Source organism: Shewanella carassii (assembly GCF_002777975.1).
Taxonomy (GTDB): Bacteria; Pseudomonadota; Gammaproteobacteria; order Enterobacterales; family Shewanellaceae; genus Shewanella; species Shewanella carassii.
Window position 1 is genome coordinate 172334 of record NZ_NGVS01000014.1, and the last position, 56020, is coordinate 228353.

A 56020-nucleotide genomic window follows, 5' to 3' on the forward strand; every position below is an offset into this window, starting at 1 on the left:
CAAGGAAGTGGAAATTGAAAGTATCACCCTAATTGGTGACACTGCAAAGTGACCCATGGCTTGTATGAGTGGCTGGCCTTCAGTGCCAGCGCTCGGATGGAGGCAAAATGAGACGTTTATTGGCGGGGTTGGTGCTGCTTTCATCGGCGGCAGTCGCGTCCCCCACACTGTTGGAACTGTTAAACGATAATGACCGTATCCAACCGATAGAGCTGATGCAGCGTATTGAGTCCCAGTTTCCTGGGGTGATTGTCGAGTTTGAAACCGATGTGGAAAACGGGGCCTTGGTCTATGAAATCGACCTGATTAACCCGGATGATCGTACTACCACAGAGTTGGATTTGCTTGCCAGCAATGGTGAGATCCTCAAGCGTAAGGTAGAGCGTCTGGAGGCCGATGATATGGCTGAACTGGCTGTGGTCAAACTGCTGGTGCAGAAGCAGCTCAGTTTTTCCCAGTTAGTGGAAATGGCAGTACAAAACAGCAAGGCTCACCTGCTGGAGGCTCAACTGGATAAAGATCTGGGGATTGCCTACCTTGAGCTGAAAGTAATGGATGAACGTGGTAAGCATAAGCTGGCATTCGATATTGAAAAACAGCGGCCATTGCCTCTACTGAAATGGGACTGACAATGAAGATATTACTGGTCGAAGATGATGCAACTACTCGGGACTATATCGTCAAGGGATTCCTGGAGCAGGGGCACAACATTGAAACTGCAGTCGATGGCCATCAAGGGTTGCTGCTGGCGACCAGTAGTCAGTATGACTTGGTGATCCTGGATCGTATGTTACCCGGGCTCGATGGCCTCAAGGTATTGGCGGCGCTTCGGGCCACTGGCAATCAAACCTCGGTGTTGATCCTCTCGGCGCTCAGCCATGTCGATGAGAGGGTCAAGGGGCTGCGCGCCGGTGGTGATGATTATATGACCAAGCCGTTTGCCTTCTCCGAGCTGCTGGTACGGGCCGAGAAACTGATGTTGCGTGGTCAGTCACAACCGGCCAAGACAGATCTCAAGGTGGGTCTGTTGGAGATGGAGCTGCTGACCCGTAAAGTGACCCTGGACGGCACCGAACTGATGCTGCAACCCAAGGAGTTCCAGCTGCTCAAGTACCTGATGGAGCATGCCAATCAGGTGATCAGCCGTACCCTGTTGTTTGAAGCCGTATGGGACTACCATTTCGATCCCAGAACCAATGTTATCGATGTGCATATCGCCAAGCTAAGACGCAAGTTTGAAGAGCTGGGCCATGGTGAACTGATTGAAACCATAAGAGGGGCTGGTTATCGTCTCCGCCAAAGCCATTAAGCCTTACCAGAGCAGCGTATGGCGCATCACTATTTTCTTTTCTATGCTGGTGACGCTGATCATCGGCGCCTTGCTGTTCGCCCTCTATCAACAGTTGGTCACTGAGCAGCAGTCTCAGGTTGAGAAACACTTGGCCTCGGAGGCGCAGCGCTATCAACAGTTGGCCTTGAGTGTCGATCAGCGAGGCTTTGCGGCTCAGATACGCGCCGCGGATCCGCAAACTGCGCTGATCGCCTGGCAGGGTAGCCCGGATATGGTGGGGGCGTTGACCTTTATGCCGGATGATATGCCGCTGTTGCCAAAAACCCGCGATTTCCCGATTCTTACCGGCGGCCCGGATAAACTGCATATTCTCACCGGCGGTGTGGTCACCACCCGCTATGGCCCTGTACTCATTGCCACCCGTACCGACCACCTGGCGACCCTGATCGAGAAGTTTCTCAGCGCCGCAGTTACCGCCGTGATGCTGACAGTGGTATTGACACTGGCTATGGGTTACCTGTTCTCCAAGGCACTGCTCAGGCGTCTGGTGCAATACAACCGCTTGAGTGAACGCATAGAGCGAGGCTACTACAACACCCGTCTGCCGGTGAGTCGCAATAGTGATGAATTCGATATGCTGGCGCGTCAGTTCAACCGGGTGCTGGATACGCTGGAACGTAACCTGACTGCGGTGCGCGGGGTGACAGACAATATCGCCCATGACCTGCGTACGCCTCTTTCACACTTGAGGATCGGGTTGGAACAGCTGCCGCAATACCCGGCGGAGGAACTCCCTGAACGCAGCGCCATCTTGATCGAAAAGCTGGATCACTGTCTGGCGACCTTCAACGCCATGCTGTCGCTGACCCGTATCGAAGAAGGGCAGCAAAAACTGGAGCTGGAGAGCTTCAGCTTGCAGCAGATGTGCACCGATCTGCTAGATATGGCCGATGTGTTGGCCGAGGCGGAAGGTCAGCAGCTCAAACTGGAAACTAATGAGGATTGCCGTATCACAGGCGATAAACACCTTGTATTCCAGGCACTGTTCAACCTGGTCGACAACGCCATTCGCTATGCGGGCGAGGGTGCCTGTATTACCATCTCGCAGCAAGCTAACCAGGTCATCATCAGCGACAATGGCCCTGGGATCCCTGAGGCGGAGCGTGAGCGGGTCTTCGAACGCCTGGTGCGGCTGGATCCCAGTCGTCATAAACAGGGCACCGGCCTGGGACTCTCCATGGTCAAGGCGATCCTTTCGCGGCACAACGCCAGTATTTCGCTACAGGATAACCACCCCGGCCTTAGGGTCATAGTCACATTTCAGGTTTAACCCATGTATTCAGTGATAGCCACAGAACCCGACTTTATCCTGCTGGATAAGCGTCCTGGGGTTCATTTTCACAGCCAACACGGCGATGCTGGCTTAGTGGCCAGCGCCGAGCAGGAACTGGGCTATAAGCTCTATCCCGTACACAGGCTCGATACCTTGACCTCTGGCCTGTTGCTGCTGGCCCGTTCATCCGCGGCGGCGGCCGAATTTACCCGTATGTTCAGTGAACACAAGGTGCAGAAATATTATTTGGCGTTGGCCAAGGGTAAACCGGGTAAGAAACAGGGTTGGATCATAGGTGATATGGCTAAGTCCCGCCGTAGCCAGTACAAGCTGTTGCGTTCCACCGACAACCCGGCCGTTACTCAGTTCTTTTCTTGGTCGGTCGCCGAAGGGCTGCGACTGTACCTGCTTAAACCCCACAGCGGCAAGACTCATCAGCTGAGGGTAGCACTTTCCAGCCTGGGAGTGCCGATTCTGGGGGATACTCTCTATGGCGGCAGCGCTGTTGAGGCTGATCGTGGCTACCTGCACGCCTATGCTTTGGAGTTTGAATGGCGCGGGCAAGTGCTTCGATACCTGAGTTTACCATCGCAAGGCGAAGTTTTTATGCAGCCGGGCGTTTTGAGTCAGTTGCAAACGCTTAAGCAACCCTGGGATTTGGATTGGCCCAAGCGCAAATGAATCTTGGGGCCGACCTTGCGGCTCACTCTCAGGGAAGGGAAAAAGGTTGCAAGCTGGGTGTCATGCTGCCAAGTTAAACGGGTTGTCCCTTTAATTCCTTGCCAGGAGTCATACCATGGATACCAACAAACTCTTGCTCGTCATTATCGCCATTTTGTTGCCACCGGTGGCGGTATTCCTCAAAGCCGGTGCCGGTAAAGACCTGCTGATCAATATCATTCTCTGCCTGTTCTTCTGGTTCCCCGGGCTGCTGCATGCACTCTGGGTGGTGACCAAGGACTGAGAACAAAAGCTGAGACAGCGGCATTGGCCGGTCTTTGTTCGCGGCCAATCCGGGCTTTGGTTTCTCAAACGCAGAGGTTTGATTATTAAATTTTTTGGGCCAGTTCCCTCAGTGAGGCGCTGGCCGCTTCGATGGAAGCCTGATGGCGCTCGTCGGCAAACTCCTGGTATTCACTGCGCACTTCATAAAACTGCTCCACCCCCAGATAGTGGCTCAGGGTCTTGATGTGGGGACCCAGGTGATTCATTCCGGCGCGAATGCCTTCGTCGCCAAAGCCAAACTCGCCGCAGGAGTAAACCAACACTAGTTTCTTGCCGCTGAGTATCGGCCGCAGCGGAAAATCGCCACGCTTTAAGTCGAAGCTGAATGTGCGGTTGATGCGGATGACCTGATCAAACCAGGCCTTGAGTGCTGCCGGCATGCCGTAGTTGTACATGGGCGTTGAGATCAGAATGATATCGGCCTGCTGCAGTTCGTCGATAAGGCGGTCAGACAGTGCCAGCAGCCGTTGCTGCTCTGTGCTTTGCTGTTCCTCAGGGGTAAATACAGCGGCAATCCAATCTTGGGTGATGGTCGGCGGCGCTTGGTCACCCAAATCGTTATAGATGAATTCTGCTCCTTCATTTATTGTCAGCCAGTGATCGCAAAATTGCTGCGCCAACGACTTGGAAATCGAATTATAGCTGGGCTTGTCATTGTCGGTTCTTCTGGCGCTGGCATCTATTCTTAAAAGAGTTTTCATCACTTTCTCCGTTTGTTTGCTCAGAGCATAACTATCTGGAATACCGCTCGAGTTGACAAAGGGTCATTTCTCACTTATAGATGAGTAAAATTCACTTATTTGATCGTAATGTTTGCCCATTTACCCACACTGAATAACTTGAGAGTGTTCGAAGCCGCCGCCAGGCATCTGAGCTTCAAGCTGGCTGCGGAGGAGTTGAGTCTGACTCCGACTGCCGTTTCCCATCAGATAAGAAATCTCGAGACTCAGCTGGACACCCGCCTTTTTATCCGTCAGACCCGGGCGGTATCACTGACGCCGGCCGGAGCCGAGTTGGCAGAATCCTGTCGCCAGGCCTTGCTCGGCATAGCCCAGGGGATTGAACGTTTGGGCGTGGCGCCGAACCAGCTGAGAGTTTCCACCACCCATGGCTTTGCCGCCCTATGGCTGGCGCAGCGATTGCCGGACTTTCAGCAGCATTTCCCCGATATTCGGGTGTCGGTCAGCAGCAATGAAGGGCTGCAACCGAGCGACCCTCTGGGTGAGACAGATCTCTGCATACGCTACGGCAAAGCGGCAGAAGGCGAAGAGGTGCTGTTCAGTGAGACCTTCGGCATTTACGCCAGTCCCGGTTATCTCAAGAGCAAGCAACCTCAGGTGACGCTGTTGCAGACCCGTTGGCAGAATCCGGCTCTCGACGGGCTCGATTGGCTGCAATGGCAACAGACCTATCACGAGTTCAAAGGTGCCAGATTGCTGGAGTTTACCCAAGAGGATCACCTGGTACAGGCCGCTCTGGCCGGTGAAGGCCTGGCACTTGCCAGTTCTGTGCTGGTGGCCTCTTTGGTGGAGCGGGGATGGTTGAAACCTTGCTTGCCGGGCAAGGTGTTGCCTGGGCTCAGTTATCGGCTGCTGCCGGCTCCCGGCCGCGAGCAGAGCCACAGAGTCAGGGTGTTTCTCGAATGGCTCAGGCAGCAGGCACTCAGCGGGGCGCCAGATAGGTCACAGGATTGAGATAAAACGCCTTCTTGTATCCCTGGGGCGCATCATCCATCAACCAAGGCATGGGCATCAGGCTGACTATGCTGTAGTGCAGATGGGGCGGCTTGCCTTTGGCATTGCCCGAGTCGCCGACCGTGCCCAGTCTGCTGCCTTGAGGTAGATAAAAACTGTTCGGCTCCAGGCTGTCCAGATGGGCGAAATAATGCAACTTCCAGCCTGGCCCCAAGGCTAGCACTACCTTGCCGCCGAGACGCCACTCCCCTTGATAGAGGCGCAGCATGGGCGTCGGGGCCTGCACTTGAGTGCCGCGGGCGGCGAAGATATCTATGCCCTTGTGTACCCCTGAGGCGCCCCAGGGGTAATACCAGAAACTGTCTTTATGCCAGTCTTTGGCGCTGGCCTGGTGAACCGGCACCTGTGGGTTTTCCGGGATCAGGGCACCGGCAAAGATCAGCAGTAGCAGCAGGATAAAGCCATAACGTTTTTTCATTGCCGACACCTTCCTTAGCTTCAAAATTAACAGCAGATCGCTATTCGTGCTATCGAGCTTTAGTTCATCACGAGCCTATCAAGATAGCGCTTGGATACAAAACCTATCCTGGTTCTGGAGCTTTACACTTGGCTTGCGTCCGGTAGTGCTATCACCGCTCTGCGCCAGAAAGAGTTTCCGAGGACACCCGCCTGCGACATCAAGGTATTGGGATCTCGGGTTATTCAGCAGCATCTCTGTAATCGAACATCCCATAATGCTTCAGTGGATTGGGACAAACAGTTCGTCTGTGATGGTCAGTTTATCTTGCTGCAAGCGGTAGACTGAGTCGAGCATGAAAGCCGCACTGCCTTGCCAGCAGAATCCGCCACTTCCTGAAATGCGTAATTGCTTATTGCGGCCCAGAGCCAGAGTAGAGAAGCCGCAAAAATCGCCACTGCCAAGCTTGCCGTCGGCAAAGGCCAGTTTGTGGCGCTCGGTGGCGGTTATCAGTTCGACATAAGGCGGTATCTGATCGCCGGCATCAAACTCGGTTTCCGCTTGCCCCGGAAACAGCCGCAAACAGGCCTGGCCCAACTGCCAGCTTGAGGGAATCGCCAGCGCATCCGCAGCACCTGCGATTGGGCAAGTTGGTTGACTGAAACTGCCGAGCTTTTGCTCTCTGTTGCTCTTACAGTTGGCGGCGTTGTATTGCAGGGCCGCCAGCACGGATTCACCCCCGAGGCGATAAAAGTGGCTACCCCAATTGAGCTCTTCATACTCGGCCAGGGCTATGCATTCGTTGAGCTGTCCGCTGCGCGACAGACCCAGCAAGAGATCGCTTATCAGCCAGTAGTAGCGGCGAACATCTTCGATGGCTGGCTCGGTCGCGCCTTTGATTTTGGGGAACAACTCATAGCCACATTCTTGATGAAAGGCGGCGAGTGCCGCCGTTGCCTGTTGATACTCGCCTTTGGCATAACCTTGCTGGAAATCACTCCTGGCCTTGGCCAGAGCCTGAGTGCTGCACTCGGCAGCGCTCAGAGAGGAAAAAGCCATAGAGAGCAGCAACAGCAAGAGTAAACGCATGGGTTAATTCCTTCTTCCCAGAATGCTCAAAATGCGCAGGAATAGGTTGATGATATCCATATAAAGCGCAGCGGCGCTGTCGATGGCGTTGTCGACCGTTTTTTCCTTGGCGTTGGCCTGGCCCCAGTCATAGCCAATGTAGCCGCAGAAGATTAGCACCACTATCCAGTCGATAATGCCGTGATGGGTCTTGAAGATAAATAGCTCTACCAGTTCGACAATGATCACCAACAGCAAGGCTATCTTCAGGGCGCTGGCTATGCGGGCAAAGAAGGCGGGAAACAGGGTACCCAATATCATCATTGCCAGGGTGACAATAGTGGTTATTCGCAGCGCCTCCAATACCAGAGTCGAATCATAGCTGCTGACCACCAGGTTAACTATCAGGCCGAAGGGAATAACGACTAGGTTGTAACCGAGAAAGCTTATCGCGGGCTGGGCTGAGCGTTCAAATAGATAGATGCCCGCCATACAACAGCCGAAGTAGCCGATAAAGAACAGCCAGGTTGGAATGGTAAGAATGATTTCGGGATTGATATTCAACACCATCAGGTAGTTGATCACAAAACCCCAGATCAGGGTCAGACCAACGACCAGGTTATATTTACCGGCACTGATCTGGCCCTTGTCGGTACCATAGTTGCGTCGCAGGCTATTGTCCATAGCGAGAAGTTTCCTAGTTGTAGATTTCAGGCAAAATGAAAGCGCCACACGATATAGAAAAATACCAGGCTCAACAAGGCGCTATCGCCCAAAAGCTTGTGCGATATCTTCCTGCTTAGCAGAGACTATAGGCATAATCATGCTATAGAGATAAACCGTGGCTGACATTGTTGTGGGATGGGGTTTATTCGACGCGGGCCGAGGCTTTAACTGGCTTGTTCCGGGCATTATCAAAGGAAGAGGCTGCCCAGGCAGCCTCTTATTATTGCAGCCTCAACCGCAGACGGGGCAGTTGGCGATTTGCGGCAGCTTCATCTCGCGAAACTCCATGGTCATGGCATCGACCATCAGTAAACGACCGTAGAGCGGCTTACCGATCCCGCTGATGACCTTGATGGCTTCCACAGCTTGCAGGCAGCCCATCATACCGACGACCGGCGCCAAAATGCCCGACTCGACACAGCTGAGTTGCTGCTCGCCGAACAAGCTGCTGAAGCAGTGGTAACAAGGCATCTGCTGCTGATAACCGAAGACGGCGATCATCCCTTCCATCCGGATAGCGGCGGCGGACACCAAGGGTACTTTATGCCGAAAACAGCTGCGATTGAGCTGTTCGCGCACCGCAACATTATCGGTGCAGTCCAGCACCAGATGGTGCTCGGCAACCAGTTGATCCAATTCAGGATCATCCAATACCCCATTGATGGCTTCTATCTGCACATGGGGATTGAGTGCACTCAGGCTCTCTTTGGCCGATTCCACTTTGGGTTGGCCAATATTGCCATCTTGGTGCAATACCTGGCGCTGTAGGTTGGACAGTTCGACAGTGTCGAAGTCCACTAGGGTCAACTTACCGACCCCGGCAACCGTCAGATACTGACCTGCAGCGCAGCCTAGGCCACCGGCACCTATCATTAGCACCTTGGCCTGTTTGAGCTTCTCCTGGCCTTCAATGTCCATCGCCTTGATGGAGATCTGCCGACTGTAGCGCAACATCTCGGCATCTGTGAGTATCTCGTCGGTCATATCGGCCTCAGCACAGCACGCTGTTAAAGGGTTCTACTGTGACTCTGGTACCTGCAGGTGTGTCACCCTGCATCTGCTCCAGAATAATAAAACAGTTGGCCAGGCTCATGGAGGTTAGCATGCCGGAACCCTGAGAGCCGGTTACCGCCACTTCCAGTTCTCCATCCTGGTTGCGGCTTAAAATACCGCGCTGGTATTCCACTCGGCCGGGTTGTTTGCGGATAGGCGCAGTCAATTTGGCGTCCAGTAGTAACGGTTTATTTTGTGGCAGTCCCTGAAGTTTGTTCAACAGGGGCCAAACCAACTTGTAGAAGGTCACCATGGATGAAACCGGATTGCCTGGTAGGCCGCAGAATATCGCCTTGCCTATATGACCGAGGGCAAAGGGTTTGCCCGGCTTGATCGCCAGTTTCCAGAAGCTTATTTTGCCTTCCTCATCGAGGATCTGCTTGGTGAAGTCGGCATCACCAACTGAGACACCGCCTGAAGTGATCACCATATCGGCGCTGGCCGAGGCGTTGCGAAACGCTTGGCGGATAGCCTCAGGATCATCCGCAATAACCCCGAGATCCTGCCACTCGACACCGGCGCGGCTGAGCAGGCCCTGAATCGAGTAACGGTTGGAGTCGTAGATCTGACCGGGCGCCAACTCTGAACCCACAGGGCGCAATTCATCACCGGTGGAGAAGAAAGCGATTTTGGCCTTGCGGATCACTCTCAGACTGTTGATGCCTATGGTGGCCATCACTCCCATTTCGGCGGCGCCGATCAAGGTCCCCGCCTTGAGGACCTTGGTACCGGCTCGCAACTCTTCGCCGCGGCCACGGACATTATCTCCGGCCTGTTTGCAGGGCTCTATGGTGATCTGCTCGCCATTGGCCTCGGTTTTCTCCTGCATTTGCACTGTGTCGAACCCTACCGGCACTGAGGCGCCCGTCATGATGCGGACACAGCCGCCAGGCTGATACTCGCCTTCAAAGGGATGGCCAGCAAAAGAGCTGCCTAATAGTGTCAGGTTGCCCTTTTCGGGCAGATCGGTATAACGATAGGCGTAACCATCCATCGCCGAGTTATCGAATGGGGGCAAGTCTATGCTGCTGGCCAAGTCTTCTGCCAGCACTCGTCCCAGAGAATCCGACAGTTGCACGGTTTCGGTATCTTCCAACGGGGTGACTTGCTCGAGCAGCAGGGGCAGAGCGAGATCCGGGTGCATCAGCCCTGGATGGGCACAGACGTCTTGCGGCTTGGACATAGAGCAACCTTATTTGAGCTATTACTGAACCTGGTTGGCTATTATGCCATGCTGAAAGCGGATGACTATGATCTGCATGCCAGTTTTCGAGCCCTGGAGCCCGGCTTTTCCTTTTACTGTCAGCAGATTGCAACAAATGGCAAATGATAACTCAAGTTAAATGAAAAGTGTTTTCATTATAAATCATTGCCTTAGGTAAAGATTCTTGCATTTGTTGTGCCCCTTGATAACAATAGCGCCCATGAAACAGATACCCGAAATGAGAGGCAAGGATATGTTGGCACAAGCCATGATTGATAAGTTGAATGAGCAGATCAATATGGAGTTTTTCTCCTCTAACCTGTATCTGCAGATGAGCGCCTGGTGTGAAGACAAGGGCTTTGAAGGCGCGGCCAAGTTCCTGCGTGATCACGCCGATGAAGAGATGCAGCATATGCGTCGTCTGTTCACTTATGTGAGTGAAACCGGTGGTATGCCTCTGCTGGGCGCCATTGAAGCTCCCAAGGCTGACTTTGAATCCCTGCTGTCCCTGTTCGAGTACACCTATGAGCACGAACAGCTGATAACCAGCAAAATCAATGCCTTGGCACATACCGCCTTCACGACTCAAGACTATTCTACCTTCAACTTCTTGCAGTGGTATGTGGCCGAGCAGCACGAAGAAGAGAAGCTGTTCAAGTCGATAGTCGATAAGATCCGTCTGGTGGGCGAAGATGGCAAGGCGCTGTTCTTGATCGACAAAGATCTGATGCAATTGGCCAGCGAAGCCGGCGCAACCGTGATGAATGCACAAGTGTGATCCGTTGGCTTGTTCGCGTTAGTCAGGCATAAGGTGAAGGCCTATGCCTGACCTCAACGTTTTTAAGAGCCTGAATGTTAATTGGGCTCTTCGCCGATAGGCATCAGACGTTTACTAAAGATGTCTCCTTCGAGTAGCAATTGAGTCAAGGCATCGAAGGGCAGTGGTCGGGACATGAAATACCCCTGGCCATAATCGCAGCCCATGGATTTCAAGAGTAACCATTGGGCCTGTGTTTCAATACCTTCGGCCACCAGCTGGAGTTCCAAGCTCTTGCCCATCATGACTATTGCTCGCACCAGATTGGCATCGGCCTCATTATTCAAGGCGTTATCGACAAAACTCTTGTCGATCTTGATGACTGAAATGGGGAACTTGCGCAGATAGCTCAAGGAGGAGAAGCCGGTCCCGAAATCGTCCATGTAAATAGTGATCCCCTGGCTGCGGATGCTACTGAGGATTTCCAGGGAGTTGGGGTTGTCATCCAACAACATGGACTCAGTGATTTCTATGTGCAATTTTTCAGGCTCGATACCATGCCGCTTGATCGCTTCGGCAACCAGAATGTCGAAACTTTCACCTCGGGCATTGATGCACTGACGACTGGAAACATTGATAGCAACTTCAAGGCGGATCCCTTTTGCCTGCCAGCGATTGAGATCTGTCAGTGCCTGTTCCAGCACCCACTCGCCAATGGGTTCTATCAAGCCTGTGCTTTCCGCTATCGGGATAAAGCGTTCAGGACTAATCCAACCATAATCGGGATCATGCCAACGCAGTAAGGCTTCTACCGAAGTGATCTTACCTGTTTCCATTGAAACTATGGGTTGGTAATGCAATTTGAATTCCTGACGCTGTACTGCCTGACGTAAGCGCTGTTCCAACTGCAGACGCTCCAACATGCTGGCATTCATGGCCGGGGTAAAGTATTTGTAGTTATCGCGTCCATCATCTTTGGCGCTATACATGGCGGTTTCGGTATTACGAGCCAAAGCATCAATATCCTCACCATCCTCCGGGTACACTCCGATACCAAAACTGACCGAGATCAGTGTCTCTTTACCATCGAGATCGAAGGCGCCGTTAAACAGAGCCTTGACCCGGTCGGCAATGGCCGACAGATCGATATCATTCTTGCAGTGTGGCAGTATGACGGCGAACTCATCACCGCCGATGCGGGCGATAAATAGTTGTTTGTCTGGCAATGACTCTAAGCGTCGAGCCACTTGTTGCAACAATAAGTCACCATGTTTGTGCCCCAACGCATCATTGATGTATTTAAAGCGGTCCAGATCTATCAGTAGGGTCGCTACCTTGTGGCCATGCAGCCTGGCTTGCAATAGCTCGTGGTGCAGACGTTCGTTGAACATCTTACGGTTCGGCAGGCGGGTTAAAGCATCAAAGTGGGACTGATACCAAATATCTTGCTCATATTTTTTGCGGTGGCTGATATCAACAAATAAACCTATGTGTTTGAGTATGTTGTTGTTATCGTCGCGAACCAGTGTAATGGCCAGGAATTCCGGATAGATCTCGCCGTTTTTGCGTTTGTTCCAGATCTCACCTTCCCATTTGTTATGGGTTAATAGGGTATCCCACATACTGGTGAAGAAGGCCTTATCATGGCGATGGGAATTGAGCACCGATGGGTTGCGCCCTTGCACTTCTTCCAAGCGATAGCCGGTAATACGAGTGAACGCAGGGTTGATCAGTTCAATATGGTTATCGGCATCGGTAATCACTATCCCTTCACCTGAATAGTCAAAGACGGCGGCCGCTTGTTTGAGCTGTTGATGGGACTTTTGCCGTTCATTGAGCATTTGCGACAAGGCCTGAGCCATGTCGGCCAATTCATCTTTGCCTTCAACATGGATAGCTAAATTCAGATTAGGATCTTTAGCCATCAAGTGCATATTGTCGCGGATAGCATAAATCCGCTTGAGCAGGTTTTGGCTCAGGGCTTGGCCAATCCACATCAAGATCACTACAGTGATGATCGAGCAAACCAGATACAGGCCGATTAGTTTCAGTGAGTGGTCTAATTGCTGGCTGGACATGGCCAGAATATCATCGGTGATATTGTCGGCCATGGCGTCCATTTGCTGAATTCGTTTGCTTGCCAGACGCCACCAGACTTCCGCGGGTACCGGGGGGCTGGGTTCACTCAAGGTCCTCAGGGCTGTGTGGATAGCTTCATCAGAGAGTTGTACTTGTTGATCTATGGTGCTGACTTTTACACCGCTGGCCCGCAGTTCGGTAACCAGCAGCATTTTTTGCGCATACTCTTTTAATTTATTATCGAGCGTATCTATGGCCTGTTGCTGTGTACTGTTTAAAAACGGCATTTGTTGCAGTTTGGCCAAGATCTGCTTAAGGGGAGTGAGCTTGTCGTAAAAGTCTATCCGATAGTGTTCATCTCCACGATACAAGAAATTTTTGAATTCATGTTGTAAGCCATCGTAGCCAATTAAGGCACTGAAGTGTTCGACTTCGCGACTGATGAGATCCTGACGCCGTAATTGTTCACGGATCTTCGAGAGCTCTTGGCTTTCTTCATTGTCCAGCAGCTTTTCCAGGCTGAGTTTGTGGTTTTCCAGGGCTATGGATTGATAGAGCTCCAGGCTCTGGGCTTGTTCTGTCAGCAGGATTGCCAGTTGTTCATAGTTTTGAGTGCTAAATCGGCGTTGAGTCAAGAGTCGGTTGGCCAGCTCCCTTTCCCTCACAGCCAGCTCCTGCAGTCGCAGTAGGGCGGTCAAATCAGCATAGGCCATGGCTTGTTGCACATCGCCGGCCAAGGATTGCAGGTTGACTATACCCAGTAATAGTTCATCGTTGAATTCAGAGTAGAAGTTAAGCGAAATACTCTGCGCCTGGCTCAGCAGGCAGTTACGATTGAGTTCCAGCTGTTCGGTACGCTCATCGAGCATATCCAACTCTTTGAGCAGCTTTTGAATGGCATCAGGGTCGTGACTTAATTTTTCTGCCAACTGGCTGATATAAGGGGACTGATTGAGCTCACTAATCAGGGCCGATACTTTATGCTGTTGCTTGGTCAGCTCCTCGTTGAAACAGCTCCCGCGGCAGCTGATATAGGCAGAAGTGAGGCCTCTCTCCTGTTGTACTTCATAGAGTAAATTTGAAAGGCTTCTAGATATTTCAACCGCATAGCGGCTTTTCGTGGCTAGCTGGTAGTTCTGATACAGCTCAAGGATACGAATACAGCCCAACAGACAAAGTACCAGAATGGGTACCAAGGCGTACAAGAGCAATTTGTGCTTCAGGCTGAATTTGCTGAACACAGACAAGGTCTCCAGGGGGACTTATGAATAAAGAATGAGCTATGACCAATGCTTGGTTAATAAGCCGTGCGACCTCACATTGTTAGCACAGATAACGGAGGGCGGCGAACCCTTACTGAAGGATTTCTTAAGCTGGTCACGAAATTATTTGTATAGCGACCTTTGTTTGTAAATAAGTGTTTTATTTGATAAAAAACTGTTTCGCCATCTAGGGTCCACAGGGCAACTCCCCGTGGACCAATAGCGGGAACTTAGCCGGCGTTGGCCAGCAGAGATTCACGATAGCTGACAATATCCTCGATGGAGAGAACCGGCAGGTCGTGTTGGGCACCAAAGGCGATGATTTGTGGCAGCTTGGCCATGGTGCCATCCGGATTGGTCACTTCGCACAGCACTCCGGCGGGTTTTAGGCCTGCCAGTTGCATCAAGTCCACAGTGCCCTCTGTGTGACCGCGGCGGGTCATCACACCACCGGGCTGAGCCCGCAGCGGATAGACGTGCCCAGGGCGGGCCAGGTCTTCCGGTTTGGCGTTGTCGGCAATGGCGGTCTTGATAGTCGTCACCCGGTCGGCAGCGGAAACCCCGGTCGTGACTCCGACTTTGGCCTCAATGCTTACGGTAAAGGCAGTGCCGAATTGGCTAGAGTTGTTTTCCACCATGGGCGGCAACTGCAGGGCCTTGATTTTCTCGTCGGTAAGGCAGAGACAGACAATGCCGCTGCATTCGCGGATCAGCATCGCCATCTGGGCGTTGGTCAGGCTCTCGGCGGCGAAGATAAGGTCGCCTTCGTTTTCTCTGTCTTCATCGTCGACCACCAAAACACCGCGGCCTTGACGCAATGCTTTGAGGGCGGTTTCGACTCTTTCAATCGGGGTGCCAAAAGGCGCTAATAATGACTGATTCATGGTAAAAATCCTTAAATTACGGCTTGGGTTTTCCAGAATCAGGGCAAAGAAAGGAATAGTGGGCCTCTCTGCCGCTGGCAGAGACGTATCACTAAACGGATCGCCTCGCGGCAATCTGATTCTCTTTCATCCGGACTGAGCCATCTAAATGGCAACACCGTCGGCTCTGGAATAGTCACGCTAGGTCGTGATGACACCAGATCTGCTGACCCCGCCAAAGTCTGGCGGGCGCTCGCGGGCTTTCATGTCGCTGACACGATTTACCGCCGGTGGGGAATTTCACCCCGCCCTGAGAATTGACCTGTCACTTGTATGTGGCAGGCGGCACCAGCATGCGCCTGTTACATACAAATGACAAGCGGACAGGGTCACATTTTCTGCGGGTGAAGGGGAGCCTTAGAGATCCGGACTCGGGCGCCAGGGCTTGCCGTTGGCGCCGGTCGGCGTCACTATATGCAGACGGCCTGTAGTCGAGGGAGTAGGCCGTTGATATTAACGCTTCTCAGGCTAAGGAAGAGTGATGAGTCGAGCAGGATCCCTGATGTTGGTTTTAGGCACAGCCTTGTGGCTGTGCGGATGCAGTGGAATGAATTCAGAAAATAAGCTGGTGGCACCGGTTGCCGAAAAACGTCCCCACACCATGAGTCTTCACGGTGTAACCAGGACAGACGACTATTATTGGTTGCGTGACGATGAGCGCAAGGCCCCGGACGTTATCGACTATCTGGAGCGGGAAAACGCCTATACCGCCGCGCGTCTTAAGCCTTGGGAACCGCTGAAACAGAAACTGTTTAAAGAGCTGACCTCCAGGCTGGAGCAGGATGAAAGCAGCGTGCCATATCGCTGGCATAACCATTGGTATTATCGCCGTTTCGAGGCCGGGCTGGAGTATCCGGTGATCGCCAGAAGCCGTGAGCTCAATGGTGAAGAGCAGTTGCTGCTAGATGTTAACCGGCGCGCCGAGGGGCAGGAGTTTTACGCCCTGGGCGGAGTGTCTGTCAGCCCGGATGAGCAGATACTGGCCTTTGCCGAGGATACCCTCAGCCGCCGTATTTACAGCGTCTATTTTAAAGATCTTGCCTCCGGGGAACTGCTTGCCGACAAGCTGACGGGCGTCGATGGACGGGTGGTCTGGAGCAATGACAACCGTTATGTGTTCTATATCGCTAAAGACCCACAGACCCTGCTGGGATACCAGGTTTTCCGGCACAAGCTGGGAAGCCCCCAGAGTGAGGATCTGCTGGTTTATGAAGAGCAGGACGATACCTTCTATATCTCCCTCGGCAAGAGTCTGGATGAATCCCTGATTGTATTGCACCACGAGAGCACCACGACCAGTGAAGTTTCCCTGCTCGATGCCAACGCCCCGCTCGGCGAATTCCGGGCGTTTCTGCCACGGGAAGAGGGCCACGAATACAGCATCGCCAAGCGTGGTGATGAATTCTTCATCCTCAGCAACTGGCAGGCGACCAATTTCAGGCTGATGAAAACCACGGCTGCCGATGCCGGCGACAAGCGCAAGTGGCAGCAGGTACTGGCCCATGATCCCGAGGTGCGCCTCGAAGATCTGTTATTGCTGGACGATTATCTGATAGTACAGAGCCGCAGCCAGGGGCTGAGCCAGATCAAGGTCTATCCCCATACCGATCTCAGCCGGGGCTATGAATTGACCTTTGATGATCCGGCCTATGTGGTTGGTCTGGATATCAATCCCAGCCAGCACAGTCGCGAACTGAGGTTATATTACTCGAGCCCGACTACCCCCGAGAGTATTTACAGTTATCAACTGGATAAGCCGGGCGAGCGTAAACTGCTCAAACAGGAAAAGGTGTTGGGGGACTTCGAGCCCGGCAACTATCAGGCCGAGCGCTTGTTGATCCCGGCCCGTGATGGTGCCCAGGTGCCCGTGACTCTGGTGTATCGCAAGGATAAGTTCCGTAAAGACGGCAGCAACCCGCTGTATCAGTACGGTTATGGTGCCTACGGCCATATCATAGAGCCGGACTTCGACGCCTCTGTTCTAAGCCTGCTGGATCGCGGCGTGGTCTATGCCATTGCCCATGTCCGGGGCGGAGAGATGCTCGGCAGGCCTTGGTACGATGATGGCAGGCTGTTTAATAAACGAAACAGTTTCAATGACTTTGAAGACACTACCCGAGCACTTTTGGATCTGGGTTATGCCGCACCCGGCAAAGTGGTTGCCGCCGGAGGCAGTGCCGGTGGTTTATTGATGGGTGCCGTGGTCAATCAGGCTCCGGATCTTTACCTGGCGGTGGCCGCCCATGTGCCCTTTGTGGATATAGTCACCACAATGCTCGATGAGTCGATTCCGCTGACGACCAATGAATATGATGAGTGGGGCAACCCCAATGACAAGCCCTACTTTGACTATATGCTGAGCTACTCGCCTTATGACAACATTCGCCATCAGGCCTACCCGCATCTGTTGGTGACCACAGGGCTGCACGACTCTCAGGTGCAGTATTTTGAGCCGGCCAAGTGGGTGGCCAAACTCAGGGATTATAAGACGGACGACAATCTGCTGCTGTTACAGACGGATATGGAGGCCGGCCATGGCGGCAAGAGCGGACGTTTCCGGCAATTTGAAGATACCGCGCTGGAATATGCCTTCTTCCTCGGCCTGTTGGGACTGGAATGAGTGGTGATAACTGGCAGCTGTATATCCTGCGCTGCGCCGGGGGCGAACTGTACACAGGGATCACCAAGGATGTGACCCGGCGCCTGCAGGAGCATCAGAGTGGCGGCCCCAAAGCCGCCAAATATCTGCGTGGTCGCGGGCCTTTGCAACTCGTTTATCGTGAAGAGATTGGCAGCCACGGTGATGCCTTACGGCGGGAAATGGCGGTAAAAAAGCTGAGCAAGCGCGCCAAACTGAGTTTGATTGCGAAGTCCGCAGCTATGCCGGGGTGAGTGACCTTAAAAAAGAAAAAGGAGCAGGAGCGCCAATGGCCGGGCCATTACAGCGGGCGCTTCCTGCGGTCGGGAAGAGGGTCCCCAAGGAGGGGGTGATGGCTCATCGGCGATGGCCCATCAGCAAGATAGTGACAAAGAGCCGCGGCCGGCGAGTTTCACAACGCCAGTCGACGACTGTTTCTCTTATCAGCTAAAGCAGAAAATATGCCAAAATATAACACATTGTTTATATTTGTTATTTTTGCGGCCACCTTGCAGCAAGTGTCCGCACTAGTGTCCTCTTTCCTTAAAAAGTGACCGATTTGGCTATATCGGGTGTCCGCCGGACACTCGGCTCAATCAGGGACTGAGCCTCAGTTTGTAAGCGCCCGGAGATCGCCGGCGAATAAACCAATGTCAGGCAGAAAATCTGGAGATGAGATAGATGAAAGGGATAGATCATCAGAAAGAGTACCAAAGGCTGAATCAGCTGGCCTGGAATGAGCGTACCAAGTTACATCTGCAGTCAGAGTTTTATGACGTTAAGGGTTTTCTCAGTGGTCGCAGTTCGTTGCGGGAAATAGAGCTGGCGGAACTATCGGTAAAGGGCAAGTCCTTGCTGCATCTCCAGTGTCACTTTGGTCTAGATACCCTCTCCTGGGCCAGGGAAGGTGCCGCCAGTGTCGCAGGTCTGGATTTGTCTGACGAGGCCATTACCAGCGCCCGCCAACTGGCGGAGCAAGCCGCTATCGACGCCGAGTTTGTTTGTGGCGACCTCTATCAGGCGCCGGCTTTGCTGCAGCGCCAATTCGATCTCGTGTATGTCTCTTATGGCGCGCTGGTTTGGTTGCCGGATCTACATCGCTGGGCAGAAACTGTGAGTGCTTGCCTTAAGCCGGGCGGTGAACTCTACCTGGCCGAGTTCCATCCATTGCAGGCATTGTTTGACGGTTATGACTACTTCCACACAGGTAAGGCCGATGTAGAGTTGGAGGGCAGCTATACCGAGAATGCTCAGGAAGCACAGCATACCACGGTTTGTTGGTCACACGCCCTGAGTGATGTCATCAGCGCCTTGTTGGCCAATGGTTTGCAGTTGCGGGCTTTTCGCGAGTATGACTTCAGTCCCTATGACTGTTTCGAGGGCTTGCAGGAGGATACGCCGGGGCGTTTCAGGTTATATCATCAAGGCAAGGCCATTCCCTTGGTCTACAGTTTGAGAGCGGTCAAGGAAGACTAAAGAAACAGGGCCTAAAGGCCCTGTTTAAACTGTATTTTATCTCAGGCGTGAGAATCGTTTGGTTTGCTGAACTTACCAGGCCAGCTCAAGGATTTCACGGCTGCTGTCCAGACCAAGATCGCCGGTTTCAGATAAGGCGGTCATGCCGTGGGCTTCCAGTGCGGCAACGACATCGGCGATACGTTCTTGCGGCACATCATAGTCGCGCAGACGAGTCTTGAGGCCGACCTGTTCAAAGAAGGCCTGAGTGGCTGCAATGGCTTGCTCGATACGGCTGTCTTCATCACCCGAAGTGATATCCCAAACCCGCTCGGCATATTGCAGCAGTTTGGCGCGTTTCTGTTCCTTGCGCACCCGCCATACAGAGGGCAGGACTACGGCCAGCGTTTGCGCATGATCTATGCCGAACATGGCGGTCAGTTCGTGGCCTATCATATGAGTGGTCCAGTCTGCCGGTACGCCGCTGCCTATCATGCCGTTGAGCGCCGAGGTGGCACTCCACACCAGGTTGGCGCGGGCATCATAGTTTTCCGGCTCGGCCACGGTGACAGGGCCCACTTCAATCAGGGTCTTCAGTATGCCTTCGGCCATTCTATCCTGAACTCTGGCATCCACGGGGAAGGTGACGTATTGCTCGACCACGTGTACGAAAGAGTCGACTACGCCGTTGGCGACCTGGATCTTCGGCAAACTGAAAGTCAGGCTGGGATCCAGCACGGAGAATACCGGGAAGCTCTGTGGATGAGTCACGGGGAACTTGCCACCCTGATGGCTAATCACGGCAAAGGCATTCATTTCTGAGCCTGTGGCCGGCAGTGTCGCTACCGTACCGACGGGCAGTACCTCTGTCACAGGAACCGGGTTGAAACCGTGATGCAGCAAGCTGCTGCTGTCGCCATCGAATTTTGCCGCCAGGGCAATAAACTTGGTGCCGTCCATCACTGAACCGCCACCGACGGCCAACAGAAAGTCGATGGATTCGCGCCGCGCCAGCTCGGCAGCTCTGGCCAGGGTGTCATATTTGGGGTTGGCCTCAATGCCACCGAACTCAAACACAACGCGGTCGCCCAGCGCGGTTATGACCTTATCCAGGGTGCCGAAGCGTTTGACACTGCCACCGCCGTAAGTCACCAGCACTCTGGCATTCGTCGGTACCAGTTGATCCAGTTCTGCCAGTCTGTCTTTACCAAATACTATGTGGGTAGGATTGCGATAGTCGAAATTGAGCATGATATTTCTCTCTTCTACAGCCGAAAAACTATGCTGTCATCTTAGTCCCCTCAGCTTGGATTGAAATACACATTGCTGGAGCATTTATGCCTATTCCTGCCTAAATTGGTTAATAGGGGCTTGAATATGGCTATTTTGATGCTTTTTTCTGTAATAGTGCTAGCATCCAACCCATTGAAGGTTGGAGAGTGTTATGAGTGATATTGCAGCCTTAATGGCGGCCCTGGCGGTGGATGAAGGGGTCAACAGCACCAGCCTGCCAGGGGTGCATCTGTTTCGCAGTTCGGCCTATGGTAGCCGTGGCCCCATGTGTTATTCCCAAGGGATCATGATAGTCGGCCAGGGGCGTAAGCGTGTCTATCTCGAAGATAAGATCTATGACTATGACCCGCAGAACACCTTGGTGATGACAGTGCCTATGCCTGTGGAGTGTGAAACCTTTGCTTCCGAGGAAGAGCCGGTATTGGTACTCATGGTGGATATAGATCTGCAGCAACTGAACCAGTTGATCCGCATGATGGATCAACACCACAAGGTGCCCAAGGATCTCGATGATGCTCGTCAGAGCGGCTTCTTTGTTGCCGCCAACAGCGAAGACATGCTCTGCTGTGTCGAGCGTTTGCTGCTGGCTCTGCAGTCGCCGTTGGAAGCCGAGGTCTTGGGTCAGGCCATGGTGCAGGAGTTGCTGTTTCGGGTATTGGCTTCCGACAATGCGGCGCCTTTATATGCGCTGGCGCTCAGTCATACCCGTTTATCCCGGATAGAGAAGGCACTCAAATATCTGCATCAGAACTATCGTGAAAGTGTGGAGGTAGAGCAGCTGGCCGAGTTGGTCAACATGAGCCCCTCGGCATTTCATCGCTGTTTCAAGGAGGTCACGGCCTCATCGCCCATTCAGTACTTGAAGAAGATCCGCCTCAATAAGGCCAAAGAGCTGCTGCAAAGACAGCGCCTCAAGGTGAAGGAAGCGGCACTGGAAGTGGGCTATGAGAGCCCGGCCCAATTCAGCCGGGAGTTCAAGCGTTACTTCGACCAGAGTCCGGTAGAGGTTGCCCGTTTGTAGTTGTCAGGGGCGAGGGGTCCAGTGGGTCTTCCTTACTGTTACTTCTCCCGTATCTGGTTGATATTCCATGATCAGTGTCTCTTCATTTCGCTGAATAAAGTACACGGAACGATAGGTGCAGATATTGGGGTCCTGACTATAGGTGTAAGCAATATCGACATTGGCTTTGGGCAGATCGACATCTTCCACATAGGCAATGCTGAGGTCGGTATCTGTGAGGCCATGCCATAACTGTTCGCAGGCGTTGAAAATATGGGTATCTTTGCCTGTGGTGGCATAGGGCCAGCCATTGGCACTGGAATCGACGCTGCCGTCACCAAAGCTGGCGAGATTGTCGATGGCGCCCTGATATCCCTTGGCCAGATAGCCGCTGTGATAGAGTTTTACCGCAGATTCAAAGGCGGCATATTGGCCTTTAAGCACCTGTTCTGTGGCATCGTTGCGCAAGTTGATGAATTTAGGTGCTGCAACAACAGCTAGGATCCCGAGAATGATAATGACGACTATCAGTTCAATCAGGGTAAATCCCTGATATCGAGTTACTTTCATGTTGGTGCCTTTTGAGAATGAACTTGAAATCCATTCAGACTCCTTATGAGCTGAATGTGCGGCAGTCTAGCCAAGCAGAAATCTTCTGACAAGCGGAGAATATTCTGGATGGCTGCAGCTCCGGAATGGCGTTTTACCACAAATAAAGAGGCCAAACCTTGCGCAGACTAAAGTATTGTTTTCCTCGAAACCATAGTCAGGTTCACATTCTGGTGGGCCTGTCATTAAAAGAATTTTGTTGCTGACCCTATTGGGGAGATAACGGGCTAATATTGATACAGAAACTATCAGGGAGGAAAACAGATGAAATGGATTGGGATCTTGTGTGGCTTGTTGGTGTCACTGCCGGTAGCCGCCGAAGGGGAATACTTCTCTGAGGAGATAGTTCAGCAAGGGACCTTGGCCAACGAAACCCTGCTCAAGGATACTATGCCAGGCGTGGCCGCCGAAGTGGCTCGTCGCGGCTGTGAGGTGCCGGAACAGTTTTTCGCCTTTGTGCTGGCGATGCCCAAGGGCAAAGTCGGTGAGCGCTACTGGCATGAACGCTGGATAGTCGAGGGTTGTGAGCGTGAGTACCCGGTGGATATCGAATTTCGCGAAGATGGTGTCAACGCCGCCTACTGGACCATTAAGAGACCAGGCTGAACCACTGGGTTAGTGGTTCTGGCAATACTCTCAGAAAAGACAGACCCAGGCCTTGGCCGGGGTTTGTCTTCAAAGGTTTAACACAGCTCAGGCGGCCTCGGGGTTATTTTGCGGTAACTGAGCCCGAACCTCTTCGAGACGCTGCTCATACCAGGCGGTTTCGGCCTCGGTAAAGCTCTGCAGCAGCTCCTGTTGCTGAAGCCCCAGATCCCCCCCCGGTAAACTGATCCGGTTACGGTCTTCCAGTTCCAGCTGCAGCCATACGGCGGCGTCTACCCGTTGGTTCAGCTCTAGGTAGGTTTCATACAACTCTTCATAGGCCGTAGTTTCTCCGCCGAAGGCGGCCTTTTCCAGCCAGGGCAGTGCTTGTTGGAGATAGTTGCGTGCTTGTTCATCCGCATACAGTAAAGCCTGCCCCTTGAGCAGATCCAATCGGGCCTGCGCTAGGCCATCTATGGGGTGTAGTGCCAGATATTCTTGCCTGAGTGCTTCGGCCTGTTGTTTTTCCGATTGGCTCATACGTGCGGCCAGCGCCTCTCTCGACGCGATATATTCGGCTTCGTCACCCATGGAAGCAAACTCGAAGTGCATCAATGCCCGTGGTAGCTGACGAATGACCCCCAGCCCCAGTTCATATATTTGGCCGAGATGAAAATGGGCGTCAAGATCCCAAGCCTGTGCCAGGGGCTCTAATATTGCTTTGGCACGCAGATGATCCTGACTGTCGTGGGAGTACGCGATTAGGAAATCGGCCAATTCCATCGCGGCTTCATAATCATCATCGTCTTCGCTGGCGGCAGCTTTTTCCAACCATGTTCTGGCCTTGTGCAGATCTTGGGGTAACTCTTCACCATCCAGATAACGTTGTCCCAGCTTTAGTTGAAAATAACTACTGTCCTGGGCCAGCTCAATCAATAGCTGTTCGGCCTGGCGTTTGTCCACCGGGCCGCCTAGGCCTTGCAACATCATTTCTGTCAGCTGGATTGCGCACCCTGTTTGGCCGAGCTGGTATGCCTTGGTGAGCCAGAACCTTGCCCGCTGCAAATCGGCTTCGCCTTGCCTTGGCTCAAGTAGCATTTCCCCCAGATTCATACAGGCTTCGGGATCATCTTTGGCGGCGGCCAATTCGAGCCATTTCATCGCCTTGCAGCCGTTTTCATCGAGTGTCGGATTACGGGAATAGATTCGTCCCAGTTGGCTCTGGCTCTTGATATCACCGGCTTCGGCTCTGGGTAATAAGTTTTGTTCCAGTAGTTGGAGATTGTCACCCAAAGCAGGGTGCTTGTTTAACTCCAATTGGAAGTTAAACATATGGGCAAAATTATCATCCAGAGCGGAGGCCTTGATGGCCCAATATTTTGCCTTGTCGGCATCGTTGGCCACCATCTCCAGCTCGGGACGGGTATAGAACTTATAGAGCAGCATCGCAGCGATATGATTATCTTTATTGGCGGCTTGCTCCAGCTTCTCGATGCCTTCAGCGACTCTATTGTGGTTAATGAGTCTTATGCCCTCATTGACCATGGCACTCGGCTCGTTGCTCTGTAGTGCGAGTGCTCGCCGCTGGTCTTTCACGAATATAAAAAAGGCTATAAACATAATAAAAAAGGTCATAAACGCGATAGCGTACAGTACTAGTTCCATTGTTTTCCTTAACCTTTAAGCTAGTGACAGCGATTGAAGAAACACTTTTCCAATCCTGTGAGCCATTTTCCTGAGTACTGAGACCTTGGCTTATGGGGTGAATGTCCCCTAAACAGCGATCCCGGCAGGTACCATTATTTCTCCTTGGCTTTCAGGCTAACTTATCATTTGGTATTAGGCCATCGGTCAATTCGGTCATTTGCATCAACAAATTTTTGCATCACTTGATGCCAGAGATGATCTATGAGGAGTGAATCGGGATGAATGCTGCCAACCATCTTGGTGATTAGAGGTTGCACCGCTCTGTCGACAAAGAGCTCCGGATGGGCCGTCAGAAAAAACAGACGCCGGCCTTGGCTGGGGGCTTGATCTTCAGGGGTTAACATAAACTGGCGTTAGGCGGCCTCGGGGTTATTTTGCGGCAACTGTGCCCGAACCTCTTCGAGACGCTGTTCATACCAGGCGGTTTCGGCCTCGGTAAAGCTTTGCAGCAGTTCCTGTTGCTGCAGCACCAGATTACCCAACAAACCAAACTGGTTATGTTCTTCCAGTTCCAGCTGCAGCCATACGGCGGCGTCCACCCTTTGGTCCAGCTCGAGGTAGGTTTCGTACAGCTCTTCATAGGCCAGAGTTTCTCCGCCGAAGGCGGCTTTTTCCAGCCAGGGCAGCGCTTGTTGCAGTTCCTTGTATTCTCGCTCATCCGCATACAGCAGAGCCTGGCCCTTGAGGAGATCCAATCTGGCCTGGGCCAGGCTGTCTATGGGGTGTAGCGCCAGATATTCCTGCTTGAGTGCTTCGGCCTGCTGTTTTTCTGATTGGCTCAGGCGCGCCGCCAGTGACTCTTTGGCCGCGATATACTCAGCTTCCTCGCCCATGGCGGCAAACTCGAAATGCATCAGTGCCAGCGGCAACTGGCGGTTGACGCCCAGCCCTTGTTCATAGAGTTTACCGAGATGAAAATGGGCACTAAGATCCCAAGCCTGTGCCAGGGGTTCAAGTATTGCCTTGGCACGCAGATGATCCTGACTGTCGCGGGAGTGTTCGAGCAGGAAACCGGCCAACACTGGACCTGCCAGGCTATCATCTTCATCGGCCGCGGCCTTTTCCAACCATTCTCTGGCCTTGTGCAGATCTTGAGGTAATTGGTCACCGCGCAGGTAGCGCTGTCCCAGCATCAACTGAAAGTAACTGCTGTCCTGGGCCTGCTCTATCAACAGCTGCTCGGCCTGGCGTTTATCCACCGGGCCGCCTAGGCCTTGCAACATCATTTCCGCCAGATGACCGGCGCTAGCCGCTTCACCCAGCTGGTGTGCCTTGGTGAGCCAGAATCTTGCCTGCTGCAAATCGGCTTCACCTTGTCTGGGTTCCTGCAGCAATATCCCCAGATGAAAGCAGGCTTCGGGATCATCTTTGGCGGCGGCCAACTCGAGCCATTTCATCGCCTTGCTGCCGTCCTTATCGAGTATCGGGTTACGGGAATAGACCCGTCCCAGTTGGCTCTGGCTCTCCGTATCACCGGCTTCGGCTCTGGGGAGTAAGTTTTGCTCCAGCAGCTGAATATTGTCACCAAAAGCAGGGTGTTGGCGCAGCTCCAACATCAGGTCATGGAGCTTGGCAAATTCATTGTCCAATGACGAGGCCTTGGCGGCCCAATGCATCGCCTTGTCGGCATCGTTGGCCACCATCTCCAGCTCGGGACGGGTATAGAACTCATAGAGCATTTGGGCAGCGGCGGGATGATCTTTATTGGCGGCCTGTTCCAGCAGTGCTATGCCATCATCGACGCTATTTCTGCCAATCAGTCTCAGGCCTTCGTTGGCCATGGCATCCGGGTCGCCGCTTTTTACCGCCTGGGCTCGTTGCCACTTTTTAAGGGCGATAAAGAAGGCCACAAACGCGATAATGATCAGTATCAGTTTCATTGTTTTCCTTAACCTTGGGGAAGTTGGCGCGGACACAGTAAACGCTGATATGGACCTATGGCAATAGTTGTTCGTAGCCGATCGAGATGCATTCGAGCGCGATAGGCCCAAATGGGGGAGAAATGCCCATAGTGGTGACTTGTTACACGGAGTGCCAGTAATTATTTACCAACGGTTGTCATTCTCACAGGGGTGGCCATCATTGTCGCCATCCATCTTGGTGTTGGGGCAATAACGGTTGAAATATTCTGCCTCGGCTCTGGAGGTCATCTGACTGCAGTACTGGCGTCCATCGCAGTGAAAATTGGCATTAATATCCACGGGTTTAGAGGCATAGCGGGGCGCGGTTTGGGCGGCTTCGCGGATGCTATTGCTTATGGTGTCTTGGTGAATGTCGGTCAGCTGTTGCGGTTCATTGCCGCTGAGCTTTCCCCAACTCAGATAGCAGGCGTAACCAAAAATAAAATAGAAAACAAAACGCTTCATCTTTTTCCCTTTAGTGTGTCGGCATCCTTGGCCAATTGGAGCTGGTCTTGCCTCTTTGGGCAGACGGGTTGTTCTGGGTGACATTAAGTGCAGCTATTGCAGCTTGTTTTGGGGAGAAATTCAACTTAAATTTGATCTAGATCACCCTGCACCAGGGTACAATACCCATCACTCTTTCGTTAGCGCTTGCAGCCGATTAATTTCATCTTCTACCTGTTGCACGTATTGGTCCCGATAGCCTAACTTTTGAAATTCTTCCAGGCAGCGGCGGTAGAGTATGAGCTTGTGCTTGTGCTTGTTGGCCAACTGCGGCAGTAAACAAATATCCCTTTGGTTAATGACATCCATTCCTAAACTCCTATCGAGCGAAAGCTGGTGGCTTCCAGCCACTACAGATAAGTTACTTTTTAATACTTTACTTGGTCTTCCAGATTTATTTGGGCCAGATAGTCTTTTGCCTTGGCCAAGTGAACTCAAATCCAATGCCGGTGGGATTAAGTCGGCATTAAGCAAGAATTAATTTGCATGGTTTTGGCGGATCGCTTGGCTATAAATCAGCTATGGCTTAAGTATTTGGTGGTAAATCTCTTACTGCTAAAGTACGGGTGTTTCAAGAGCAGCTTTCCTTGTGGGGCATGCTTGGCTATGCTGCGCTATTGGCTGTATTGGGGGAATCATAATGGTCAAAGAGTTTACGCAACTGCAAGGTACGGCTTTGGTACTGGAGGGCGGCGGCCTGCGCGCCATTTATACCGCCGGGGTGCTGGATGCTTTCCTGGAGGCCGGGGTCATGTTTGCTTATCAGGTAGGGGTTTCCGCTGGCGCCATCTATCCGGCTTCGTACCTTTCCAGACAGAAAGGGCGTAACCTGTTAATTCAGCAGCGTTATCTTGCAGATAAACGCTACATGGGCATGATGCACCTGTTGAAGACGGGCAACTATGTCAACACTGATTTCACCTACAGACGTATGGCTCATGAGTTGTTGCCGTTCGATTTTGAGACTTTCCTGTCTTCGGGAGCCGAATTCAAAATAGGCGCCTTCAACTGCCTTTCCGGTGAAACCGACTTCTTTGGCATGAGTGATTTTGGTGGCCACGACCAGTTGTTGCAGATACTGATCGCCTCAAGCAGCCTGCCTTTTATCTCCAAACCCGTCGCCATCAATGGGGTGCCTTATCTTGATGGTGGCATTGCGGCTCCTATCCCACTGCAGCAAGCCAGAGCCGACGGCTATCAGAAACAACTGGTTATCCTGACTCAGGCCGCGGATTACAGTAAGTCAGCCTTTAAGTTTAAATGGTTGGCACAAAAGGCTTATCGGCGTTACCCCAAGGTTGCCGAGGCTTTGTTGAGGCGTCATCAGGTGTATAACCAGGCACAACAGCAATTACAACAGGCGGTGGCACTAGGGAGTGCCATGGTGATCCAACCCAAGATGGCGCTGGACTTGTCGAGGCTGGAGCGCGACATCAACAAGGTAGAGGCTGTGTATCATTTAGGACTGGCCGATGGCCGTGAGGCGTTGCCTACCGTGCTGGAGTTCAGTTGTTATGGTGACAAGCCAAGGGATGTTCACAGAGCGTAAATGACTCAGAAGTTCTGAGGGGCATTCCAAGTGAGTGTCAGCCCGAATGGCTGACACTCAGCTCGGGGAGGGAGATCATGGGCGCAGTGCCGGCATCCGGCCACGGGTTGGTCGCACACTGGACAACAACATATAGATACAAGTTGTGGTCAGACACAAGCCCAAATACATGAGCAGGCCCTGCTGTTGCTGGAAGCTGTTGGCTACCAGAGGCCCGATAACCGAACCCACAGAGTAGCTGAGCAGCATAAGTTCGGTTGCCGCTACTATCTTACTGCTATCGAGGCGATCACAAGCCAAAGTGATGGCTATCGGGTACAAAGCGAAGGCGGCAGCCCCCAGCAGCAATAGGTTAAGGCCCATCATCAAAGTGCTGTGACTCAGCAGCATGCCCGCCACCCCGGCGGCGCCCAATAAACAGAAAAACGCCATCAAGAGAGTCTTGCTGAATCTGGGAGACAACCAACTAACCAGGGGTTGCACCAACATGGCTCCGAGGATCACTATGGCCATCAGTTTGCCCGTCAGTTGATGGTCACCTGTCTGCTCGCTGAGAAAAACAGGCATCAGGCCATAGATGGGCCCCAATACCAAACCTGCAACCAAGCAGCCCATGATGGCAGGGCGGCTCACATGTCTGACTTCTTTGAAGCTGATCTTCTGATGCTGTATTTTTTGTGGTTGGCAACGTTTGGCCAGCAGCGGTGGCAATACGGCCAACACCAATACTATAGCCACCAAAATATGCGGCATGGCGCCATCGACACCCAATTGCCCCACACCCAGTTGTCCCAGGGCGTTACCGCCATAGAGTGAGCCTGTATAGAAGCCCAAACGTTTGGCTCTCTGCTTGGCGGTGTCGGCGATCAACAACCAGGATTCCACCACCACGAAGATGCCGGCCACGGCAATCCCGGCAATAAAGCGTGCCGCCAACCAAAATTGGCCATTAACCACCAAGGGCATGCCAGCCACTGTCGCCGCCAGCAGCAATAGAAACAGGATGAAGGCGCCCCTGTGTCCCAGGCGTGCCACTACCGGTGAAATACAAGTTGCCCCGAGCAGCAAGCCGAAATAAAAAATACTCGCCAGCCAAGCCGCCAGATCTGTCGCTAAGCCGAAACCGTCCAATGCCAGCGGCAGCAGACTCATATGATAGCCGGAAGCCAGAGCAAACAGGGTTAAACCCGCAACAGGTACCCAGGCACTGTTGTTGTGAGCGGTGGCGTGAGGTTGGGACAACTCAGACTCCAAATAGAAAAACGACCTTTTAAACGAGGAAATGTTTAAAAAGTCTGAATGGTGAAATTTTCCGCGAATATAGGAGTCTGCAGCGCTGGGGTAAAGTGAGTTTATTTTGTTGTCTTGGAAAGAAAATTTCACCGAAGTCTGGATGGTTAATAGTCTGTTTTAACTTTAAATAAATGTAAATAAAAACTCGTTTAAACAGTACTTTTTCATGAGTTAAAATGGTGTTTTTAGCCGTTTGGCAATGTCACCTCTTGGGGCCTTTGTTGTTGGCTGCGCTGCATTTAGTGTTGGCCCTGGGGTAAGATGGGGCATTCGTTTCTGCGGAATACTTCTATGGCCAAGATTTTGCTCGTTGCCAATCTTAACTGTGACCGAATCTTATTGCTGGATAAACCCTTGCGCACCGGAGGCCGATTCCATTATCAGGATGGTGGCCAACGTTTGGGGGGCGGTGGCGCCAATACCGGCATAGGACTGGAGTGGGCCGGTCATAATGTGGCTCTGGTCAGTCAGGTTGGGCGCGACGAGATGGGCGATTGGCTGCTGGCCGAAGCCAGTACCCAAGGGCTGGATTGTCGCAGGGTGCAGCGGCGAGCAGGCAATACCTGTGAAATGCTGTTGGTGATGACCCCGGATGGCGAGCGCACCATTATCCGGCCGCAGCGACCGATATTTGAACTGCCGGCGCCGCCCAAGTGGTCGCAGTGGGATGCGCTATATATCAACTCCTCTGCCGAAGGGGCGGTCAGTTGGGCGCGAACCGCGCTGGAACACACTCTGGTGGTGGCACAATTGGCCAAAGATGACAGGCCAAGACCCTGTCATGTATTGCTGTCTTCGGTAACCGATATGCAAGGGCGCAGTGAGCTCAGTCCTTGGCAGTTTGGGCGTCAGATAGCCGGTGATGCACTTAAATACTTTATTGTGACTCAAGGCGAGCAGGGCGCAGTGTTATACCAGGAGAGTGGTGAGACGCTGATAGCGGCGGTTCCTGAGAAAGTGGTGGATACCACGGGTGCCGGTGATGCCTTTGCCGCCGGGCTTATCCATGGCTTGGTATCGGGAATGGCAGTGGAACAGGCCATGACGGAAGCCGCTCAATGGGCGGCTTTCGCGGTTGCCTCGGAAACCTCGATCCCGGGAGATGCCTTGCGTCAATACCTGCAAGCACAGCAGGATTGAGCGTGTCATAAAAATCCCGCCTTAATGTCATGCCTCTGTCATCAGCTGGGCTTAATCTTGCTGACGATCTTTGGATAGAGCCCAAGGGCTCTGCGGTTTTCTCCCTTCTTGTTTATTTATGTGCTAACTGGCTTGCCCTGCTCTTTGAGCGGGGCTTTTTTTGTTTACGTCCAAATATCTTCGCCATCGTCCCCTATATAGGGTTCATACCATCGCTGCAGTTGGTATGGAAATGTCCGTGATCTGTCCCGTAAGCTTGGAGTATGATTTGGCTTTGGCACTCGAAGGGAGACGTAACGTGACCAAGTGTTTGATTGACAAGATTTCTGGGCTGTATGCCGGTGATAAACTGACATTCAGGGACAAGCTGGCAAGCGGGATAGATAACAAGTCTCGGATGGAGACGCTGGAGGTCTTTGGCGACAGGGTTGCGGGTGATGCCCAGGCGGATCCCAAACATCATGGTGGCCCGGATAGGGTACTGCATCATTTCCCTCGCGAGCACTATGGCCACTACCGGCGCATGGGGCTGATAACCGCGGGGCAGGATGCACCTGCCATGGGAGAAAACATCAGCAGTGTTGGCTTAACAGAGGAGGATATTCATATCGGCGATATCCTCAGCTTTGGCGAAGTCGAGCTGCAGGTCACCCAACCGCGTTCCCCCTGTTTTAAGCTCAATCACCAATATAGTCAGCGGGACTTTGCCCTTGCCATGCAGCAAACGGGTATGTCAGGCTGGTTCTATCGAGTGCTTAAGCCTGGCATCATAAGCTGTCAGGATGCTCTGATACTGAAACAAAGGCGTACCGATATCAGTGTTGCCGAGGCGATGAAGCTGTATTTTCGCCCCGAATTTGATGCGGCCGCCTATTATAGGCTGCTCAGTTGTGAAGGTTTGGCGGCCAGCTGGGTAGGCAGCTTGCAGCGCCGACTGGAGCGGGGCAGCATAGAAGACTGGCAGATGCGCCTCTATGGCCCGGATAGTTTGGCTTTGAACTGAAAAAAGTTAGGAAACAACATGGAAAAGCAGGAAAGAGACATGGGAATGTTGGTGCACCTGGCGAGTTTTGCCGGTTACCTGATCCCTTTGGGCACTATCTTGGGGCCGTTGATCGTTTGGTTGATGAAACGGGAAGAGTTTGAATTTGTCGATGTTTGCGGCCGTAATTGCCTGAACTTCAAAATCAGTATGATCATTTACACCATCATCAGCCTGATCCTGATCTTTGTTGGCATAGGTTTGGTGCTGGTGGCTGTACTGGCGATTTTCGATGTGGTGGTGACCATAGTCGCAGCGGTCAAGGCCAGTGAGGGGGTGGAATACAAGTACCCATTGGCAATCAAATTCCTGTGATCCAGGGCCATCCATTGGATGGCCTTGTTGCCGACAGCGGAGGAGCAATGCGAGCCTTTTTATCCGGTATCAATAACTTTTGGGTCGGTCTGGTGTTCGGGTTGTCACTGCCGCTGTTGTTAGTTGTGCTGACGCTGAGCGTGACGCTTTATCAACTCACTGATTTTGCCAATGAGGTTGCCATAACTCCTCTGTATCAGCGTGGGGAGCAGACTTTGGCGCGGGTCGACCAACTGCTGGTGACTTTGGATCAACGATTCAGTGATGACGACCCAGGTTTATTGGCACCATTGAAGCAAATAGAGTTGTTGCCTGAGCTCAAGTTGTTGGCTCTCAGCGTTGCCAAGTTACAGGTTGAAGAGAACCAACCGGCCCTCTCTGCTGTGAAGGCTGAGCTGGCGACTCAACTCGATGCATCCCTCAAGCAAAGGTTTGCGGCAGCCGAGGCTGAAGCTTTGAGCCAGCATTTACAGCAAATGTTGGAAATACTGGCCAAGGGTAAAGAGGCGCCTTTGCCGCCTCAATCCTGAGTGTTTGCCGAGGTTTCTGCAGCCAGTTTACTCAGCGCTCGTTGGCGGTAATCCAGCAAGGCAAACACCCCGAATAGAAAGGCGTTGAGATAGTCTTTGGCCTTGAGCGGCAACAACTGACAAAATATCGTGTGAAATATCAATACCTGCAGCCCATGCATCATTGCAGTTACCCCGAGAAGTATGGTGAGTATCACGCCGATATTGCCTTCAAACGGGCTGAATAGATTGAAAAACATCAACACCCAGGCCAATAGGGTCGCCAGTTTTCCCAACACTAATACGGCTTTCATGACTCTACTCCTCCCGGGAAGCGATACAGGCGGTAGCTGACCTGGCCGGCCTGCTTCTCTTTCAATGCCTCCCAGTCAGCGGGTATCGGCAACTGCTGCAATTCAGATTCCACTTCGAGATAGATAAGGGCGCCAGGGTTGAGCCATTGATGCCGGGCCAGCAGGGTTAGGGTTTGCTCGGCCAGTCCCTTGCGAAAAGGGGGATCGATAAACACGATATCGAAACGGCGATCGGCAGGGCGCGCCAAACCGGCCAATACATCGCCGTTAATGACCTCGGCACTGTCGCATTTTAGGGTTTGCAGATTCTGCTGCAGTTGCTGAGCGGCGGTTTTTTGCAGCTCATAGACTCTGGCAAACGCGGCATAGCGGGATAGGGCTTCCAATGCCAGGGCGCCACTGCCACCGAAACAGTCCAACACCGAGCTGCCACTGAGTTCACCTGCCAGCCAGTTAAATAGTGTTTCCCGCACTCTGTCTGTGGTTGGCCTCAGGCCTTCCAGATCCTGGATGGGTAATTTTCTCGAGCGCCATTGGCCTGCGATAATACGAACTTGACCGCTGCCCGGTCTATTTTTGGCCATCTTGCCCCCGTGATTTTGCCTGAAGAAAGAAAGTGGTAGACTATGCCACCTTAAAAGCGTCGCTATTTTATAACAAACTCAGCCGAAAAGGTGAGATGAAGCTAAAGCCCTTTATCGCTCGGGAATGCCAGTAACAGGCCCCGCTGCTCCAGGGAAATAGTTGCGACCTCAAGCGGGAGCCCGGCTCCTGAAGATCCCCCACGATGTTGAGCACTGGTAGCACTGATGGCAAAGAAAGGTTTTTTTTCCTGGTTTCGTAAAGACAAACGCAACGACGAAGCCGAACAGGCGGCCAAACTCGCCGAACAACAGGCTGCAGAAGCCGCGGCCGAGGCCGAACGTTTAGCTGCTGAAAAGGCCCAGACCGAACAAGCCGAAGCTGAGCGTCTGGCGGCTGAAAAAGCGCAGGCCGAGCAAGCTGAAGCCGAGCGTCTGGCGGCTGAAAAGGCCCAGGCCGAACAAGCAGAAGCCGAGCGTATTGCTGCTGAAAAGGCACAAGCCGAGCAAGCCGAAGCCGAGCGTATTGCTGCTGAAAAAGCGCAGGCAGAACAAGCCGAAGCTGAGCGTATTGCTGCTGAAAAGGCACAAGCCGAGCAAGCTGAAGCCGAGCGTCTGGCGGCTGAAAAGGCCCAGGCAGAGCAAGCAGAAGCCGAACGTCTGGCCGCTGAAAAGGCCCAGGCCGAGCAGGCCGAAGCCGAGCGTATTGCTGCTGAAAAGGCGCAGGCAGAGCAAGCCGAAGCCGAGCGTCTGGCGGCTGAAAAGGCCCAGGCCGAACAAGCAGAAGCCGAGCGTCTGGCGGCTGAAAAGGCCCAGGCCGAGCAGGCAGAAGCCGAACGTCTGGCCGCTGAAAAGGCCCAGGCCGAGCAGGCAGAAGCCGAGCGTATAGCCGCTGAAAAGGCCCAGGTCGAGCAAGCCGAAGCCGAGCGTATTGCTGCTGAAAAGGCGCAGGCAGAGCATGCCGAAGCCGAGCGTATTGCTGCTGAAAAAGCGCAGGCCGAGCAAGCCGAAGCTGAACGTCTGGCCGCTGAAAAAGCCCAGGCCGAACAGGTTGCCGAGGAACAAGCTCAACCTGAGCCACAGGCAAAACCTGCTAAAGAGGGCTTCTTTGCCCGCCTCAAGCGGGGGCTGATGCGCACCAGCGAAAATATCGGTAGCGGTTTTATCGGGCTGTTTCGTGGTAAAAAGATTGATGATGACCTGTTTGAAGAGCTCGAAGAGCAACTGCTTATTGCCGACGTTGGGGTAGAAACCACCAGTCGGTTGATCTCCAGCCTGACAGATCATGCTTCACGCAAGCAGCTCAAGGATGCCGAAGCCTTATATGAATTGCTGCAGCAGGAGATGCTGGCGACGCTGGAGCCTGTGAGTGCGCCTCTGGTGCCGGACAATGCCGCCGGGCCTTTCGTTATTTTAATGGTGGGTGTCAACGGCGTTGGCAAGACCACCACCATAGGCAAGTTGGCCAAACAGTATCAGCGCGAAGGCAAGTCTGTCATGCTGGCAGCCGGTGATACCTTCCGCGCGGCTGCGGTTGAGCAGCTGCAGGTTTGGGGCCAGCGCAACGATATTCCTGTGATTGCCCAGCATACCGGTGCCGACAGCGCCTCTGTGCTGTTTGATGCCCTGCAGGCTGCCAAGGCCAGAAATGTTGATGTGTTGATTGCCGATACCGCAGGTCGCTTGCAGAACAAGAGCCATCTGATGGAAGAGCTGAAGAAAGTGGTTCGGGTGATGAAGAAACTGGATCCGGACGCTCCCCATGAAGTGATGCTGACCCTGGATGCCTGTACGGGTCAGAATGCCATCAGTCAGGCGCAACTGTTCCAGGAAGCCGTCGGGGTTACCGGTATCAGTATCAGCAAGCTGGATGGCACCGCCAAAGGCGGAGTTATCTTTGCCATTGCCGATAAATTTGGTATTCCTATTCGTTACATAGGCGTGGGAGAGCAGATAGACGATCTGCGTACCTTCAATGCCAAAGACTTTATCGAAGCCCTGTTCAGTCAGGAGAAGGCGGATAACTGATATATGATTCGATTTGAGCAGGTCAGCAAAATTTACGCCGGGGGCCAAAAGGCACTGTCTGATGTGAGTTTTCATCTTCAGCGGGGCGAAATGGCCTTTCTTACCGGACATTCCGGAGCCGGTAAGAGTACCTTGCTCAAATTGATCACTGTTATCGAGCGCGCCAGTGCCGGCCGGGTATGGATCAACGGTCATGATATCGCCGGTATCAAGCGCGGCCACGTGCCTTATCTGCGCCGCGATATCGGGATGATTTTCCAAAGCCACCATCTATTGATGGACCGCAGCGTGTTTGACAATGTGGCGCTGCCCTTGGTTATCGAAGGTTTTACCCTGGGGGAGATCCGCAAGCGGGTAGCCGGTGCTCTGGATATGGTGGGGCTCTATGGTAAAGAGCGCCATAATCCCATCATGCTTTCGGGCGGTGAGCAGCAGCGGGTAGGCATTGCCAGGGCGATAGTCAACAAACCCCCTCTATTGCTGGCCGATGAACCGACCGGTAACCTGGATCCCAAGCTGTCCATGGATATTCTCAGGCTGTTTGAAACCTTCAACGATGCGGGCACCAGCGTGCTGATTGCCACCCATGATCTCGGTCTTATCGCCAGAATGAAATACCGCACCCTGACCCTGAAGCAGGGGCGGATGATAGGTGGTGAAGAACTGGGGACTAGCCCCATGAGCGCTAAGGAATAAGCTATGTCTGCTCAGCCTTCATTGACCCGCAGTAAACTCCCGCTCTCCGGCCGGATAGTGATGTTCTTTATCCGCCATATACAGCATGCCATGGCCAGCATGGGTGAGTTGTGGCGCAACCCTATCTCATCGCTGATGACCATGGCTGTGCTGGGGGTCAGCCTGAGTTTGCCGGCCGCCTTGCAGGTGCTGGTAAAAAATGCCGAGACCATTACCCAATCCTGGAACAGTGCGGCGCAGATCTCCTTGTTTATTGAGGGGAACCGCTCAGAGCAGAGTATTCAGAGCCTGCTGGCGCGGATTAAGGTCTACCCGGAAATCGACGAGGTCGACTATATCAATCGTGACGAGGCATTGGCGGAGTTCCAACAGCTGTCTGGTTTCGGCGAGGCGCTCTCCTATCTGGAAAGCAACCCTTTGCCGGCGGTGATCAGCGTGATCCCCACTGAAAAGTATTCCAGCCCCGCAGGCGCCCGAGAGCTTTTGACCAAGCTGGAGCGTGAGCCTGAGGTGAGCTTTGGCCGTCTGGATATCGAGTGGCTGGAGCGCTTACAGGCGCTGGTGCGCTTGCTGGAACGTACCGTGCTGGCGTTGGCGGCACTGCTGATCCTGGCTGTGGTGCTGGTCATAGGCAACACGATTCGCCTGGCTATCATGAATCGGCGCAGTGAAATTGAGGTCATGAAGCTGGTCGGGGCCACAGAAGCCTTTATTCAGCGGCCCTTTCTCTATACCGGCATCTGGTATGGTGTTATCGGCGGTATACTCGCCTGGGTGATAATCAACCTCTTGGTCTGGTACCTGGATGGGGCGTTGGCCTCGCTTTTGGGCCTGTATGGCAGCCAACTCGAGATGCAGTCTCTGACCTTTGTCGAGCTGCTGCAGATGATGGCACTGGCGTCATTTTTGGGTTGGTTGGGGTCTTTCCTGTCGGTGCGCCAACACCTGCGAGCCATAGAGCCTCACTGATGTAAAAATGAACTTACCTTCACTTGCATTGTCTTATCTTCGGGGTAAAAATAACCCAGGATGTTAGACGCGGCGTTGACAATATATGTCAATTGACCGATAGTGCATCGGCTCATCAATGTTTTTTAGACTCGAAATGAGCATCAAAGCAGTAAGAAACAGGAGCGTGAATGACTGATCAAACGCAATCAATGGCACTGATGGTTCCCCAAGGGAGCAGCAGTCTCGAGGCCTATATCCATTCGGTAAACAGCATGACCATGCTGGACGCCGAGCAGGAGTATGAGCTGGCGAAGCGTTTGCAGGAAACCGGTGATCTGCAGGCGGCTAAGCAACTGATTATGTCGCACTTACGTTTTGTGGTGCATATTGCCCGCGGCTATGCGGGTTATGGTCTGCCACAGGCAGACCTGATCCAGGAAGGCAACATAGGCCTGATGAAGGCGGTCAAGCGTTTCGACCCTGATGTGGGTGTGCGTTTGGTGTCTTTTGCTGTGCACTGGATCAAGGCAGAAATTCATGAATATGTGCTGAAGAACTGGCGCATAGTTAAAGTCGCCACCACCAAGGCACAACGTAAGTTGTTCTTCAACTTGCGTAAGGCCAAGAAACGTCTGGGTTGGTTCAGCGATGAAGAGGTCACTATGGTGGCGGAGAATCTTGGCGTATCCAAACAGGATGTGACCGAGATGGAGTCGCGAATGGCGGCGCAGGATCCGGCCTTCGACCTGACCAATGATCACGATGATGATCATGACTTTGCCCCGGCGCTTTATCTGGAAGATCACTCTTCCGACTTGGCGGCCCAGGTAGAAAATGACAACTGGGAATCCAATGCCCAGAACAAGCTGTTGTCGGCGATCAAGACCTTGGATGAGCGCAGCCAGCATATTCTGCGGGCCCGTTGGTTGGACGATGAAAAGACCACACTGCAGGAATTGGCCGATACCTATCAAGTGTCTGCCGAGCGGATCCGTCAGTTGGAGAAAAACGCCATGAACAAGCTCAAGGCTTGTATGGACGTATAACGCAGTCAGCGAACTATTTTGCAAAACCCGCCATCTGGCGGGTTTTTTGTTGCCTTAGCTAAACAACAGCCAAAGATGTAGGTTTTAGTCAGAGGAGTCGCTAGCCGCTGAGTTCAATCCGGGGAGGGAGAGATACGGTGTAAACCCTATCTCTCTGCTCCTTGAGCGGCCTCTGCCTGGTTGCAAAAAAGAATATTCCCCTGTCACTGGTGAATTTGCGAAGTTTGTCCGGCAAAAAGGTTAACGCCCGTGGAATAGCTGCAGAATTATGACTTCTGATTTGGCATAATGTGGCGCTAATTTTTAAGCGTTCTTCTTCAAGGAATGAAATGAAGCAGTATCTTTCCCTCTTCGGGCTGTTATGGCTCTTATCCGCGTGCTCCCCCAATTCCCATGTTGAGTTTGACCCTAAAAAAGGCGATCGAGTCGATTACTGGGTGCAGACAAAAGCCAGCATAGATATTGGCGGACGGGTATTTACTCAGCACAGCAACTCTCTGATGCACTATGAGGTGATTGAGACCTCGCCTGCACTAAAGTTGGAACTGGTGCCCAGGTTTATGACTATGTCCGGTGGCGGCAATAGTTTTAGTAGTTTTACCGCTGCAAACGATGAGCCCGAGTTGCAACAGATGTTTTCCAGCGGCTTTGAAATCACCCTGGATAAAGACTCCGGCAAATTGCTGGCATTTAAGGGCAAGGATGAAGAGAGTTGGCAAAAGATGTTGGCACGCTCGGGCCCTGAGTTAATCGAACATTTGACTCAGGGGATGGAGACTCCCGGTGTGTTGCAAAAGATCCCCGCCAAAGAGGGCAGTAAGCTGATACTCGAGGGGTTCAATGGTCAGCAAACGGAACTATTGGTCACTAAGGTGACCCCGGAGATAGTGGACGCAGAGTTGACCGCCGAAAGCGGCGATAGTCGCCTGTATGGTCATATGCGCCTGGCACGTGAGAGTGGCTGGTTGCAGAAAATGGTGTTGGTGCTGGAGAGCAAGATTGACGCCATGGGTCAACAAGGCAACAACCATATACAGATAGTGATGTCGCGCAAGGATCTGCTCGAACAGGTGGGCGATCTGAGGCAACAAATCGCCTTCGATGATATGGACAACTGGAACCCCATTATGGCATCGCCCCCTAAGCCAGCCGATGGGCTTGAGCTCAGTGCCGAAAGCTTATTCCAATATGGCAAGGGCACATTTCGTGGCGAGTCTGAACATCTGCAACTGGAACTCTTGCTTACCAAAGGCGATAGAGAAGTTTTGGGTGAGATCCGCTACCGAGATCTGCAGGCGCTGGATGCCGAAGATAAACCCATTGCACTGGAGTGGAGCATACTCAGCCAGTTGGGCCCCTATCAGGAGAGTGGTGCGCTAGTCACCAGTACCGCGATTGTGCCCCTGGGATGGGATCAGCGAAACCAGTTTGAAAAAATATCCTCCTTCAGTGCCGTGGCAGACTATAGGCCACTCGAGCTGGTATCGGTTTCCAGCCAATGGCAGTCGGGGCAGGAGCAGCAGTTGGCGTTGGCCGGTGGCACACTCACTATTACCCCGGTAGCGCAGCAAGAGGGCGAGTATCTGCTGCATTTCAGCGGCGCCGATGGTTATCTGGTACCGTTTTTCGATGGGCTTGAAGGCGAGTTCCGCTATCAGACACCGCAAGGTGGCCCCGAGTGGCTCAATAGCATGGATCGCAGTTTGCTGTTTAGCGGCCAACAACTCTTTCGGGTGAAATTGACCAAGCCAGCAGCAGAGGTAACCTTTCATGCCATCTTGGATCAGCAACAAGCCGGTTTCAGCCGCGAGGTGCGCTGGGTGAACCGTGAGGCCTTTGCCGCCGATTACACCCTGCCTCCCATGGGCAAGCATTACCTTTATTACAATGATACCGGCGAAGAGGCGGTCGATTTTGATCCGGCCACCTTTGCGACTCAGGCCGATACGCCGCAGGGTGCCAAGCTGACTCTGCCGCAGGACTGGGCCGGGGTCTGCCAGCTGCAAATTGAAGGCGATTTTAAACAAGGGCCATCGGCTTTGGTCTGGAAAGCAAAGCCTAACGAACGTATGACGACTCAAGTCGAGTATCAACTGAGTACCGAGGATGGCATTCGCCGTTATTTCTATGGTCTGGAAATACCCAGTCATCTGCACTGTGATGGTCGCCCGGTATGGCACTCTGTCGACTATACCCCGGGTGAACGTGCCTGGTTGGTGCCCCTTGAAGTGTTTGGCGAGCTGGATCTGCAGCAATCTGTGCAGCAATTCCTACAGAGTTACCATCTCTACAGTGCCGATGACGTGCAACTGCCGTTGCTGGACAAGCAGGCGCGCTACCTGAGTTCAGAGGATATCCCGCTGAGCGAAGCCGTCATGGAAGACAAATACCTAAGGGTTGCCGATAGCGTGGAGCGTATCGGCAAACTCGAGTACCAGGGCGAGCCCCTGGATATCCGCTGGGTCAACAGTTTCCCGCCACTGCCTTAAGGACAAGAAAATGCGTGTATTGATATTACTTTGTGGCCTGATGAGCTGGATGGCCAGCGCCGAGACAGTGTGGCTGAATGAAGATTGGCAAGTGGTCGACAGTGAGCGCCAGGCCAGCTTTTATGTTAAAGAGCCACAAACCCAGGATCAGCATGGTTGGCAGACCACCATCTATTATGTCGGCTCGGATACCCCCAGATTCAAGGGCAGCTTTGCCAAGCCGGGTATCTTCCAAAATGCCCTAGGTAGCTACCAGTTCTTTCACAATAACGGCAAGCTGTCTTCCGATGGCCGTTATAACGATAACAGCGAGATGGAAGGCCCGATCCGTTTCTATGATGAAGACGGCATCTTGACCATGGAGGCCGGTTTTGTTGATGGTGAACAAAGAGGCACTCAAAAAAACTTCTACAGTAACGGTCAGTTAGAGGAGGTTTTTCAGCAGTTGGGCGACAAACGCGTCGGTAAAGACAGCCACTATTACCAGGATGGCAGTCTGCAGGCGCAGCACTCGCTGGTCAATGGTCTGCCGGAAGGGGAGCAACTGGAATACTACCCGGGTGGGCAACTGCGTGAGCGCAGTCTGTATCTGGCGGGTAAACCGACGGGTGAACGCAAACGTTATCACCGCAATGGTGAGTTGTCCTCCATTGACACCTTTGGCCCTAAAGGTCAGCAGGGAAAAGCCTATGAATACTGGGATACAGGCGTCCAAGAGGCCGAGTATGTTTATGTGGATGGCCAGCGGCAGGGACCGGCCAAACGCTGGCATGAGAATGGCCAGCTCAGTTGGGAAACCCATTTCCAGCAGGATCGAGAGCATGGGGAAAGCCGCCAGTATGATGCCAAGGGACAGCTGACTCGAATCGAACATTATCAGCAGGGCAAAAAGGTGGGCGAGCAGCAAAGCTTTTATACCAATAGCTCGCAGCTGCAGCAGTTACAGCGCTTTGACGATCAAAGCCGCTTGGTCTTTGAACAAGAGTTTGCCGAAGACGGCAGCAAGACCATGGAGTTCAACGCCCGTTTTGTCAAAGATAAACAGATCCTCGACAGACAATACTTCAAAGACGGCAAGCTCAGCTCAAGAATGCAGCAGGATATGACCCGGGTGTGGACGCTATATCAGAAGTTTGATGCCAATGGCGTTGTCATCGAACGAGAGGAGGAACTCAATGGCAAACGCGAGGGGCTGGCCGTGCAAATGTATCAGGGGCTCTGGGACGATGAGCCCAATATAGAGACCAGCCATTACAAAGAAGGTCAGCTCCACGGCGCTTATGAAAAGAAACTAGTCAGCGGCAAGCTGCTGGAGCAAGGCGAATATGCCCATTACAAAAAGGTGGGGATCTGGACTTATCAGGATGCCCGTAACCGCCGCACAGAACAGCGTGACAGTCAGGGGCAGCTGCACGGTGAAGTGAAAGAAATCCAGATACACGATGGCCAATTGTTGCAGCTGGCGCATTACCGGCACGGGCAGCTTGAGGGGGAATACCGAACCTACAGCGAAAAAGGCGAGCTGCAAGCCAAGGGGAATTATAGCCAGGACAAACGGCATGGCCAGTGGCAGTACCAGGATCCCTATGAAACCCAAGTGTCCCTCTGGCAAGGGGATTATCATCACGGCAAAAAAGTCGGCACTTGGTTGGCGTACTCTGCAGCAGGTTATGAACTGGGGCGGGAGCAATATGACGCCAAAGGACAGGAACAAGGCAGCTTTTACTATTTTACCGAAGACGGTTTATTGAACAAGGTTGCCCGTTATCAGGATGGTAAGGAGCATGGCGAAACCGTGTCTTACATCCAGGGCAGAGCTTACTATATTCAGATGTTTGAACATGGTGAGTTCTTGGGCAGCCGTGATGTCGATGACGATGAGCCTAAGGCCGAGAGCGACTGCGATAGCTCTGCCTCATCGCTGCTGTTTGGCTGTTGAGGCTTTATCTATGGCTTAGCCCTGTGGGCTGAACGAGTTGCCGCAATAAGCTGTTTGCGCTGCACCTTTAGCCCCTCGGCAACCTGTTGTGGCCAGGGATAATAGTGCCTCGGGCGTTTAAAGCGGGCCAGCTTGTCTGCCAGGAAGGCGGTCAACTCGGCTTCGCTCGGTATTTCTATGCTTCGATATCGCAAAATGGCGGCCGGCAGTAAACCAAACTCGGGGTTATCTTCACCAAAGACGATGGCATCCAGGATGGCTGGGTGCCGTTTCAGCGCCGCTTCCACCTCTTCCGGTTGAATATTCTCGCCGCCGCAGATAAACATATTGTCGACCCGCCCCTGAATATGCAGTAGCCCATCCTGGCTCCAAAAGCCTTTGTCCTTGGTGCAGAACCAACCGTCTTGGGTCTCTTTAACTATGCTGCCATCCGGCTGCAAGTAACCCATAAACAGGGTCTCGCCCCTGACCCAGATAACTCCTTGTTCTATTTTGAGTTCGCGCCCGGGTAATAGGCGGCCACTACTGCCATCGCTGCGGGCGATTCCCGTGGTGATCTGCGAGCCCATCTCTGTCATGCCGTAACTGGTGAAGGCTTTCACCTTCAAGGGGGATAGCCTGTCCAGCAGGCCTTGGCCTATGGCGCCGCCCCCGAGTAGCAGGCACTTCACTCCTATAAGGCTTTCGGGGCTGTCGTCCAACAGGCGTTGTAACTGGGTGGCCACCAATGAGAGATGAGTGATGGCATCACGCTTTAACTGCGCCGCCATAGTTAGCTTATTGTCCGGCAGCACCACGGCCGCCGCAGCCAGGGCGCAGCGATTGAGGATTGCCAGACCACCGATATGGAACAGCGGCAACGAGAGTAACCAGGCATCACCACTCGTCAAAGGGATCAACTGCCGACTGCCATTGGCGTTGGCGATATGGTTATTAAGGCAGTGGATTGCGGCCTTGGGGCTGCCACTGGAGCCCGAGGTAAGAATGATATTGAGCGGCGTATCGGCCGAGACAGTGGCTATCTCGGCTGGGATACCATTCGATTCGATAATGGCAAAATCCGCCTGCACTCGGGTGATATCCCGCGTTTGCCAAAGCTTATTCCGGGCGTTATCCGGACACCAGATAAAGCGAATATGTAAACGCTCAAGCAGCTCCTGAAGCTGACTATCCGGAAACTTGGGTGACAGTGGGCAAAAGAGCAGCCCCAGATCCAGACAAGCCCAATACAGCAACATCAGCTCGCGGCAGTTGGCGGCCACACAGGCCAGTTTATCCCCGCGCTGCAACCCCAAGGCTCGAAGCTCGGCGCCGAGCGCCAACACCTGCCGGCTTACTGCCTGATAACTATGGCTGATACCGCCCTCTACCAAGGCGATGGCATCTGGGGTCTGTTGGCCACTGAGGTGAAGGGGCGAGTAGGTCATGTGCTCTCCTGTTACTGAAATTGGAGGTTGCAGAGGCTGTCAGAGCTTGGCGGTTACAGACAGGGCCACTGACCCAAGAGTTCCAGCTCGGCAAAGTCCAGACAGGGTTTGTGGCCTTGGCCGACAATAATATCGCGTCCGAAAGGCGCCAGAGTATCCAGTCCGGGGGCTTCGTTGGGGGTCAAGAGGGCACTGACAGCCTCCAGATCGGCAATTCCCAAAGAAGATTCCAGGCTGGAACTCAATAGGGCGCGCACGCCGGCCGCTTCGGCCTGTTCGATCAGGGTTTGCAGTCTGGTTAAGCTGCCGAGCAACATGGGTTTAAGCACCAGCGCCGTGAGACCGCTCGCGAAGTCATTGCAGTCAGGTACAAACTCACTTTGCAGCAGACTTTCATCCAGGGCATAGCGGATCCCTGTGGCCTTGAATAGGGCCGGGTTATCGTCGGCGCGGCGGCAGGGTTCCTCAATATATTCAATGCTGGCCTTGGGCAGACAAGCGCAAAAATCCACTGCTTGCTGATACTCAAAGCCCTGATTGGCATCCAGCCTGAGTTTAAGATGAGGTTTGGCGGCCAATACAGCATGGATCAGTCTGAGCTCTTGCTCCATGCTGGTCTGGGCGACTTTGATCTTGGCTCTGAGAACCGTATCGGGAAGCGCCGCCAGCCTTTGTTGCAGTAGCGCCAGTGGCTCTTCTTCCCTGTGATAGATGAGCGGGATGGTTTCAAAGGCCGGCCAGCGCTGTGGAAGTTGTCCTTTGAGTTTGGTATCGAGCAGACTTAGCCCCCAAGCGAGCGAGGGATACTGACAGGCATCGGCCGCCTGACTCAACTCCTGCTCTTTGGCTGCCAGTGCTTGCATCAGCGCCAAGGCTGCTTCTGTCACCTCCGCCAGCGATTCACGGCTGAACCCCTGCAGTGGCTCGCCGTTGGCATCCAGGCCGCTCAGAGGAGCGACTTCTACAAAATGTTCTTCATTGCCGTAACAGGCCTTGATAACCAGCCCGGCTCTCTGTTCGATTCTTTGCTTGCCCACAGGTAGTGAGGTTTCCAGTGGTAGCCTATAGCGGGCCAGTGACAGTGAGTCTGGATGCATCATTCACCCCTTGAAATCGCGTTCAGGGCGCCTTTGAGCGCCGTGGCAAAAGCGCCGGGTTGGGCCTGATGGCTATTATGGCCCGCATCGGCAATGGTATGCAGCTTGAATCCGGCTTGTGGCTGCCAGGCCTTGGCGAGAGCGTTAAACTTGGCATCCTGTTCCCCGAGGTAGTAGTGGCTTGGGCAGGCAAGCTTGGCCGGCACCAGGCGCAGATCCTGTTGTAGTGCCAGTGAGGTGGCCTGGTAACAGTTGATTAGGCCAAGCGGCTGCTGATGGCGGCGTTTTTCGATTAAACCTTCTCGCTCGGCGCTTGATAGGTCTGCAAACACCCCCTGCTGATACCAGAGGGCCAGCACTTGTTCAATCGGCATAGTGTTAAAACGTTCGGCCCACAGCTTATCGGCCATCGCCCTCTGCCGGCGTTCATCAGGGGATAACAGGCCCGGGTGACAGGACTCAAGATGTAGGCTCAGCAGCGCCTCGGGCCAGGTTTGAGCCAGATGCAGCGCGATACGGCCACCAAGCGAGTATCCCAACAAGTGAAAGCGTGGGATGCCAGCCTTGAGCAGTGTATGACGCAGCAAGGCAACACAGTCATTGAAGCCTGGACTGTCGATTTGGATATCACAGCTGCGGCCATGTCCCGGGAGATCGACCGCAATACAGTAGTAGTCCTGACTCAGGAGCGGCAGCAACTCGCGCCAATCATGGCTGCTGCCGAGAAAACCGTGCAGTAGCACTAAAGGCGGCTGGGTTGCTGACCCTTGAGTCGTTATGGCTAACATCAGCTTTGTTTTACCCATTGGCCTATGCTGGCTATCTGGTCGCTGGCCTGGGTTTGGCTGACGCAAACCTCGATGACCGAGGCGCCGTTATAGTTGAGCGCTTCACTGTAGGCATCCATAAAGCCCTGGAAGTCTTCCACCCTATTGTAGGGCAGGCCAAACATGGCCGCGCCATAGCCAAACTCCAGCCCGTGGCTTAATCGGTAATAGTGAGCCCTTACTTGCTCATCCGGTACTGGCAGAATATTGAAGATATTGCCGCCATCATTGTTGAGTATCACTATCACCAATGGCCCCTGAGCCTGGCGTGCCAGTGCCAGAGAGTTGAGGTCGTGCAGCGCCGATAGATCGCCGAGCACCAAGGTGGTGGCCTGGCCCTTGTGGTTGGCGACGCCGCAGGCACTGGCCAGCAGGCCATCTATCCCCGAAGCGCCGCGGTTGGTATAGGTGATGGCGGCGCAGCAACTGATGGGCGCGAACATATCATAAAGTCGCACCGGCAAACTGTTACCGATAAAAAGCTGCTGCTCGCCGGTTCGGATTGCCGCTATGGCCCTGATCACCTGGGCCTCACCGAATTCGCCGTTATCGATTTGGCGTACAAAGAGCTCATTGAGCGCCTCATTCTGGGCGGTGAGCTCCAGTGCCCAATTGGCGGAGGACGAGCGCGGCCACTCAAGCGCGGCTATCTGCTGTAGCTCTGCCAGCCAGATCTGCTTGGGTTTATGGCTGGGATCCAGGCGCATCTGCTGCGGCAATACTTGCCAATATTGGTGCCAGTTCTGCTGTTCCAGATAACTTATCAGGCGTTTCGACAGCAGGCGTCCACCAAACACCAGTGCCCGGTCGGCCTGTTGCAGCAGGGCTCGGCCCTTGGGGTTGAGCAGCAGTTGGTCGACATTGCCTATTGCGGCAGGATGTTGACGCAGCTGAGACTGGGCATCTGTCAGCAGCGGCCAACCGAGTTTGCTGGCCAGTTCGACCAACTTTTGTGGATTATCGGCACTATCCAGGGTGCCGGCGATGATAACACCCTTGCCGTGAACAAAACGCGCCATGGTATCCCAACTGGGGACTTGTCCCATGCCTTTATTGGCATATTGGTTATAGGGCGTGCTTGCCTGTTGCCAGCTCGTCAGAGGTTGCAGGTAATGCTCTATGGCTTGACTTCTGGGGGCATCCAGGCTGCTTGGGTACAGTGGCTCACGATACATGCAATTGATGTGGACCGGCATGCTTTGGTTGGCCACGGCTTCATCAATCTGAGTCAGCAGTGCCTGAGGGGCTATGGCCAGATCCGGTGTTGGCAGGTTCAACTGCTTGGCATATTGGCCGAAAATCGCCGGTTGGAGTATGGCTTGGTTGGCGCCGCAAGCTATCAGCTCCGGCGGTCTGTCGCCGGAAAGCACGACCAAGGGGACTTGAGTCAACCAGGCCTCAACGATGGCCGGATACAGGTTGGCAACGGCCGTACCCGAGGTGGTGATAATGGCGACCGGGGCCCGACTGGCCTTGGCGAGCCCGAGTGCCATAAAGCCCAGTCCACGCTCATCGAAGTGTAGGTGTTGTTTTAGTTTGTCCTGGCGGGCAGCAGCCAGCGTCAGGGGCGTGGAGCGCGAGCCTGGCGCCATGCACACATGCTGAGCCCCAAGGCGTGCCAGCTCTTCAAGTATGAGGGAACCCCAAAGGAGATTGAGTTCGGCGTGAGAATTGATTTGCATAAACAGCTTACCCAGTATCGAATGCTCAGTAGTGTACCGCTTTTGACACCACTGTTGTATGAACTCTTGGGTAAAACTGCTTGTGCACCTCAAGGCAAAAGAACAGCCTGACTACCAGGCTGAGGTCTTTATCGCGACTCCAACCCAATTACAGTAAGTTACCACTCACAAGACGCAGTTGTGAGCGAATCCACTCCAGCTCTATGTCTTGTTGGCCGACACTGCTGAGCAAGGTGAGCGTCAGCGGCTCTGTAACGTTGAACAATCGCGTCGTTTCCATCTCTGACAGTTTGCACAGGTGTAGTTGAGGCTCTTCCCCCAAGAGATCGAATACCGCCTTATAGGGCACCAAAGCCACCGCCTGCGAGGCCTCCAGATAGGCGCTCAGCGAGGAGATGCCGGTGATAGTCATCTCGACATTTAAATCGAGATGATTGATTCGACAATAATCCTCGAACGGACTCTGACTGTTGGGTATCAGACCTAGATCGGTATTGATATAAGGATACTCGGCTATGGCTTCCAGGGTGAGATCGCGTGAAAGCAACGGGTGATTCTTGTTACAGATGAGGTAGAGGCTATCGAGTTTTCTGAGTGCCTCTATCTGCAGCTTGCCGCCGAGAGAGAGCAGTTCGTCTGGGTAGCGACAACTGCAAAGTCCGGCGCTGATGTTGCCATCTATGAGCCCTTGCAATGAACTGCAGCTCCAGGAGTTTAAGTTAATATGCAGTTGCTTGCCTTGCTGTTTTATCGCAGACATCAAGGCTTTGGGATAGGCATAAGAAATCAGTCCTGGAGTAACTAATTCGAAATTTTTATTGCCTGCCAGTGCGGGGTTCCCTAAGTGACTGAAGCCTTTGGAACAGTCGACAATTTCTTTGGCAATAGGATAAACCTTAGCCGCAAATTCATTGGGAATAAGACCATACTTTTTTCTTAGAAATAGTTCGTTACCAAAAATAGATCTGGCTGTTTTTAAACAACGGCTTATTTTGGGTGCAGGCACATTCAGAATTTTGGAAACATGTGTTGCAGACTTGTTTTCGTATAGGCTAACAAGGATGGAAAGGCTTAAAATATCCAGCTTTTCAAAGTCGATGTGGCTCACCTGCAATACTCCTTTAGTGGTATACCCAATTTCTATGTTAACCACTTTTTTCAAAAAAAATAATTTTATTTGCAGCTATTTTTGATTCTGTATTCCAGATCACTAAATGCTGGCATTGAAGTTGTTTTTAGTCTGTTGCTTATGCGCTAGTCCGTCAAGAATATATTTTTCAATTACTGAAATAATCCATTTTCAAATATTAAATTTTGTAAAATCGTTTTCTTGGTTTTAGTAGTTTGATTTCTAAAAAGTGTCAATGCTATCAGTGTCTTATGTTTTGTTCTTGCAGTCTTTTACCCGGTGGTTATTTGATGGCGATCAATTTTTCAATTGTCATTGATAGTAATAATTCGACTGCGCAGTAAGCGCGACTAAAAAACTAAAATGATGTTTTGGAGGGTTATATGGATACTTCAGTTATTCTGAGTTACGCCTTTGTCTATTTCGTTCTTTTTATTGCGGTGCCATTCGTGCTGGTGGTATTTGTGATGACTTGTATCAAGTTCTTTAAGACGGAAGAGACACATGATAATGAAGTGGTAAAACTTAAAAGTCGATTCTTTGATAACAAGAGTTTAGACTTTTTTAAATCTCTGAAATCTTTAACCAGTGGTCGATATGAAGTTTGCAGTAATGTCACCTTGGGTTCAGTGGTAGATATAGACTCACATGCCGCAGAAAGCCATGTCCGCCTGGATTATGTGCTGATAGATCAGAATTCTTCAGAAATCAAAATGGTGATTTCAGATTTCAGCGATGCTGAAAGTGCCAGCTCAAAGAGCCTGCTCGAAAAACTTAATATTCGCCTCATTGATATGAAGCGCTCCAATCCTCTGGACGCACAGCATCTTCAACAGGTGCTTGCGGCTTAAACCTGTAATAGAGGGTGGCGGCGTGAGCTGCCACCCTTGAGTCCCTGTAATATCCAAATTGAAATGTGAGGACCCGAGATGTCCAGTATTCGATGGCGTGCAATATTAGGCGCGGCCTCTTTGACCTGTTTGTTGGGGGTGAGCGGTATCGCCTCTGCCGAGACCGCGTTAAAAATCAATAGTGATCCCTGTGTGAAGTGCCATAAACGCAATGGTTTGATGCAGGGACATCATGGCCAGGATCAGCTCAATATGAGCTGTAGTACCTGTCATGGTGAAAAGGGTAAACATCCAAGAAAACCGAACGACCTGAGAGTTTTTACTCCCCATGAAGGGATCTCACCTGCGACCCAGAACGAGACCTGTCTCAAGTGTCACCAGCCACAGAAATTGGCTGAGAAAGAGTGGACCCACAACGTCCATGCCGACAAGTTGAGTTGTGCCGCCTGCCACAAGCTGCATCCATTGGACGATCCAATGAAACAAGCAACAGGCAAACAGCACAGCAAGTTGTGCCTCGATTGTCACAAGGTCAACTAAGAGGGGAGAGTAATGGAAAATTCCAGAAGACGTTTTTTAAAAGGGGGCTGTGCCCTGATGGCCGGAGCCTCTCTTTATCCATTGAGTGGCAATGAGGCGGTTGCCAGCGCCGATCATGATTCAGGCGTTAACTATGCCTTGCTGCATGATGAAACCAAGTGTATCGGCTGTAACGCTTGTAGTGATGCCTGCCGGGAAGTTAACCAGGTTCCCGAAGGGGTCTCGCGGTTAGAGATTATTCGCACTGGTCCTTATGGCGAGTACCCGAACCAGTTTTATCACTTCAGCCGCAAGTCTTGTCAGCACTGTGAAGATGCGCCTTGTGTCAATGTCTGCCCAACCGGTGCGGCGTTCAAGGACAAGAAGACCGGCATTGTGACTGTGGATGCCTGGAAGTGTGTCGGTTGTCAGTACTGTATTGCCGCTTGCCCTTATCAGGTGCGCTTTATTAACCCTGTTACCAAAGCAGCCGATAAGTGCGATTTCTGCCGTGAGACTCAACTCAAGCAGGGCAAACAGCCGGCCTGTGTGGAAGCCTGTCCGACTAAGGCCTTGGTGTTCGGTAATCTGAAAGATCCAAGTTCAGAAGTGGTACAGATGATCCGGGCCAACCCAACCCAGAGATCCAAAGTCGATCTCGGTACCCGACCCAAGATGTTCCGAATAGTGGCCAAGCAGGGGGAGATTAAACTATGAGCCCTTTTCACTTTGATACTTTGGTATGGCACTGGCCCATTGCGTTCTATCTGTTTTTCGCCGGGGTTTCGGCGGGCGCCATGTTCTTTGCCGTATTGTTGAAAAATTTGTGCTTGAAACAGGATGCCTGGCGTTCAGGTTTTGTCCAGGCCGCTTGTTTGGTGGCGCCGCTGACCGTGATGGCGGGGCTGGGGATCTTGGTTATCGACCTGACCAAACCATTCCATTTCTGGAAGATTCTGGTGTTCTATAACCCCACTTCGGTGATGTCTGTCGGGGTGATGATCCTCATGGTTTACATGGTGTTCATGTTCGCCTGGATCGCCATGGTATTCCGTCAGGTCATTGATAACTGGTGTGAGCAGCGTTTCCCAGTGGTGCTTAAAGTGACCGGCTTTTTGGCCAAGCATGAACCCAGCTTAACAGGTTTATTGGTGATCTTCTCTTTAGCGCTGGGCGCTTATACCGGCTTCCTGCTGTCGGCTCTGCCTGGTTATCCCATGCTGAAGAATCCGGTATTGCCGTTGCTGTTCCTAGTCTCTGGCCTGTCTTCCGGTGCGGCGGCGTCTCTGCTCGGTGGTGTACTGCTCAAGGGTAACCCTGACGGTAAGGAAGTGCACTTTATTCACAAGATAGAGATCCCACTGATCCTGGTGGAAATTGCAGTGATCTTCACCTTCTTTATTGGTTTGGTACTGACTGGAGGTCAAAGTAAGGTTGCGGCGTTCAATGCTATAGGTGAAGGTTTCTGGGGCTGGGTATTCTGGCTCGGTATCTTGGGTTGTGGCCTCTCTATTCCATTAGCCATGAACCTGTTTATGACCGCCACGGCCAAGCGTAAATGGTCTTATGTGGCTGCGACAGCAACCCTGAGTCTGTTGGGGGTCATTTTGCTGCGCCACTTCATCCTGTACACAGGACAAATGACGATTGCTTAATCCCCATAAAAGGAAAAATGTGATGTTGAAAAAAATGATTCTGATGATGGCTCTGGGTTTTTCAGGTTCACTGCTGGCTGCCCCAATTGCCGATACCCACACCGACATGTCTGGTTGTGAATCTTGCCACCAAGATGGCACGCCTTCTGCCGACTATGCTTTTGAAAACGAGCAATGTGCTTCCTGTCATGGTGACATGAAGTCACTGGAAGGCGATTCACACAAGAAGCATGATGGTGTGCTCACTTGTACTGACTGTCATACAGCCCACGAAGAGAAAGATCCTGCCGCTGGCTGTAAAGATTGTCACTAATAAGAAGTTAAGGATACGGCGGCCTTGGTGTTAATAAAAAGTTCCGTCGTATCCTGAAGCAACGTTGCTACGTTGCTGACAAGGAAGTGATTGGGCAGGAAGCCATCTTGTTATTGCGCTGTTGACGCATTTCCCGATCCTCCACGGGACTCGCCACCTATTGAGCACGCGGGTGGCTTTTCTTGGTTTTAGTTCACTGATTATTAATCCACTCGCTCATCACCACATGGGTCTTGATCTTCACTATCTCGGTATGAGTGTCTATATATTCACGGATCTCGTGCAATCGCCGCATCGAGGGCGTTTTGACGAATACCAGCAGGTCCATGTCGCCGGAGATCCCGTGACAGGTGACGACCTCCGGAATTGCATGAAACACATGTACCACATCGCTGCAGCGGGGACATTTGTGCTGAATTTCGAAGTAAGCACTCACGGCTTCTTTCTGCGATTCGCTGAGCAGCAACTGGTAACCCCGGATCACCCCGTTTTGTTCGAGTTTCTTGATCCTGTCCGAGACGGCGCTGCGGGAAAGCGATACCTCGGTCGCCACATCTGAAATACTTCTGCGGGCATTTTTCTTTAGCGCATTGATGATTGCTTTATCGAACTTATCCATGATTCCTGACGTTTTGCGTGTTTTTTATTGATTTGCCGTCATTTTGTCGGTTTAAAGCAGTATTTGACGGAAACGAATGACAGAAAGTCTGTCGGAGAACGACTATACTGGCGCCATTCAAGATACTGATAATTTAACAGATGAATCAAGTTACAGGAACAATCGGACGCTGGCAGGGTGCTGGCTTAATGGCCACCACATTGTTGGGTACCGGGGTGTTTATTTTGCCGCAGATGACGGTCGACAAGGCAGGTAGTGGCGCCTTGCTGGCTTGGGCCCTGTTGACCCTGGCCATTATTCCGGTGACCCTGGTGTTTGCCCGTCTGGCTAGCCGCTTTCCTCACGCCGCCGGTCCCGCCTATTTTGTCGAACGAGCCTTTGGCCGCACCCTGGGCCGCACCATAGGCCTGAGCTTTTTGATGGCTGTGCCTATCGGCGCGCCTGCCGCTATTTTGATGACTTTCCAATTCGTTAACGCGCTGGTTCCCGTGTCCGGCTGGGTTCAGGTGGGCTGTGAACTCTTGGTTCTACTCGGGCTTTGGCTATTGAATCTCAGGGGTATTCAAGTGTCGGCCAAGGCGCAATTTGCCCTGACGCTGGGGATTGTGGCCGTGGTGGTGATGATGTTCGGCGCCGGTGGTGCCAAGGCCGGTGAATTAGTGTCCTTGACCGCTCATTCCACTCCCGACTATGACGGCGTGATGCTGGCGATAGGCATCGCCTTTTGGAGTTTCCTCGGTGTGGAGGCCATGACCCACTTGGCCAACGATTTCCGGCGCCCGGATCGAGACTTGATCCCCGCCATGGTGATAGGGGTGATTTTGGTCGGCGCGGTTTATCTGGCTTGTACCTTGCTGCTATTGCTGGTGGAAGTGGACACCAAGGTCGCCATGATAGGCGCATTCGATACTCTGCTCGGTGGGTACGGGGCTCAGGTGATAGGTGTGCTGGGGATCGCCAGTGGTTTGGCGGCGGTTAACGTCTATGCCGCCAGTGTATCGCGGCTGCTTTGGAGCTTCAGTACCGAGGGAATATTGCCGGCCTGGTTCCGTGAGCGCAATAGTCACCAAGTGCCGGTCAGAGCCTTGTCGGCCGTGTTGGGTACCATGGCGGTGGTGATAGTGCTGACCTATGTTTCCGGCCAACAGCTTGAGCAGCTGATTGCCTGGAGTAACGGAGTATTTGTGGTGATCTATTTGTTGTCTATGTTGGCGGCCATCCGTTTACTGAGCAAACGCTACCTGCCTTTGGTACTGCTCAGCTGTGGGCTCTGTGTGTTGCTGGCATTTGCACTCGGCAGCGCCATGGCCTACGCCTTGGGTTTGCTGTGTGTGCTGGCCGTATTGCTAACGTTGCAGCAGCAGTGGCAGAAACGCCAATTACCGCCGGTGATCCCGATGCAATAGCGGATAGAGCTTAGCCGACTCTGCCAGCCATGGCCTGGTTGCGTAGTTGGATCAGCTCTGAGTGTTTGAGATACAGCAGATCGGCGCAGCGGCGAATAATCTGGTCTTCGTAGCGGCACAGTTCGCCATCGGCGTAGGCCACGCGCCACATCGCCAGGATCAGTTGCTGCTTCTGCTCCAGCGTAAAGCTATCGTTGATGGCCGAGGTGAATTCAAACAGTGAGGTGGCATCGTGTCGGCTCTGTTTGGCTTCGACTATCAACTCTGCAGCCGCTTCGGCGGCTATGCCCAGCGTCTGTTCCAGGAGTTCGGGTAACAATTGGGATTCTGTGCCGGACATCTCCTCATCGGCATAAACCACTTCCAACAACATGCTGGCGGCCGCCAGTTCCAGTTGTTTCTGCTGTTCCTGCGGGGATTTGCTCTGTTGATGGGCATTCAAAAACTGTTTGAGTTTGGCGATCATAAGTGTCTCTTGTCAGTTGATTCGGCGAGGCGAACGGCATCTGGCCACATATCAGCAGGCCCTGAATCGAGCTTACAGACCTAGGCAGCCATGCTTTTTTAGACTCTATCAGTGGCAGCGGGTTCCCACTGCCGTAGGGATCGCTTTACAGCAAAGAACCCAACCCCTTCATCAACAGGTCGGCAGTGCCTTCGCCACCGCTGCTTTGTAGGTAGTTTTTGACTATGTCTATCATGGGCGCTGCCAGCTCTTTGGAGATCCCCAGTTTGGCGAAGGCATCATAGACCATGGCGCTGTCCTGCAACGAGTTACCCAAAGATCCGGCCTTTGACAATAGACCCGTCATCCCTGAGTTACTATCCAACTTGGGCGCTGCGGCGAGCAAGCCGTCAATACCGGGAATACTGGCGGCAATGGGAGAGAAAGACTCTTGTCCCAGAGAGGTCTTGGCCAAACCGAGCAGGCTGCCAAGCCCTCCCTCGGCCTGGGTCTGGGTTAGCCCCAGCTGTGACATCACAGAACCAACCAACTCGCTGTTTTGAGTGGCGCTCTGGCTATGGGTGACCGTTTCGGCTTGTGCCTGGGTGTCGCTGGTGAGTTTGTCGAACCAACCGGCCTGCGCCGGGGAGCTCAGGAGTGGGCAGAGCATTAGGGTTGCGGCTATATAGGCTTTCATTGTTGTTTTCCTGGATATATTCAAGATCGTCAGGAGCGTATTTTAGCTTTATCTGTAACAACTGATCATCGCTTTTACGTGATTGGCCGGGGTTTTGCCATATTTCATTTGTGCATTGAGGTGGGAATTTGGGTATCCTTGGCGTCTATCCAGGTCCTTTAATTACAACTTTTTTGGGAAAGCTGCATGTCTCTGTCTGCCATCCTGACCGAAGCTTATAACTTCTTTCGTAATCATATCGTTCAGCTGGCGATGCTGACCGGCCCACTGCTGTTGCTGCAGGTGGGTATTCAAATTTGGCTTGGGGCCGAAATCCAAGGCGCCGACCCCCAGAATCCACAATTCGGTACGCCACACATGTTGGCGGTGATTGCCCTGATGGTGATCTTCTCTGTGCTGATTGCCGCGTTGACACTATTTATGGAGCTGCGCACCGAAGGGATGCAGCCCAGCACGGGGCAAGTGCTGAAAGCCAGTCTGGTCTTTGTGCCTGGGCTGATGCTGGCCGGAGTGTTTTCTGGCATGGCGATAGTTGCACCGACTATGATCCTCGCCGCCATAGGGCCGGTATGGATCCTGGGGCTGGGGATCAGCCTCTACCTGTTTGCCCGTTTGGCTTTTGTTAACTTTATGGTGGTGGCCGAGCGGTTGACGCCATTGCAAGCGATCAAGGCCAGTTTCGAGTTCAGTCGTGGTCTTACCGGTAAGACAATGTTGGTACTCTTGAGCTATTTCCCACTATTGATCATGGGGAGTGTGCTGTCGCAATTGGGGCAGGCCGGTGGTATGCCGCTGCAGTTGTTGGTAGATACCTTCGTGGCTTTCATTGGTTTGTTTGTCAATGTGGCCTTATTCCGTCTCTATCGGGTTGCCCGCAAGGGCAGAACCTGAACTCGATGTCTGTGAGGTCAGCCTGT

General features: G+C 52.9%; 57 protein-coding genes and 1 riboswitch (2 of these 58 cut by a window edge). Of the genes, 32 read left to right on the top strand and 25 right to left on the bottom strand.

Annotated elements, in window-relative coordinates; genetic code table 11:
* From CBE72_RS09390 to CBE72_RS09415, 6 genes are all read left to right on the top strand, one after another.
* Positions 1-52 carry the 3' end of a YgiW/YdeI family stress tolerance OB fold protein gene (locus CBE72_RS09390; protein WP_100143306.1) on the top strand. The gene continues 311 nt to the left of window position 1, outside the view, so 52 of the gene's 363 nt are visible here — the last part of the coding sequence; its start codon lies off the left edge, out of view; the stop codon is at positions 50-52.
* 55 nt (positions 53-107) lie between these two features.
* Positions 108-629 (top strand): PepSY domain-containing protein, encoded by a 522-nt coding sequence (locus CBE72_RS09395; RefSeq protein ID WP_100143307.1) that lies wholly within the window; start codon positions 108-110, stop codon positions 627-629.
* Positions 630-631: 2 nt separating this feature from the next.
* Complete coding sequence (locus CBE72_RS09400) at positions 632-1309, top strand: response regulator transcription factor (protein ID WP_100143308.1); 678 nt, start codon at positions 632-634, stop codon at positions 1307-1309.
* A 49-nt stretch (positions 1310-1358) separates the two neighbouring features.
* Complete coding sequence (locus CBE72_RS09405) at positions 1359-2621, top strand: sensor histidine kinase (RefSeq protein WP_100143463.1); 1263 nt, start codon at positions 1359-1361, stop codon at positions 2619-2621.
* A gap of 3 nt (positions 2622-2624) precedes the next feature.
* The gene (locus tag CBE72_RS09410) at positions 2625-3305 is read left to right on the top strand and encodes a TIGR01621 family pseudouridine synthase (RefSeq protein ID WP_100143309.1); all 681 of its coding nucleotides are present in this window, start codon (positions 2625-2627) and stop codon (positions 3303-3305) included.
* A 115-nt stretch (positions 3306-3420) separates the two neighbouring features.
* A complete protein-coding gene (locus CBE72_RS09415) occupies positions 3421-3588 on the top strand; it encodes a YqaE/Pmp3 family membrane protein (RefSeq protein ID WP_039034620.1) in 168 nt (55 codons plus the stop codon).
* A gap of 85 nt (positions 3589-3673) precedes the next feature.
* Here CBE72_RS09415 and CBE72_RS09420 read toward each other — a convergent pair whose 3' ends face one another.
* Positions 3674-4330: an FMN-dependent NADH-azoreductase gene (locus CBE72_RS09420; protein ID WP_100143310.1), complete on the bottom strand. Its 657-nt coding sequence runs from the start codon at positions 4328-4330 to the stop codon at positions 3674-3676.
* Positions 4331-4438: 108 nt separating this feature from the next.
* On the opposite strand from CBE72_RS09420, the gene CBE72_RS09425 reads away from it, so the two are divergent.
* On the top strand, positions 4439-5323 hold the full coding sequence (locus CBE72_RS09425) for a LysR substrate-binding domain-containing protein (RefSeq protein WP_100143311.1): 885 nt from the start codon (positions 4439-4441) through the stop codon (positions 5321-5323).
* Here the strand turns inward: CBE72_RS09425 and CBE72_RS09430 are convergent.
* The 5 genes from CBE72_RS09430 to moeA all read right to left on the bottom strand — a co-directional run bounded on the left by CBE72_RS09430 (position 5292) and on the right by moeA (position 9810).
* A complete protein-coding gene (locus tag CBE72_RS09430; protein ID WP_100143312.1) occupies positions 5292-5801 on the bottom strand; it encodes a M23 family metallopeptidase in 510 nt (169 codons plus the stop codon). The two genes, CBE72_RS09425 and CBE72_RS09430, sit on opposite strands and share 32 nt — an antisense overlap.
* A gap of 261 nt (positions 5802-6062) precedes the next feature.
* Entirely contained in the window at positions 6063-6869 is an 807-nt protein-coding gene (locus CBE72_RS09435; protein ID WP_100143313.1) for a hypothetical protein, read from the bottom strand.
* A 3-nt stretch (positions 6870-6872) separates the two neighbouring features.
* Complete coding sequence (locus CBE72_RS09440; protein WP_100143314.1) at positions 6873-7532, bottom strand: Bax inhibitor-1 family protein; 660 nt, start codon at positions 7530-7532, stop codon at positions 6873-6875.
* A gap of 273 nt (positions 7533-7805) precedes the next feature.
* Positions 7806-8558 carry a molybdopterin-synthase adenylyltransferase MoeB gene (moeB, locus tag CBE72_RS09445; protein ID WP_100143315.1) on the bottom strand — a complete coding sequence of 251 codons (753 nt, stop codon included), beginning with the start codon at positions 8556-8558 and terminating at the stop codon, positions 7806-7808.
* 7 nt (positions 8559-8565) lie between these two features.
* Positions 8566-9810 carry a molybdopterin molybdotransferase MoeA gene (gene moeA / locus CBE72_RS09450; protein WP_100143316.1) on the bottom strand — a complete coding sequence of 415 codons (1245 nt, stop codon included), beginning with the start codon at positions 9808-9810 and terminating at the stop codon, positions 8566-8568.
* A gap of 274 nt (positions 9811-10084) precedes the next feature.
* Between moeA and ftnA the strand changes: the two genes are divergently transcribed.
* Positions 10085-10609: a non-heme ferritin gene (gene ftnA, locus CBE72_RS09455; protein WP_100143464.1), complete on the top strand. Its 525-nt coding sequence runs from the start codon at positions 10085-10087 to the stop codon at positions 10607-10609.
* Between the two features lie 77 nt (positions 10610-10686).
* Here the strand turns inward: ftnA and CBE72_RS09460 are convergent, their stop codons facing one another.
* The gene (locus CBE72_RS09460; protein ID WP_157929055.1) at positions 10687-13908 is read right to left on the bottom strand and encodes an EAL domain-containing protein; all 3222 of its coding nucleotides are present in this window, start codon (positions 13906-13908) and stop codon (positions 10687-10689) included.
* A gap of 251 nt (positions 13909-14159) precedes the next feature.
* Positions 14160-14813: a 3,4-dihydroxy-2-butanone-4-phosphate synthase gene (ribB, locus tag CBE72_RS09465; RefSeq protein WP_100143318.1), complete on the bottom strand. Its 654-nt coding sequence runs from the start codon at positions 14811-14813 to the stop codon at positions 14160-14162.
* A gap of 114 nt (positions 14814-14927) precedes the next feature.
* Positions 14928-15114: riboswitch (FMN riboswitch) on the bottom strand.
* A gap of 219 nt (positions 15115-15333) precedes the next feature.
* On the opposite strand from ribB, the gene CBE72_RS09470 reads away from it, so the two are divergent.
* The 3 genes from CBE72_RS09470 to CBE72_RS09480 all read left to right on the top strand — a co-directional run bounded on the left by CBE72_RS09470 (position 15334) and on the right by CBE72_RS09480 (position 18966).
* Entirely contained in the window at positions 15334-17472 is a 2139-nt protein-coding gene (locus CBE72_RS09470) for a S9 family peptidase (RefSeq protein ID WP_373289260.1), read from the top strand.
* The gene (locus CBE72_RS09475; RefSeq protein ID WP_025889227.1) at positions 17469-17744 is read left to right on the top strand and encodes a GIY-YIG nuclease family protein; all 276 of its coding nucleotides are present in this window, start codon (positions 17469-17471) and stop codon (positions 17742-17744) included. The genes CBE72_RS09470 and CBE72_RS09475 overlap by 4 nt, the downstream gene beginning before the upstream one ends.
* A 427-nt stretch (positions 17745-18171) precedes the next feature.
* Positions 18172-18966 (top strand): class I SAM-dependent methyltransferase, encoded by a 795-nt coding sequence (locus tag CBE72_RS09480; RefSeq protein ID WP_100143320.1) that lies wholly within the window; start codon positions 18172-18174, stop codon positions 18964-18966.
* A 72-nt stretch (positions 18967-19038) separates the two neighbouring features.
* On the opposite strand, the gene CBE72_RS09485 is transcribed toward CBE72_RS09480, so the two are convergent.
* Positions 19039-20196 (bottom strand): iron-containing alcohol dehydrogenase, encoded by a 1158-nt coding sequence (locus CBE72_RS09485; RefSeq protein WP_100143321.1) that lies wholly within the window; start codon positions 20194-20196, stop codon positions 19039-19041.
* 193 nt (positions 20197-20389) lie between these two features.
* Between CBE72_RS09485 and CBE72_RS09490 the strand changes: the two genes are divergently transcribed.
* The gene (locus CBE72_RS09490) at positions 20390-21259 is read left to right on the top strand and encodes an AraC family transcriptional regulator (RefSeq protein WP_100143322.1); all 870 of its coding nucleotides are present in this window, start codon (positions 20390-20392) and stop codon (positions 21257-21259) included.
* Positions 21260-21262: 3 nt separating this feature from the next.
* On the opposite strand, the gene CBE72_RS20560 is transcribed toward CBE72_RS09490, so the two are convergent.
* Entirely contained in the window at positions 21263-21808 is a 546-nt protein-coding gene (locus CBE72_RS20560) for a prepilin-type N-terminal cleavage/methylation domain-containing protein (protein WP_100143323.1), read from the bottom strand.
* 303 nt (positions 21809-22111) lie between these two features.
* On the opposite strand from CBE72_RS20560, the gene CBE72_RS09500 reads away from it, so the two are divergent.
* Positions 22112-22453 carry a hypothetical protein gene (locus tag CBE72_RS09500; RefSeq protein ID WP_100143324.1) on the top strand — a complete coding sequence of 114 codons (342 nt, stop codon included), beginning with the start codon at positions 22112-22114 and terminating at the stop codon, positions 22451-22453.
* An 87-nt stretch (positions 22454-22540) separates the two neighbouring features.
* Here CBE72_RS09500 and CBE72_RS09505 read toward each other — a convergent pair whose 3' ends face one another.
* From CBE72_RS09505 to CBE72_RS20225, 4 genes are all read right to left on the bottom strand, one after another.
* Positions 22541-24097 carry a tetratricopeptide repeat protein gene (locus CBE72_RS09505; protein ID WP_100143325.1) on the bottom strand — a complete coding sequence of 519 codons (1557 nt, stop codon included), beginning with the start codon at positions 24095-24097 and terminating at the stop codon, positions 22541-22543.
* A 395-nt stretch (positions 24098-24492) separates the two neighbouring features.
* Positions 24493-26019 carry a tetratricopeptide repeat protein gene (locus tag CBE72_RS09515; RefSeq protein WP_100143327.1) on the bottom strand — a complete coding sequence of 509 codons (1527 nt, stop codon included), beginning with the start codon at positions 26017-26019 and terminating at the stop codon, positions 24493-24495.
* A gap of 165 nt (positions 26020-26184) precedes the next feature.
* Positions 26185-26505, bottom strand: a complete 321-nt coding sequence (locus CBE72_RS20620; protein WP_167387660.1) for an excalibur calcium-binding domain-containing protein — start codon at positions 26503-26505, stop codon at positions 26185-26187.
* A 168-nt stretch (positions 26506-26673) separates the two neighbouring features.
* Entirely contained in the window at positions 26674-26853 is a 180-nt protein-coding gene (locus CBE72_RS20225) for a hypothetical protein (protein ID WP_100143328.1), read from the bottom strand.
* A 352-nt stretch (positions 26854-27205) separates the two neighbouring features.
* Between CBE72_RS20225 and CBE72_RS09530 the strand changes: the two genes are divergently transcribed.
* On the top strand, positions 27206-28093 hold the full coding sequence (locus CBE72_RS09530; RefSeq protein WP_100143466.1) for a patatin-like phospholipase family protein: 888 nt from the start codon (positions 27206-27208) through the stop codon (positions 28091-28093).
* 75 nt (positions 28094-28168) lie between these two features.
* Here the strand turns inward: CBE72_RS09530 and CBE72_RS09535 are convergent, their stop codons facing one another.
* Positions 28169-29335 carry an MFS transporter gene (locus CBE72_RS09535; protein WP_100143329.1) on the bottom strand — a complete coding sequence of 389 codons (1167 nt, stop codon included), beginning with the start codon at positions 29333-29335 and terminating at the stop codon, positions 28169-28171.
* A gap of 342 nt (positions 29336-29677) precedes the next feature.
* On the opposite strand from CBE72_RS09535, the gene CBE72_RS09540 reads away from it, so the two are divergent.
* The 4 genes from CBE72_RS09540 (at position 29678) to CBE72_RS09555 (ending at position 32413) form a co-directional block, all read left to right on the top strand.
* The gene (locus CBE72_RS09540; protein ID WP_100143330.1) at positions 29678-30526 is read left to right on the top strand and encodes a PfkB family carbohydrate kinase; all 849 of its coding nucleotides are present in this window, start codon (positions 29678-29680) and stop codon (positions 30524-30526) included.
* 298 nt (positions 30527-30824) lie between these two features.
* On the top strand, positions 30825-31529 hold the full coding sequence (locus tag CBE72_RS09545; RefSeq protein ID WP_100143467.1) for an MOSC domain-containing protein: 705 nt from the start codon (positions 30825-30827) through the stop codon (positions 31527-31529).
* Positions 31530-31547: 18 nt separating this feature from the next.
* Entirely contained in the window at positions 31548-31883 is a 336-nt protein-coding gene (locus CBE72_RS09550) for a DUF4870 domain-containing protein (protein ID WP_039035737.1), read from the top strand.
* Positions 31884-31930: 47 nt separating this feature from the next.
* The gene (locus tag CBE72_RS09555) at positions 31931-32413 is read left to right on the top strand and encodes a hypothetical protein (protein WP_100143331.1); all 483 of its coding nucleotides are present in this window, start codon (positions 31931-31933) and stop codon (positions 32411-32413) included.
* Here CBE72_RS09555 and CBE72_RS09560 read toward each other — a convergent pair.
* Positions 32404-32706, bottom strand: a complete 303-nt coding sequence (locus tag CBE72_RS09560; RefSeq protein ID WP_071475532.1) for a DUF1145 domain-containing protein — start codon at positions 32704-32706, stop codon at positions 32404-32406. The genes CBE72_RS09555 and CBE72_RS09560 overlap by 10 nt on opposite strands.
* Positions 32703-33290, bottom strand: a complete 588-nt coding sequence (rsmD, locus tag CBE72_RS09565) for a 16S rRNA (guanine(966)-N(2))-methyltransferase RsmD (protein WP_025888876.1) — start codon at positions 33288-33290, stop codon at positions 32703-32705. The genes CBE72_RS09560 and rsmD overlap by 4 nt, the downstream gene beginning before the upstream one ends.
* 225 nt (positions 33291-33515) lie before the next feature.
* On the opposite strand from rsmD, the gene ftsY reads away from it, so the two are divergent.
* The 6 genes from ftsY (at position 33516) to CBE72_RS09595 (ending at position 42436) form a co-directional block, all read left to right on the top strand.
* Entirely contained in the window at positions 33516-35315 is a 1800-nt protein-coding gene (gene ftsY / locus CBE72_RS09570; RefSeq protein WP_100143332.1) for a signal recognition particle-docking protein FtsY, read from the top strand.
* A 3-nt stretch (positions 35316-35318) separates the two neighbouring features.
* Positions 35319-36011 (top strand): cell division ATP-binding protein FtsE, encoded by a 693-nt coding sequence (ftsE, locus tag CBE72_RS09575; RefSeq protein ID WP_025012145.1) that lies wholly within the window; start codon positions 35319-35321, stop codon positions 36009-36011.
* Between the two features lie 3 nt (positions 36012-36014).
* Positions 36015-36980, top strand: coding sequence for a permease-like cell division protein FtsX (ftsX, locus tag CBE72_RS09580; RefSeq protein ID WP_100143333.1), 966 nt, complete (start codon positions 36015-36017; stop codon positions 36978-36980).
* 170 nt (positions 36981-37150) lie between these two features.
* Complete coding sequence (gene rpoH, locus CBE72_RS09585) at positions 37151-38008, top strand: RNA polymerase sigma factor RpoH (protein WP_028780766.1); 858 nt, start codon at positions 37151-37153, stop codon at positions 38006-38008.
* A gap of 329 nt (positions 38009-38337) precedes the next feature.
* A complete protein-coding gene (locus CBE72_RS09590; RefSeq protein WP_100143334.1) occupies positions 38338-40497 on the top strand; it encodes a hypothetical protein in 2160 nt (719 codons plus the stop codon).
* A gap of 10 nt (positions 40498-40507) precedes the next feature.
* Positions 40508-42436 carry a toxin-antitoxin system YwqK family antitoxin gene (locus CBE72_RS09595; protein WP_100143335.1) on the top strand — a complete coding sequence of 643 codons (1929 nt, stop codon included), beginning with the start codon at positions 40508-40510 and terminating at the stop codon, positions 42434-42436.
* Positions 42437-42444: 8 nt separating this feature from the next.
* Here CBE72_RS09595 and menE read toward each other — a convergent pair whose 3' ends face one another.
* From menE to CBE72_RS20090, 5 genes are all read right to left on the bottom strand, one after another.
* A complete protein-coding gene (gene menE, locus CBE72_RS09600; RefSeq protein WP_100143336.1) occupies positions 42445-43863 on the bottom strand; it encodes an o-succinylbenzoate--CoA ligase in 1419 nt (472 codons plus the stop codon).
* Between the two features lie 53 nt (positions 43864-43916).
* Complete coding sequence (menC, locus tag CBE72_RS09605; RefSeq protein ID WP_100143337.1) at positions 43917-44960, bottom strand: o-succinylbenzoate synthase; 1044 nt, start codon at positions 44958-44960, stop codon at positions 43917-43919.
* Positions 44960-45766: a 2-succinyl-6-hydroxy-2,4-cyclohexadiene-1-carboxylate synthase gene (gene menH / locus CBE72_RS09610; protein WP_229671978.1), complete on the bottom strand. Its 807-nt coding sequence runs from the start codon at positions 45764-45766 to the stop codon at positions 44960-44962. The genes menC and menH overlap by 1 nt, the downstream gene beginning before the upstream one ends.
* Entirely contained in the window at positions 45748-47469 is a 1722-nt protein-coding gene (menD, locus tag CBE72_RS09615; protein ID WP_100143338.1) for a 2-succinyl-5-enolpyruvyl-6-hydroxy-3-cyclohexene-1-carboxylic-acid synthase, read from the bottom strand. Before menD ends, menH begins: the two co-directional genes overlap by 19 nt.
* Before the next feature lie 148 nt (positions 47470-47617).
* Entirely contained in the window at positions 47618-48229 is a 612-nt protein-coding gene (locus CBE72_RS20090; protein ID WP_157929057.1) for a LysR family transcriptional regulator substrate-binding protein, read from the bottom strand.
* A 752-nt stretch (positions 48230-48981) separates the two neighbouring features.
* On the opposite strand from CBE72_RS20090, the gene CBE72_RS09625 reads away from it, so the two are divergent.
* From CBE72_RS09625 to CBE72_RS09645, 5 genes are all read left to right on the top strand, one after another.
* Positions 48982-49449, top strand: coding sequence for a hypothetical protein (locus CBE72_RS09625; RefSeq protein ID WP_100143340.1), 468 nt, complete (start codon positions 48982-48984; stop codon positions 49447-49449).
* 78 nt (positions 49450-49527) lie between these two features.
* A complete protein-coding gene (locus tag CBE72_RS09630) occupies positions 49528-49989 on the top strand; it encodes a multiheme c-type cytochrome (RefSeq protein WP_100143341.1) in 462 nt (153 codons plus the stop codon).
* A 12-nt stretch (positions 49990-50001) separates the two neighbouring features.
* On the top strand, positions 50002-50685 hold the full coding sequence (locus CBE72_RS09635; protein ID WP_100143342.1) for a 4Fe-4S dicluster domain-containing protein: 684 nt from the start codon (positions 50002-50004) through the stop codon (positions 50683-50685).
* The gene (gene nrfD, locus CBE72_RS09640) at positions 50682-51623 is read left to right on the top strand and encodes a cytochrome c nitrite reductase subunit NrfD (protein WP_100143343.1); all 942 of its coding nucleotides are present in this window, start codon (positions 50682-50684) and stop codon (positions 51621-51623) included. Before CBE72_RS09635 ends, nrfD begins: the two co-directional genes overlap by 4 nt.
* A 22-nt stretch (positions 51624-51645) precedes the next feature.
* Positions 51646-51936 carry a cytochrome c3 family protein gene (locus CBE72_RS09645; protein ID WP_100143344.1) on the top strand — a complete coding sequence of 97 codons (291 nt, stop codon included), beginning with the start codon at positions 51646-51648 and terminating at the stop codon, positions 51934-51936.
* A gap of 193 nt (positions 51937-52129) precedes the next feature.
* On the opposite strand, the gene CBE72_RS09650 is transcribed toward CBE72_RS09645, so the two are convergent.
* Entirely contained in the window at positions 52130-52555 is a 426-nt protein-coding gene (locus tag CBE72_RS09650) for an Lrp/AsnC family transcriptional regulator (protein WP_100143345.1), read from the bottom strand.
* Positions 52556-52695: 140 nt separating this feature from the next.
* On the opposite strand from CBE72_RS09650, the gene yjeH reads away from it, so the two are divergent.
* Positions 52696-53961 carry an L-methionine/branched-chain amino acid transporter gene (gene yjeH / locus CBE72_RS09655; protein ID WP_100143346.1) on the top strand — a complete coding sequence of 422 codons (1266 nt, stop codon included), beginning with the start codon at positions 52696-52698 and terminating at the stop codon, positions 53959-53961.
* 10 nt (positions 53962-53971) lie between these two features.
* Here the strand turns inward: yjeH and CBE72_RS09660 are convergent, their stop codons facing one another.
* Positions 53972-54427 carry a tellurite resistance TerB family protein gene (locus CBE72_RS09660; RefSeq protein WP_100143347.1) on the bottom strand — a complete coding sequence of 152 codons (456 nt, stop codon included), beginning with the start codon at positions 54425-54427 and terminating at the stop codon, positions 53972-53974.
* Between the two features lie 145 nt (positions 54428-54572).
* Complete coding sequence (locus CBE72_RS09665; protein WP_100143348.1) at positions 54573-55103, bottom strand: DUF2780 domain-containing protein; 531 nt, start codon at positions 55101-55103, stop codon at positions 54573-54575.
* A gap of 186 nt (positions 55104-55289) precedes the next feature.
* On the opposite strand from CBE72_RS09665, the gene CBE72_RS09670 reads away from it, so the two are divergent.
* Together CBE72_RS09670 and CBE72_RS09675 are read left to right on the top strand one after the other, a co-directional pair.
* A complete protein-coding gene (locus CBE72_RS09670) occupies positions 55290-55994 on the top strand; it encodes a hypothetical protein (protein ID WP_100143349.1) in 705 nt (234 codons plus the stop codon).
* Between the two features lie 24 nt (positions 55995-56018).
* Positions 56019-56020, top strand: partial view of a tetratricopeptide repeat protein gene (locus tag CBE72_RS09675; protein ID WP_100143350.1) — a 2-nt sliver only. It continues 1411 nt past the right edge of the window; just 2 of its 1413 coding nucleotides fall inside the window; its start codon straddles the right edge of the window (only 2 of its three bases are visible, at positions 56019-56020); the stop codon falls past the right edge of the window.

Excerpts from the sequence above, each read along its gene's own strand:
- CBE72_RS09395 (WP_100143307.1), top strand. The coding sequence starts at position 108 with ATGAGACGTTTATTGGCGGGGTTGGTGCTGCTTTCATCGGCGGCAGTC.
- CBE72_RS09400 (WP_100143308.1), top strand. The coding sequence starts at position 632 with ATGAAGATATTACTGGTCGAAGATGATGCAACTACTCGGGACTATATC.
- CBE72_RS09410 (WP_100143309.1), top strand. The coding sequence starts at position 2,625 with ATGTATTCAGTGATAGCCACAGAACCCGACTTTATCCTGCTGGATAAG.
- CBE72_RS09415 (WP_039034620.1), top strand. The coding sequence starts at position 3,421 with ATGGATACCAACAAACTCTTGCTCGTCATTATCGCCATTTTGTTGCCA.
- CBE72_RS09420 (WP_100143310.1), bottom strand. The coding sequence starts at position 4,330 with ATGAAAACTCTTTTAAGAATAGATGCCAGCGCCAGAAGAACCGACAAT.
- CBE72_RS09425 (WP_100143311.1), top strand. The coding sequence starts at position 4,439 with ATGTTTGCCCATTTACCCACACTGAATAACTTGAGAGTGTTCGAAGCC.
- CBE72_RS09430 (WP_100143312.1), bottom strand. The coding sequence starts at position 5,801 with ATGAAAAAACGTTATGGCTTTATCCTGCTGCTACTGCTGATCTTTGCC.
- CBE72_RS09435 (WP_100143313.1), bottom strand. The coding sequence starts at position 6,869 with ATGCGTTTACTCTTGCTGTTGCTGCTCTCTATGGCTTTTTCCTCTCTG.
- CBE72_RS09440 (WP_100143314.1), bottom strand. The coding sequence starts at position 7,532 with ATGGACAATAGCCTGCGACGCAACTATGGTACCGACAAGGGCCAGATC.
- moeB (WP_100143315.1), bottom strand. The coding sequence starts at position 8,558 with ATGACCGACGAGATACTCACAGATGCCGAGATGTTGCGCTACAGTCGG.
- moeA (WP_100143316.1), bottom strand. The coding sequence starts at position 9,810 with ATGTCCAAGCCGCAAGACGTCTGTGCCCATCCAGGGCTGATGCACCCG.
- ftnA (WP_100143464.1), top strand. The coding sequence starts at position 10,085 with ATGTTGGCACAAGCCATGATTGATAAGTTGAATGAGCAGATCAATATG.
- ribB (WP_100143318.1), bottom strand. The coding sequence starts at position 14,813 with ATGAATCAGTCATTATTAGCGCCTTTTGGCACCCCGATTGAAAGAGTC.
- CBE72_RS09470 (WP_373289260.1), top strand. The coding sequence starts at position 15,334 with ATGAGTCGAGCAGGATCCCTGATGTTGGTTTTAGGCACAGCCTTGTGG.
- CBE72_RS09475 (WP_025889227.1), top strand. The coding sequence starts at position 17,469 with ATGAGTGGTGATAACTGGCAGCTGTATATCCTGCGCTGCGCCGGGGGC.
- CBE72_RS09480 (WP_100143320.1), top strand. The coding sequence starts at position 18,172 with ATGAAAGGGATAGATCATCAGAAAGAGTACCAAAGGCTGAATCAGCTG.
- CBE72_RS09485 (WP_100143321.1), bottom strand. The coding sequence starts at position 20,196 with ATGCTCAATTTCGACTATCGCAATCCTACCCACATAGTATTTGGTAAA.
- CBE72_RS09490 (WP_100143322.1), top strand. The coding sequence starts at position 20,390 with ATGAGTGATATTGCAGCCTTAATGGCGGCCCTGGCGGTGGATGAAGGG.
- CBE72_RS20560 (WP_100143323.1), bottom strand. The coding sequence starts at position 21,808 with ATGAAAGTAACTCGATATCAGGGATTTACCCTGATTGAACTGATAGTC.
- CBE72_RS09500 (WP_100143324.1), top strand. The coding sequence starts at position 22,112 with ATGAAATGGATTGGGATCTTGTGTGGCTTGTTGGTGTCACTGCCGGTA.
- CBE72_RS09505 (WP_100143325.1), bottom strand. The coding sequence starts at position 24,097 with ATGGAACTAGTACTGTACGCTATCGCGTTTATGACCTTTTTTATTATG.
- CBE72_RS09515 (WP_100143327.1), bottom strand. The coding sequence starts at position 26,019 with ATGAAACTGATACTGATCATTATCGCGTTTGTGGCCTTCTTTATCGCC.
- CBE72_RS20620 (WP_167387660.1), bottom strand. The coding sequence starts at position 26,505 with ATGAAGCGTTTTGTTTTCTATTTTATTTTTGGTTACGCCTGCTATCTG.
- CBE72_RS20225 (WP_100143328.1), bottom strand. The coding sequence starts at position 26,853 with ATGGATGTCATTAACCAAAGGGATATTTGTTTACTGCCGCAGTTGGCC.
- CBE72_RS09540 (WP_100143330.1), top strand. The coding sequence starts at position 29,678 with ATGGCCAAGATTTTGCTCGTTGCCAATCTTAACTGTGACCGAATCTTA.
- CBE72_RS09550 (WP_039035737.1), top strand. The coding sequence starts at position 31,548 with ATGGAAAAGCAGGAAAGAGACATGGGAATGTTGGTGCACCTGGCGAGT.
- CBE72_RS09555 (WP_100143331.1), top strand. The coding sequence starts at position 31,931 with ATGCGAGCCTTTTTATCCGGTATCAATAACTTTTGGGTCGGTCTGGTG.
- CBE72_RS09560 (WP_071475532.1), bottom strand. The coding sequence starts at position 32,706 with ATGAAAGCCGTATTAGTGTTGGGAAAACTGGCGACCCTATTGGCCTGG.
- rsmD (WP_025888876.1), bottom strand. The coding sequence starts at position 33,290 with ATGGCCAAAAATAGACCGGGCAGCGGTCAAGTTCGTATTATCGCAGGC.
- ftsY (WP_100143332.1), top strand. The coding sequence starts at position 33,516 with ATGGCAAAGAAAGGTTTTTTTTCCTGGTTTCGTAAAGACAAACGCAAC.
- ftsE (WP_025012145.1), top strand. The coding sequence starts at position 35,319 with ATGATTCGATTTGAGCAGGTCAGCAAAATTTACGCCGGGGGCCAAAAG.
- ftsX (WP_100143333.1), top strand. The coding sequence starts at position 36,015 with ATGTCTGCTCAGCCTTCATTGACCCGCAGTAAACTCCCGCTCTCCGGC.
- rpoH (WP_028780766.1), top strand. The coding sequence starts at position 37,151 with ATGACTGATCAAACGCAATCAATGGCACTGATGGTTCCCCAAGGGAGC.
- CBE72_RS09590 (WP_100143334.1), top strand. The coding sequence starts at position 38,338 with ATGAAGCAGTATCTTTCCCTCTTCGGGCTGTTATGGCTCTTATCCGCG.
- CBE72_RS09595 (WP_100143335.1), top strand. The coding sequence starts at position 40,508 with ATGCGTGTATTGATATTACTTTGTGGCCTGATGAGCTGGATGGCCAGC.
- menE (WP_100143336.1), bottom strand. The coding sequence starts at position 43,863 with ATGACCTACTCGCCCCTTCACCTCAGTGGCCAACAGACCCCAGATGCC.
- menC (WP_100143337.1), bottom strand. The coding sequence starts at position 44,960 with ATGCATCCAGACTCACTGTCACTGGCCCGCTATAGGCTACCACTGGAA.
- menH (WP_229671978.1), bottom strand. The coding sequence starts at position 45,766 with ATGGGTAAAACAAAGCTGATGTTAGCCATAACGACTCAAGGGTCAGCA.
- menD (WP_100143338.1), bottom strand. The coding sequence starts at position 47,469 with ATGCAAATCAATTCTCACGCCGAACTCAATCTCCTTTGGGGTTCCCTC.
- CBE72_RS20090 (WP_157929057.1), bottom strand. The coding sequence starts at position 48,229 with ATGTCTGCGATAAAACAGCAAGGCAAGCAACTGCATATTAACTTAAAC.
- CBE72_RS09625 (WP_100143340.1), top strand. The coding sequence starts at position 48,982 with ATGGATACTTCAGTTATTCTGAGTTACGCCTTTGTCTATTTCGTTCTT.
- CBE72_RS09630 (WP_100143341.1), top strand. The coding sequence starts at position 49,528 with ATGTCCAGTATTCGATGGCGTGCAATATTAGGCGCGGCCTCTTTGACC.
- CBE72_RS09635 (WP_100143342.1), top strand. The coding sequence starts at position 50,002 with ATGGAAAATTCCAGAAGACGTTTTTTAAAAGGGGGCTGTGCCCTGATG.
- nrfD (WP_100143343.1), top strand. The coding sequence starts at position 50,682 with ATGAGCCCTTTTCACTTTGATACTTTGGTATGGCACTGGCCCATTGCG.
- CBE72_RS09645 (WP_100143344.1), top strand. The coding sequence starts at position 51,646 with ATGTTGAAAAAAATGATTCTGATGATGGCTCTGGGTTTTTCAGGTTCA.
- CBE72_RS09650 (WP_100143345.1), bottom strand. The coding sequence starts at position 52,555 with ATGGATAAGTTCGATAAAGCAATCATCAATGCGCTAAAGAAAAATGCC.
- yjeH (WP_100143346.1), top strand. The coding sequence starts at position 52,696 with ATGAATCAAGTTACAGGAACAATCGGACGCTGGCAGGGTGCTGGCTTA.
- CBE72_RS09660 (WP_100143347.1), bottom strand. The coding sequence starts at position 54,427 with ATGATCGCCAAACTCAAACAGTTTTTGAATGCCCATCAACAGAGCAAA.
- CBE72_RS09665 (WP_100143348.1), bottom strand. The coding sequence starts at position 55,103 with ATGAAAGCCTATATAGCCGCAACCCTAATGCTCTGCCCACTCCTGAGC.
- CBE72_RS09670 (WP_100143349.1), top strand. The coding sequence starts at position 55,290 with ATGTCTCTGTCTGCCATCCTGACCGAAGCTTATAACTTCTTTCGTAAT.